Annotated in this window: 47 protein-coding genes (1 of these 47 cut by a window edge); 19 read left to right on the top strand and 28 right to left on the bottom strand. The window is 55.1% G+C overall.

The features are described 5' to 3' along the window. Both ACFQ14_RS17050 and ACFQ14_RS17045 read left to right on the top strand, forming a co-directional pair. On the top strand, positions 1-199 hold a 199-nt coding region (locus ACFQ14_RS17050), incomplete at its 5' end, for a hypothetical protein (protein ID WP_377213958.1). After that, complete coding sequence (locus tag ACFQ14_RS17045) at positions 189-938, top strand: hypothetical protein (RefSeq protein ID WP_377213957.1); 750 nt, start codon at positions 189-191, stop codon at positions 936-938. The genes ACFQ14_RS17050 and ACFQ14_RS17045, both read left to right, overlap by 11 nt. 100 nt (positions 939-1,038) lie before the next feature. On the opposite strand, the gene mazG is transcribed toward ACFQ14_RS17045, so the two are convergent. From mazG to ACFQ14_RS17020, 5 genes are all read right to left on the bottom strand, one after another. Further along, on the bottom strand, positions 1,039-1,851 hold the full coding sequence (gene mazG, locus ACFQ14_RS17040) for a nucleoside triphosphate pyrophosphohydrolase (RefSeq protein WP_377213956.1): 813 nt from the start codon (positions 1,849-1,851) through the stop codon (positions 1,039-1,041). Beyond that, complete coding sequence (locus ACFQ14_RS17035; RefSeq protein WP_377213955.1) at positions 1,848-2,444, bottom strand: DUF1176 domain-containing protein; 597 nt, start codon at positions 2,442-2,444, stop codon at positions 1,848-1,850. The genes mazG and ACFQ14_RS17035 overlap by 4 nt, the downstream gene beginning before the upstream one ends. Next, entirely contained in the window at positions 2,441-3,253 is an 813-nt protein-coding gene (locus ACFQ14_RS17030; RefSeq protein ID WP_377213954.1) for a D-alanyl-D-alanine carboxypeptidase family protein, read from the bottom strand. The genes ACFQ14_RS17035 and ACFQ14_RS17030 overlap by 4 nt, the downstream gene beginning before the upstream one ends. Before the next feature lie 159 nt (positions 3,254-3,412). Continuing rightward, on the bottom strand, positions 3,413-4,336 hold the full coding sequence (locus tag ACFQ14_RS17025; protein ID WP_377213953.1) for a pseudouridine-5'-phosphate glycosidase: 924 nt from the start codon (positions 4,334-4,336) through the stop codon (positions 3,413-3,415). 33 nt (positions 4,337-4,369) lie between these two features. Beyond that, positions 4,370-5,254, bottom strand: a complete 885-nt coding sequence (locus ACFQ14_RS17020) for a PfkB family carbohydrate kinase (protein ID WP_377213952.1) — start codon at positions 5,252-5,254, stop codon at positions 4,370-4,372. Positions 5,255-5,515: 261 nt separating this feature from the next. Between ACFQ14_RS17020 and recA the strand changes: the two genes are divergently transcribed. From recA to ACFQ14_RS17005, 3 genes are all read left to right on the top strand, one after another. Next, positions 5,516-6,622 (top strand): recombinase RecA, encoded by a 1,107-nt coding sequence (gene recA, locus ACFQ14_RS17015; protein WP_377213951.1) that lies wholly within the window; start codon positions 5,516-5,518, stop codon positions 6,620-6,622. A 238-nt stretch (positions 6,623-6,860) separates the two neighbouring features. Then, on the top strand, positions 6,861-9,518 hold the full coding sequence (gene alaS, locus ACFQ14_RS17010) for an alanine--tRNA ligase (protein WP_377213950.1): 2,658 nt from the start codon (positions 6,861-6,863) through the stop codon (positions 9,516-9,518). Positions 9,519-9,652: 134 nt separating this feature from the next. Further along, positions 9,653-10,252 (top strand): SH3 domain-containing protein, encoded by a 600-nt coding sequence (locus tag ACFQ14_RS17005; RefSeq protein WP_377213949.1) that lies wholly within the window; start codon positions 9,653-9,655, stop codon positions 10,250-10,252. Positions 10,253-10,329: 77 nt separating this feature from the next. Here the strand turns inward: ACFQ14_RS17005 and ACFQ14_RS17000 are convergent, their stop codons facing one another. Next, positions 10,330-11,541: an NADP-dependent isocitrate dehydrogenase gene (locus ACFQ14_RS17000; protein WP_377213948.1), complete on the bottom strand. Its 1,212-nt coding sequence runs from the start codon at positions 11,539-11,541 to the stop codon at positions 10,330-10,332. 170 nt (positions 11,542-11,711) lie between these two features. Continuing rightward, a complete protein-coding gene (locus tag ACFQ14_RS16995; RefSeq protein WP_377213947.1) occupies positions 11,712-12,047 on the bottom strand; it encodes a TfoX/Sxy family protein in 336 nt (111 codons plus the stop codon). A gap of 79 nt (positions 12,048-12,126) precedes the next feature. Here ACFQ14_RS16995 and ACFQ14_RS16990 point away from each other — a divergent pair, with 79 nt between their 5' ends. From ACFQ14_RS16990 to ttcA, 6 genes are all read left to right on the top strand, one after another. Continuing rightward, positions 12,127-12,897, top strand: coding sequence for an RNA methyltransferase (locus tag ACFQ14_RS16990; RefSeq protein ID WP_377213946.1), 771 nt, complete (start codon positions 12,127-12,129; stop codon positions 12,895-12,897). Positions 12,898-13,052: 155 nt separating this feature from the next. Beyond that, entirely contained in the window at positions 13,053-13,688 is a 636-nt protein-coding gene (locus tag ACFQ14_RS16985) for a hypothetical protein (protein WP_377213945.1), read from the top strand. Between the two features lie 55 nt (positions 13,689-13,743). Next, positions 13,744-14,526, top strand: a complete 783-nt coding sequence (murI, locus tag ACFQ14_RS16980) for a glutamate racemase (RefSeq protein WP_377213944.1) — start codon at positions 13,744-13,746, stop codon at positions 14,524-14,526. Between the two features lie 33 nt (positions 14,527-14,559). Continuing rightward, positions 14,560-15,177 (top strand): cysteine hydrolase family protein, encoded by a 618-nt coding sequence (locus ACFQ14_RS16975; protein WP_377213943.1) that lies wholly within the window; start codon positions 14,560-14,562, stop codon positions 15,175-15,177. A gap of 205 nt (positions 15,178-15,382) precedes the next feature. Further along, complete coding sequence (gene rpsD, locus ACFQ14_RS16970) at positions 15,383-16,000, top strand: 30S ribosomal protein S4 (protein WP_377213942.1); 618 nt, start codon at positions 15,383-15,385, stop codon at positions 15,998-16,000. Positions 16,001-16,074: 74 nt separating this feature from the next. Beyond that, positions 16,075-16,947, top strand: coding sequence for a tRNA 2-thiocytidine(32) synthetase TtcA (gene ttcA / locus ACFQ14_RS16965; protein WP_377213941.1), 873 nt, complete (start codon positions 16,075-16,077; stop codon positions 16,945-16,947). Here the strand turns inward: ttcA and ACFQ14_RS16960 are convergent. The 11 genes from ACFQ14_RS16960 to purC all read right to left on the bottom strand — a co-directional run bounded on the left by ACFQ14_RS16960 (position 16,913) and on the right by purC (position 24,690). Further along, complete coding sequence (locus ACFQ14_RS16960) at positions 16,913-18,160, bottom strand: multidrug effflux MFS transporter (protein WP_377213940.1); 1,248 nt, start codon at positions 18,158-18,160, stop codon at positions 16,913-16,915. The two genes, ttcA and ACFQ14_RS16960, sit on opposite strands and share 35 nt — an antisense overlap. Positions 18,161-18,197: 37 nt before the next feature. Next, positions 18,198-18,905 (bottom strand): TIGR02453 family protein, encoded by a 708-nt coding sequence (locus tag ACFQ14_RS16955; protein WP_377213939.1) that lies wholly within the window; start codon positions 18,903-18,905, stop codon positions 18,198-18,200. A gap of 77 nt (positions 18,906-18,982) precedes the next feature. Then, positions 18,983-19,321, bottom strand: a complete 339-nt coding sequence (grxD, locus tag ACFQ14_RS16950) for a Grx4 family monothiol glutaredoxin (RefSeq protein WP_377213938.1) — start codon at positions 19,319-19,321, stop codon at positions 18,983-18,985. A 100-nt stretch (positions 19,322-19,421) separates the two neighbouring features. Then, positions 19,422-19,778: a hypothetical protein gene (locus tag ACFQ14_RS16945; protein ID WP_377213937.1), complete on the bottom strand. Its 357-nt coding sequence runs from the start codon at positions 19,776-19,778 to the stop codon at positions 19,422-19,424. After that, positions 19,775-20,059 carry a hypothetical protein gene (locus ACFQ14_RS16940; RefSeq protein ID WP_377213936.1) on the bottom strand — a complete coding sequence of 95 codons (285 nt, stop codon included), beginning with the start codon at positions 20,057-20,059 and terminating at the stop codon, positions 19,775-19,777. Before ACFQ14_RS16940 ends, ACFQ14_RS16945 begins: the two co-directional genes overlap by 4 nt. Before the next feature lie 6 nt (positions 20,060-20,065). After that, on the bottom strand, positions 20,066-20,299 hold the full coding sequence (locus tag ACFQ14_RS16935) for a BolA family protein (protein WP_377213935.1): 234 nt from the start codon (positions 20,297-20,299) through the stop codon (positions 20,066-20,068). Between the two features lie 13 nt (positions 20,300-20,312). Beyond that, positions 20,313-22,535 (bottom strand): phosphoribosylformylglycinamidine synthase subunit PurL, encoded by a 2,223-nt coding sequence (gene purL / locus ACFQ14_RS16930; protein ID WP_377213934.1) that lies wholly within the window; start codon positions 22,533-22,535, stop codon positions 20,313-20,315. 41 nt (positions 22,536-22,576) lie between these two features. Next, positions 22,577-22,981 carry a hypothetical protein gene (locus ACFQ14_RS16925; RefSeq protein WP_377213933.1) on the bottom strand — a complete coding sequence of 135 codons (405 nt, stop codon included), beginning with the start codon at positions 22,979-22,981 and terminating at the stop codon, positions 22,577-22,579. After that, positions 22,981-23,661, bottom strand: coding sequence for a phosphoribosylformylglycinamidine synthase subunit PurQ (gene purQ / locus ACFQ14_RS16920; RefSeq protein WP_377213932.1), 681 nt, complete (start codon positions 23,659-23,661; stop codon positions 22,981-22,983). The genes ACFQ14_RS16925 and purQ overlap by 1 nt, the downstream gene beginning before the upstream one ends. A 4-nt stretch (positions 23,662-23,665) precedes the next feature. After that, complete coding sequence (purS, locus tag ACFQ14_RS16915) at positions 23,666-23,920, bottom strand: phosphoribosylformylglycinamidine synthase subunit PurS (RefSeq protein ID WP_377213931.1); 255 nt, start codon at positions 23,918-23,920, stop codon at positions 23,666-23,668. Further along, complete coding sequence (purC, locus tag ACFQ14_RS16910; protein ID WP_377213930.1) at positions 23,920-24,690, bottom strand: phosphoribosylaminoimidazolesuccinocarboxamide synthase; 771 nt, start codon at positions 24,688-24,690, stop codon at positions 23,920-23,922. Before purC ends, purS begins: the two co-directional genes overlap by 1 nt. Positions 24,691-24,904: 214 nt before the next feature. On the opposite strand from purC, the gene ACFQ14_RS16905 reads away from it, so the two are divergent. Beyond that, positions 24,905-25,216, top strand: coding sequence for a DUF1476 domain-containing protein (locus ACFQ14_RS16905; RefSeq protein WP_377213929.1), 312 nt, complete (start codon positions 24,905-24,907; stop codon positions 25,214-25,216). 32 nt (positions 25,217-25,248) lie between these two features. Then, positions 25,249-26,010: an HpcH/HpaI aldolase family protein gene (locus ACFQ14_RS16900; protein WP_377213928.1), complete on the top strand. Its 762-nt coding sequence runs from the start codon at positions 25,249-25,251 to the stop codon at positions 26,008-26,010. 15 nt (positions 26,011-26,025) lie between these two features. On the opposite strand, the gene ACFQ14_RS16895 is transcribed toward ACFQ14_RS16900, so the two are convergent. The 9 genes from ACFQ14_RS16895 to sfsA form a co-directional block, all read right to left on the bottom strand. Beyond that, positions 26,026-26,589, bottom strand: coding sequence for an RBBP9/YdeN family alpha/beta hydrolase (locus ACFQ14_RS16895; protein WP_377213927.1), 564 nt, complete (start codon positions 26,587-26,589; stop codon positions 26,026-26,028). A gap of 54 nt (positions 26,590-26,643) precedes the next feature. Continuing rightward, positions 26,644-26,913, bottom strand: coding sequence for a hypothetical protein (locus ACFQ14_RS16890; protein ID WP_377213926.1), 270 nt, complete (start codon positions 26,911-26,913; stop codon positions 26,644-26,646). A gap of 126 nt (positions 26,914-27,039) precedes the next feature. Then, positions 27,040-28,344 (bottom strand): adenylosuccinate lyase, encoded by a 1,305-nt coding sequence (purB, locus tag ACFQ14_RS16885; protein WP_377213925.1) that lies wholly within the window; start codon positions 28,342-28,344, stop codon positions 27,040-27,042. 98 nt (positions 28,345-28,442) lie between these two features. Then, complete coding sequence (locus ACFQ14_RS16880; RefSeq protein WP_377213924.1) at positions 28,443-29,213, bottom strand: DUF2259 domain-containing protein; 771 nt, start codon at positions 29,211-29,213, stop codon at positions 28,443-28,445. Then, positions 29,210-30,235, bottom strand: coding sequence for a P1 family peptidase (locus ACFQ14_RS16875; RefSeq protein ID WP_377213971.1), 1,026 nt, complete (start codon positions 30,233-30,235; stop codon positions 29,210-29,212). The genes ACFQ14_RS16880 and ACFQ14_RS16875 overlap by 4 nt, the downstream gene beginning before the upstream one ends. After that, positions 30,232-31,281, bottom strand: a complete 1,050-nt coding sequence (locus ACFQ14_RS16870) for an ABC transporter substrate-binding protein (protein ID WP_377213923.1) — start codon at positions 31,279-31,281, stop codon at positions 30,232-30,234. Before ACFQ14_RS16870 ends, ACFQ14_RS16875 begins: the two co-directional genes overlap by 4 nt. Next, complete coding sequence (radC, locus tag ACFQ14_RS16865) at positions 31,278-32,000, bottom strand: RadC family protein (RefSeq protein WP_377213922.1); 723 nt, start codon at positions 31,998-32,000, stop codon at positions 31,278-31,280. Before radC ends, ACFQ14_RS16870 begins: the two co-directional genes overlap by 4 nt. 9 nt (positions 32,001-32,009) lie before the next feature. After that, positions 32,010-32,840: a type I methionyl aminopeptidase gene (gene map / locus ACFQ14_RS16860; RefSeq protein ID WP_377213921.1), complete on the bottom strand. Its 831-nt coding sequence runs from the start codon at positions 32,838-32,840 to the stop codon at positions 32,010-32,012. A gap of 23 nt (positions 32,841-32,863) precedes the next feature. Further along, positions 32,864-33,577 carry a DNA/RNA nuclease SfsA gene (gene sfsA / locus ACFQ14_RS16855; RefSeq protein ID WP_377213920.1) on the bottom strand — a complete coding sequence of 238 codons (714 nt, stop codon included), beginning with the start codon at positions 33,575-33,577 and terminating at the stop codon, positions 32,864-32,866. A gap of 150 nt (positions 33,578-33,727) precedes the next feature. Between sfsA and ACFQ14_RS16850 the strand changes: the two genes are divergently transcribed. The 3 genes from ACFQ14_RS16850 to ACFQ14_RS16840 all read left to right on the top strand — a co-directional run bounded on the left by ACFQ14_RS16850 (position 33,728) and on the right by ACFQ14_RS16840 (position 37,630). After that, positions 33,728-35,125, top strand: coding sequence for an L-serine ammonia-lyase (locus tag ACFQ14_RS16850; protein WP_377213919.1), 1,398 nt, complete (start codon positions 33,728-33,730; stop codon positions 35,123-35,125). A 44-nt stretch (positions 35,126-35,169) separates the two neighbouring features. Continuing rightward, positions 35,170-37,116 (top strand): acetyl/propionyl/methylcrotonyl-CoA carboxylase subunit alpha, encoded by a 1,947-nt coding sequence (locus ACFQ14_RS16845; protein ID WP_377213918.1) that lies wholly within the window; start codon positions 35,170-35,172, stop codon positions 37,114-37,116. A gap of 85 nt (positions 37,117-37,201) precedes the next feature. Continuing rightward, complete coding sequence (locus ACFQ14_RS16840; protein WP_377213917.1) at positions 37,202-37,630, top strand: DUF1489 family protein; 429 nt, start codon at positions 37,202-37,204, stop codon at positions 37,628-37,630. A 27-nt stretch (positions 37,631-37,657) separates the two neighbouring features. On the opposite strand, the gene ACFQ14_RS16835 is transcribed toward ACFQ14_RS16840, so the two are convergent. Continuing rightward, positions 37,658-37,939 carry a hypothetical protein gene (locus ACFQ14_RS16835; RefSeq protein ID WP_377213916.1) on the bottom strand — a complete coding sequence of 94 codons (282 nt, stop codon included), beginning with the start codon at positions 37,937-37,939 and terminating at the stop codon, positions 37,658-37,660. 332 nt (positions 37,940-38,271) lie between these two features. On the opposite strand from ACFQ14_RS16835, the gene ACFQ14_RS16830 reads away from it, so the two are divergent. The 3 genes from ACFQ14_RS16830 to ACFQ14_RS16820 form a co-directional block, all read left to right on the top strand. Further along, positions 38,272-39,219 (top strand): division plane positioning ATPase MipZ, encoded by a 948-nt coding sequence (locus ACFQ14_RS16830; protein ID WP_377213970.1) that lies wholly within the window; start codon positions 38,272-38,274, stop codon positions 39,217-39,219. Between the two features lie 70 nt (positions 39,220-39,289). Beyond that, entirely contained in the window at positions 39,290-40,042 is a 753-nt protein-coding gene (locus ACFQ14_RS16825) for a VWA domain-containing protein (protein ID WP_377213915.1), read from the top strand. Further along, a protein-coding gene (locus ACFQ14_RS16820; RefSeq protein ID WP_377213914.1) for a DnaJ domain-containing protein crosses the window boundary here: on the top strand, positions 40,039-40,578 show its 5' portion. Its footprint extends 177 nt past the window's final position; 540 of the gene's 717 nt are visible here — the first part of the coding sequence; its start codon is at positions 40,039-40,041; its stop codon lies beyond the right edge, outside the window. Before ACFQ14_RS16825 ends, ACFQ14_RS16820 begins: the two co-directional genes overlap by 4 nt.

The raw sequence follows: 40,578 nt of genomic DNA, 5'->3' as shown, positions 1-40,578 counted from the left end.
GCACCGCATCACGCTTGAAATCGTCACTGAAATTGGCTTTGCCCATAATGGCCTCCTTGCCTCAAAATTAGGGAAGAAGGTGTCTACAAATCTAGGGGCTATTCAGTGCCACCAAGTTCTCGCCCCATCCTGGCATTGCCGCCAAAACATTGGTAACTTACATTTGGCCTCTATTGGCGGAATTTTATATGCATATTAGTGAACTAGCTGAATTGGAACTCAAGGAACTCAATGAGCAACTTGAGCTAAATAGGGGTGAGAGAGTTTACGCTCGTGAAGTGCTGCATGAGGCGAAGCTATGGATTGACCATATTCGGTCTATGGATGAGATTTATCAGAATAGTCGTGAGATCGACCGCAGGATGTTTGTCTTTAATGACATTATCAACAATATCTGTACCTTGATAAATTGGTTGGCTTGCATCCAACTCCTGCGAAGCCAAGTTACAAACAGGGAAATCGCAGAACTCATCTGCAAATGGTTTGGATGGCCCGAGCACATTGGAGAAACATTTATCAATACTGTCAGAAACCCATCAGTTCATTTAGGTCGAGCGTATCCGTGGGGAGAGTATGAGGAGCGTGGGAACACTTGGGCTAAAAACATCGCCCATCATGGAAATAAGTTCACGTTCCTTGGCTCAGTAAATGGTAACACGAACAAAATCACTTTAGGTATCTTTCCTGAACGCCCAAATTATGAGGTGCGCAGGCGCGTGATATTAGATGTTGGGTTTGGAGAAAAGCGCCCCAGACATAAAGATGAACGAGAGGTGGAATTCTTTGTTCCCGGTCTGATGTCTCAGATAACAAAAGCTGTGACACAGGTTTACTGCGAGATGCGTAGATATTCCGAGGCTCAGATCGCTGAGTTTGAAGTGCTAAGAAACAAAATAGTTATAACACGTGTTCCCGCTCCGGAAAATATGGGCCTCTAAATGGGCCTACAGTAGCAGATGAGTGCATGCGCAGTTCATACAAGCAGCCATTGGTTTTAGCGGGCGCATCGTCGACTTTGTCCGCATAGCGGCCCATCCTTCACTCCCCTTTAGCCTCGACCCAATATTTCTCCATCTCGTCCAGGTCTGCCTCATCCAGCCGTTCGCCTAGCGCATTCTCAATATGAGCGAAACGCTTTCTGAATTTCGCGTTCGAGCGTCTTAGTGCCTGATCGGGGTCTATGTTGGCGTGTCTGGCCAGGTTGGCCACGGCGAAGAGGATGTCGCCGATTTCGTCGGTCAGCTTTTCCGCATCGCCTGCGTCCAGTTCTGCTTCCGCCTCGTCGATTTCCTCGCGGATTTTGGCGAGCACCGCGCGGGGATCGTTCCAATCAAAGCCGACTTTGGAGGCCTTTTGCTGGAGTTTCAGCGCGACCATCAGGCCGGGCATGACGTTGGGCACGTCGTCGAGGCGCGATGTGCCGGAACCCTTGGGTGGCAAGCCCATTGCCGCGCGGCGTTCGGCTTGTTCGGCCTTTTCGATAGCCTTGATGCGCTCCCACGCGCCCTTGGCCATGCCGGCGGAGCGTGCTTCTTCGGAGCCAAAAACATGGGGGTGGCGGCGGATCATCTTGGTGGTGATGCCCTCGACCACATCGCCAAAGTCAAACGCGCCTTCTTCGGTCGCCATTTGAGAGTGGTAGATCACTTGCAGCAGAAGATCGCCTAACTCTTCGCGTAGGTCGTCGCGGTCGTCGCGCTCGATGGCGTCGATGACTTCATAGACCTCTTCAATGGTATAGGGCGCGATCGATTTGAAGTCCTGCTCAATGTCCCAAGGGCAACCGGTATCCGGCTCGCGTAGGGCGGCCATGATTTCAATCAGGCGGGAGATTTCGCGCGAAGGCTTCACGGGTTGTAGCCCCAAATGCCTTTTTCTGCGTCGAATACGGTCACCGGGTCTTCCTTGCCGTTATAGGTAGGATCGTCTTCATAGCGCAAAAGCACGAAACGCGCACCGCGCAGCACCCAAGTGCCGGAGGATGAAACATCGCCAATGCCGCGCCCTTTGGGTGAACTGGTGAGCGTGCGCGTGGCGGGGTCGAAAGATGGGTTGGTGAGCTGCCTCGTGGATGAAAAGCCCACAATGCGGGTCGACAACAGTTTGGCGTCTTCACCGTCGCCGCTCATTTGCGTGTCGAGCACTGGTTGGGCGAATGTTATGCGCTCCACGTCGCCATATGAATCCAGCAGGAAATAGGCGTTGCCGAAATTGTAAGCAGCCCGCCAGCAGGGAACCTCTACAAGCGTGAATTTCGAAGCCTGATCGTTACCGGGCAGGGTTTCTTCAAATTCATATCGTCTGGGTTTGTCCGCGCCTTCCGCATACACATCACATTCGGCTTTGACTGCTTCCAATTCTCGATCAAGGGCTTCATTGGCAGATGCAGGCATGGCTGCCAGCATCAAGCCACCCAGCGCCAAGGCTGTCGTAAGCCGCATCATCTGGCGTATCGGTTCATCAATTGCACCATGCGCTTGTTGCGCACGCCGCCAGAATTCTCGCCCATAACCACGCCCACATAAGAGCGGCGCCCACGGGTGACCGATGTAGCAAGGTTAAACCCGGAAGCGCGGGTGTAGCCCGTTTTGATGCCATTAGCGCCCTTCAATTGGCCGAGAACGCGGTTGTGTCCGCGTATCGTGCGGTTGCCAAACTTGAACGAAGTCTTGCCGAAATAATGGTAGTGGTGGGGAAAGCGCCTTTTCAGCGCGATGCTAAGCTTTGCCATGTCGCGTGCCGTGCTGATCTGACCCCGATCAGGCAGGCCGGATGCGTTTTTGAAAGTCGTTGAGTTCATGCCTAGTGAACGGGCCTTTAGTGTCATCGTGCGGGCAAACTGCGCTTCTGAGCCGCCCAACCGTTCGGCCACTGCCGTGGCCACATCGTTGGCAGATTTGACCACCAGCGCCTGAATTGCCTGGTCAGTCGTGAGCGATTGCCCCGCTCGCAAGCCGAGCTTTGATGCAGGTTTGCGCGCCGCGTTGCGGGAAAAATAGATCGGCGTTGATTTGGTGAGTTGCCCACGATCCAGCGCTTCAAACAGCATGTATACGGTCATCATCTTGGTCAACGAAGCGGGGAAGCGGCGGGCATCTGCTTTTTCAGAATGCAGCACCCGGCCCGTGCGGGCATCCATGACTATCGCTGCATAGCGGGTGGGCTTGGGTGCGATTGGTTGTGGGTTCAATACGCCAGTGGTTGTGCAGCCAACCAGCAAGACGAGAGCCGCCGACATGGCTGCAAGCCGCATTAGCGCTCTCTTTGGTGCGTTGCGCATGGTCCGCCAACCCTGTTGCCCGATATTCAAGTGTCGAATCTTTCTTACACCGCCCGTTGCGCGTTTGGTTTAACCAGTCTGCCGCACAAGGCAACAATGCACGAAAAGCTGGCGGTGTGCATGTATGAAATGTCACACAGCAGGCATTGCGCGAGCAGCCTCTGCGCAGGCAATTTGGGCGGCAAGACGGCCATTGTTGACCACCAGTGCAATGTTGGTGTGCAGGCTGCGGCCTTCGGTCAATTCGAAGATGCGCCCCAATAGGAAGGGCGTCACTGCTTTCCCGCTCACGCCGTCAGAAGCGGCGTCAGCCAGCGCCTGCTCGATGTGGGCGTTCATCGTCTGCGCCGGTATTTCATCTGTTTTCGGAACCGGGTTGGCAATCAAGGTTCCGCCAGAAAGGCCAGATGCGCGGCGCATGGCGTTGTGCTGGGCAATTTCTGCGGCCGTATCCAGTCGAAGTGGCGAGGCGAGATTGCTCTCTCGCGACCAGAAGGCGGGAATGCGGTCTGCGCCATAAGTGATGACCGGTACACCTCTGGTTTCCAGCACTTCCAGTGTTTTTTCAAGATCGAGTATCGCCTTCGCGCCCGCACACACGACCGTGACAGGCGTTTTGGCGAGCTCTTCCAGATCGGCAGAAATATCGAACGTCGTTTCAGCGCCTCGGTGCACGCCACCAATGCCGCCGGTGGCGAACACGGCGATACCAGCAAGGTGCGCTGCAATCATGGTCGCTGCCACTGTGGTCGAACCGGTTTTACCCTGCGCCAGCGCATAAGCGAAATCGGCGCGCGACAGTTTCATCACATCTGTCGCTTTGCCGAGCTGTTCCAGTTCTTCATCTTCCAGCCCGATGTGCAGCACGCCCTCAAGAACGGCTATTGTTGCCGGTTCCGCCCCTTCATCGCGCACGGCTTGTTCGACAATGCGTGCTGTCTCGACATTTTGGGGCCAAGGCATGCCGTGCGTGATGATGGTGGATTCCAGCGCAACGAGCGGCGTGCCTGCCTCGCGGGCGGCTTCAACGGATTTGCTGTATCGGATGGAGAGCATGAATAAGTTCCGCAATTGCAGGTTGGGTTTGGCCTATAGAACGACAGGGGCAGCAAGACCAAGCGCTTGGCCGATATCGGCGCGATAGGGTCCGTCGATGGACAAGATCAACTGCGAGGCTTTAATGCCAGTTATAGCGGCATCACAGAGCGACTTGCCCGATGACAGTTCAAACAACGTCAATGCGGCCAACGCATCACCCGCGCCGGTGACATCTTTGATGGCGCTGAACTGTGAAACGGGCTGGCGCGTGATTTTGCCGTTTTCCAACATCCAAACTGGGTTTTGGCCCGCGCTGATAACCGCGGACTTCAACCCCTGTTTGGATAATTGCTGAAGAGCTTCTTCGACGGTAATGGCACCCTGCGCCAAGGCCAGTGCTTCGCCTTCGTTAGCGAAGAGCAAATCGATATTTGCAATCAGCTTTTGCAGCTTGCCGATCTTGGCAACAGAAACGCCCAAGGCACAAAGCTGCTCAGCGTTGGCTGCAATCGTTTCAAGAGCCTGTTCCGGTAGATTGGTGTCGATCACGGACCATCCGGAAGTGCTGGCTTCCGGCGCGCTGAAGCCGTCATAAATTGCCATGTCGGCTAGCGCGGCGACCAAATCGCCGTCATGATCTAAGATCGCGGTGTATTGCGCCGTTTGCTCGCCGGATTGAGCCAAAAGTGTCACTCTGCGCCGGGCGACCTCCTCGCAAACCATGTCTGCGGCGGCGTCTTCGCCCAAAATGGAGTGGAGCGTGATATGACACCCACAAGCGGCCAGCAGGCTGGCTGTATTAAGGGCTGCGCCTCCCACACGTTCCTGGAAACGCCCTGGCGTGGAGCGACCGGACAGAATTGGCTCACTTGCCCATCCCAATCGGTCAACATGAGAAGCGCCGAAGAAGACAAATGGGGAAAGGGTGGTTGTCATATGCCCGCGGTGCCACGAGCGGGCCGCTTGATCAAGGTTGTCGAATCGTGCGGGTGGGACATGTTCTGACGGCAAAAACTGTGACCTTCACATTCGGTCGAGAGTGGCAGTTTGATGTTTGACTGTGAACAAAATTAGAACAAATAGAGTTTTATTGCTTAATAACAATAACTTAAATTGGTATTTACAAATGAGAACAAAAACGGTACAAAAACACCAAATTGCAATGCACGCACAACACGTGAAATAAGGATGACCAAGATGGGCGCACCGAACCTAAAAGTGGTTGAGGACAAAAACGTGGATAAATCAAAGGCGCTCGAAGCAGCGCTCGGCCAGATCGAACGAGCGTTCGGCAAAGGCTCCATTATGCGCCTTGGCGCGAACGAGCAAGCGGTGGAGATCGAGACGATCCCAACTGGCTGTCTTGGTCTCGACATTGCGTTGGGCGTTGGCGGTTTGCCAAAAGGGCGGATCGTTGAAGTGTATGGCCCTGAATCGTCTGGTAAGACGACTCTGGCACTGCACGTGGTGGCTGAAGCTCAAAAGAAGGGCGGTATTTGTGCCTTTGTGGATGCCGAGCACGCGCTCGATCCGGTCTATGCCCGTAAACTTGGTGTTGATCTTGAAAACTTGTTGATCTCCCAGCCTGATACCGGCGAGCAAGCGTTGGAAATCACCGACACGCTTGTCCGTTCCGGCGCTTGTGATGTGCTGGTGATCGACTCGGTTGCCGCTCTTACCCCGCGTGCTGAAATCGAAGGCGAGATGGGCGCGTCACTTCCGGGCCTTCAAGCTCGGTTGATGAGCCAGGCGTTGCGCAAGCTCACAGCGTCGATTTCACGGTCGAACACGATGGTGATCTTCATTAACCAGATCCGCATGAAAATCGGTGTCATGTTCGGTTCGCCCGAAACAACCACCGGCGGTAATGCGCTCAAGTTTTACTCGTCCGTGCGCCTCGACATTCGCCGCATTGGCGCGATCAAGGATCGTGACGAGGTTGTTGGCAACCAGACACGTATCAAGGTCGTCAAAAACAAGCTTGCGCCTCCGTTCAAGCAGGTCGAATTCGACATTATGTATGGCGAAGGTGTCTCAAGAATGGGCGAACTGGTTGATTTGGGTGTTACAGCCGGGATCGTTGAGAAGTCCGGTGCATGGTTCTCGTACGATAGTCAGCGGCTGGGGCAGGGGCGTGAAAATGCCAAGACCTTCCTCAAGGAAAATCCCGAAGTTGCGCAAGAGATTGAAGGCAGAATTCGTCAAAACGCCGGTCTTATAGGAGAGAAGCTTCTTGATGAGCCGACAGGCAAGGATGAAGAAGGTTCCGAGGCGGATTTGGATCTGGGAGAAGCTGCAAGCTGATCGGCCTGCTTCTGGGCTATATACTCACAAAAGGCCGCTTCGATCCGAGGCGGCCTTTTTGTTGGGGGTGCTCATTGTGGCTTTGGGTTGAACTGATCGGCCCGGCTCGTTTCAAGTGTGCGCAATGCACAGTTGAAATTATCCTGCGAAACTGGTCAAAGCTGCGCAATCCTGTGTTGCACTCTTGTTCAACGTTGGGACATTTCAACGGCATCAAAACTTTGGGAACATACATCCAATGACCGGCGTAAACGATATTCGCTCTTCCTTTCTCTCGTATTTTGAGAAGAACGGACACACGGCGGTTGAATCCTCACCTTTGGTTCCGCGCAATGATCCCACTTTGATGTTCACCGCCGCTGGTATGGTGCAGTTCAAGAACGTCTTTACGGGGCTGGAAACACGTGACTACACGCGCGCCGCCACATCGCAAAAGTGCGTGCGGGCAGGGGGCAAGCATAATGATCTTGATAATGTTGGCTACACGGCCCGTCACCACACATTTTTCGAGATGTTGGGCAATTTTTCGTTCGGCGATTATTTCAAAGCGGACGCCATCGAATTGGCGTGGAACCTTCTAACGAAAGAATTCGGTCTGGACGCCGCCAAACTGCTCGTTACCGTCTATCACACGGACGACGAGGCTTTTGATCTTTGGAAAAAAATCGCTGGATTGAATGATGAGCGCATCATTCGCATCGCAACGTCGGATAATTTCTGGTCGGCTGGTGATACCGGTCCTTGCGGGCCGTGTTCAGAAATTTTCTTCGATCATGGCGATCATATCTGGGGCGGTCCTCCGGGGTCACCTGAAGAGGATGGCGACCGTTTTGTGGAGATATGGAATCTGGTTTTCATGCAATACGAACAGGTTACGCCCGATGAGCGCGTTGATCTGCCCAAGCCGTCCATAGATACCGGCATGGGTATTGAGCGTATCGCTGCCGTGCTTCAAGGCACGCACGACAACTATGAAATTGATCTTTTCAAAGCACTGATCCGCGCCAGTGAAGAAGCGACGGGAGTAGGGTCGGATGAAAAGACACGTGCCAGCCACCGTGTCATCGCGGATCATTTGCGCGCTGTTTGTTTTCTGATCGCTGATGGAGTTTTGCCTTCAAACGAAGGGCGTGGCTACGTTTTGCGCCGCATCATGCGCCGTGCAATGCGCCATGCCAGCCTGCTGGGAGCGCAAGACCCGCTCATGTGGCGGCTCGTGCCAGCCTTGATCGGGCAAATGGGCAGTGCCTATCCCGAACTTGGCCGCAACGAAGCATTGATGAGCGAGACGCTAAAACTGGAAGAAACGCGGTTCCGCAAAACGCTCAACCGCGGTCTTTCATTGCTTGATGAAGCCAGCGCTGAACTCAATGAAGGCGATAAGCTGGATGGTGAAACTGCATTCAAACTCTACGATACATATGGCTTTCCGCTCGATCTGACCCAAGACGCACTGCGTCGCCGCGGCATTGAGGTTGATACAGATACCTACAACGTCGCAATGGAACGTCAAAAACAAGAGGCGCGGGCCTCTTGGCAGGGTGCCGGCGGTGCTGCGGAGGAGAGTATTTGGTTTAAACTGCGTGAAGAACACGGGGCCACAGAATTTTTGGGTTATGGCACCGAAAAGGCTGAAGGCGTTGTTCAGGCCCTGGTTCGTGATGGCGAAACTGTTGGTGCGCTTAAGCAGGGTGAAACCGGTTGGTTGATCGTCAACCAAACGCCATTCTATGGCGAATCCGGCGGCCAGATGGGCGACACTGGTTTGGTATCTGGGCCTGATTGCTCATTGAATGTCAGTGATACCCGAAGGAAGGCGGACGGTTTGTTTATTCATGAGGTCACCGTCAACGACGGCTCGATCAAAGTGGGGGATGCACTTACTTTGGAAGTTGATCACGCCCGTCGCGCTCAACTGCGTGCAAATCATTCGGCCACTCATTTGGTGCATGAAGCGTTGCGTGAAGTTCTGGGCAATCATGTTTCTCAAAAAGGTTCGCTTGTTGCGCCGGAGCGACTGCGTTTTGATTTTGCTCATCCCAAGCCTGTTGAAGTCTCCGAAATGGCCCAAGTGGATGATTTGGCAAACGCCTACGTGATGCAGAACGATGCCGTTACAACCACTTTGATGGCTGTTGACGATGCCATCGAATTGGGCGCACAGGCGCAGTTTGGCGAGAAGTATGGCGATGAAGTTCGTGTGGTTTCTATGGGCAAGATCATGGAAGGCGAAAGGGCCGGCAAACCGTGGTCATTGGAATTGTGCGGCGGTACCCATGTGAACCAAACGGGAGATATTGGTTTGGTTGCCATCGTATCGGAAAGCGCAGTGTCGTCGGGTGTTCGCCGCATTGAAGCGCTCACGGGGAAGGCGGCGCGTGAATATCTCCAAGGGCAGGACGAACTGCTGCGCGAAGCAGCCGCAGCGCTAAAATCCGCGCCTGCAGATGTGCCATCCCGCGTTGCCACTTTGCTGGATGAGCGCAAAAAACTGGAGCGCGAACTGGCGGAAGCGAAGAAACGCCTGGCTATGGGGGGCGGATCGGCGGATCAGGCCGGACCAGAAACGATTGGCGACGTAATGTTTTCCGGTCGGGTGATCGAAGGCATTTCACCGAAAGAGCTTAAAGGGCTGGTTGACGAGGAGAAAAGTCGTCTTGGCTCTGGCATCGTGGCAATTGCCGCCAAAACCGAAGATGGCAAAGCCGCAGTGGTTGTGGGTGTGAGCGGTGATCTGATCGAGCGGTTCAGCGCGGTCGACATGGTGCGGGCAGCGTCTGAAGCCGTTGGCGGCAAGGGCGGCGGCGGTCGGCCAGACATGGCACAGGCCGGCGGACCGGATGGCGAAAAGTGTGATGCCGCGCTTGCGGCGGTGCGAACGCTTATAGCTTCCTAGTCAGCTTTTGTGAGCTTGGTGATTTCTCCTGAGCGAAGCGCTTGGCCTCTACCGTTTTGAGATTGATCTGCATCAACTAACGAAGCCGTCATGCGGTGTTCACTGACCCTCGATACTAATTCGAGGAGAATGTCATGAAACACTTCGTCATCATTCTTTCGGTCATCGGCTCCTTCATGCTCGGTCCGCAGCAGGCGTATGCAGCGTGGAACGCACGTGCGGTCGCAGATGTGAACATGCGAGCCGGTCCGGGAGTTCGCTACAGGATTCTTGATGTCATTCCAGCAGGACGCCGCGTAAGCGTAAGACGTTGCATTCGTTCTTGGTGCAGAGTTCGTTTTCGCGGTCTCAATGGATGGGTTTCGAGACGATTTCTCAGGCCATCAAGAGTTCGGCGTGGTTATCGGCGGTATCGCGACCCATATTATGAGGATCCGTATTGGGATGGGCCCAGCATATACATTCGTCCACGAATTCGCAGGCCACGCTATCGTCGACCGAGATATTCTAGCCCTCGATACCGCGGCCCACGGTATCGTCGGCCTGGTGTTATTAGACGCCCTAAAGCCGATAGGCCTCGGATACGGCGCCCAAGAAGGGCCGACCGCCCGCGTATTCGTCGGCCGAGAAGAGCGGATCGTCCACGTATTCGGCGGCAACGTCGGGCCAGACCGAGGGGGGTGAGACCTGGAGACGGTCCCGTAGGTCGGCCAAGAAATATCCGCCGACCATAGTGTTTTAGTTTCAATATGCGAAGATGCCTCCGGAGCAGTTTCGGAGGCGTGGTGTCTTGCTAAACTGATGGTTGCAACTAGCTCATGGCCTTTTGCAGGTTCTCGTCGACTTTATCCAAGAAGCCTGTGGTGGACAGCCACGGCTGATCGGGGCCGATGAGCAGGGCCAAGTCTTTTGTCATATGGCCGCTTTCGACGGTGTCGATACAAACCTGTTCGAGCGTGTCAGCAAACTTGCCCAAGGCCGCGTTGTCGTCCAGCTTCGCGCGATGAGCGATGCCACGGGTCCATGCAAAGATGGATGCGATGGAGTTTGTTGAGGTTTCTTCACCCTTTTGGTGCGCGCGGTAGTGGCGGGTGACTGTGCCGTGAGCAGCCTCGGATTCGACTGTTTTGCCGTCCGGCGTCATCAGAACGGATGTCATCAGACCGAGCGAACCGAAGCCTTGTGCCACGATATCGGACTGCACGTCGCCATCGTAGTTTTTACAGGCCCAGACATAGCCGCCGGACCATTTCAGCGCAGAGGCCACCATGTCATCGATAAGGCGGTGCTCGTACCAGATTTTCTTGGCTTCGTATTTGTCTTTGAACTCGGATTGATAAATCTCTTCAAACAGGTCTTTGAACTGGCCGTCATAGGCTTTCAAAATGGTGTTCTTGGTAGAAAGGTAGCACGGGACACCGCGGTTCAGCGCGTAGTTGAGCGAAGCGCGGGCGAAGTCTTTGATTGACTCATCAAGATTATACATGCCCATCGCAACACCGGAAGAAGGGGCGTCGAAGACATCGAAGTCCATTGTCTCGCCGTCTTCACCCACAAATTTCATGGTGAGCTTGCCGGGGCCAGGAAAGCGGAAGTCCGTGGCGCGGTATTGGTCGCCATAGGCGTGACGGCCAACGATGATCGGCTGCGTCCAGCCGGGCACAAGGCGGGGCACGTTTTTCATGATGATGGGTTCGCGGAAAATAACGCCGCCCAGAATGTTGCGAATCGTGCCGTTTGGCGAGCGCCACATTTTCTTTAGGCCGAATTCCTCAACGCGGGCTTCGTCCGGCGTAATCGTCGCGCATTTGACGCCTGCGCCGTACTTCTTGATCGCTTCGGCGGCGTCGATGGTGATCTGATCGTCCGTATCGTCACGCGCTTGGATGCCGAGGTCGTAGTATTTCAGGTCGATGTCGAGATAGGGGTGGATCAGCTTGTCTTTGATGAACTGCCAGATGATGCGGGTCATCTCATCGCCGTCCAATTCGACCAGCGGATTTTCGACCTTGATTTTTGCCATTTCGAGCACTTTCTAACGTGTTGGGCTCATTGTTGAGCCTTGCCTGTCGCTCTTATTTGAGCGTGTTTGCGGTGGAGCATGAGCTGGCAGTAAACCGTGCCGCCGCAGGCTCCCGAATGCGACAACGCGTCTATATCACCGCTGTCGGGCAAGGCAAATGCGTGAACAGGCTACTTTGGTGGCAAGCCACAGACAAACTCTTTTGCTGTGGCCAGCCATTTGGCTAAGTCTTGGTCGTCTGCAAACCCCGGCGGCATGACATAGATGTATCCCCGCATGGGGCGACCCGTGAAATTCATCTCCGTTGTGTGCGGCTTTGTACGGGCGTCCGCTTCACGTTCTGCGCCGACCCGCAGAAGCAAATTGCCCGTGTTGCTGGCCCCGCAGAGCATGTTGCCGTTCAGCATGAAGCAGACGCCGCCAAACATGTTGCGTTCGCTCAAATTTTGCTCATTCCTCAAGGCAACGCGGATGCGGGAGGCGAGGTCTTCCGTCTCGGGTTTCACGGCTTGATGCCCTTTCTCACTCGCGTTTCAGCAATTTCGGCAGTATAGCGCTGGCATTGCAACCGGGTAAGATGTGTCGATGGCTGGAACGAACCACAATAAACCGCTCATTGCTGATGGCCCCTCGATCATTCTGGTCAATCCGCAATTGGGCGAGAACATTGGCGCGAGCGCCCGCGCGATGGCGAATTTTGGCTTGGCTGATCTGCGCATTGTGGATCCGCGTGATGGCTGGCCAAACGATGTGGCGCGTGCCAATGCGGCAAAGGCGGATCACATCATCGACAATGTGCAGGTGTTTGTTCGTCTGGAGGATGCGCTTGCGGATCTGCAATTTGTCTATGCGACCACGGCTCGGCAGCGCGAAATGTTGAAGCCTGTGCGTGGGCCGGGTGAAGCGGCTGCAACGCTGCGCAAACGACATGTCAGCGGACAGAGCACTGGCATCATGTTTGGCCGCGAAAGGGCGGGGCTGGAGAGTGTCGAGGTTGCTTTGGCGGATGAAATCGTGACGTTCCCCGTCAATCCAGCATTTGCTTCGTTGAATATATCGCAGGCCGTGCTGCTGATGAGCTATGAATGGATGGTGAGTGGCGAAGCTGAACTACCCATCAGCACGCCGCCGAGCCTGCCGGCGGCCAAAGACGATCTTTTTGGTTTGTTTGAGCATCTTGAAGGTGCTCTCGACAAGATGAACTATTTCCGACCTCCGCACAAAAGGGCGACGATGGTGGAAAACCTGCGCAACATCTTTTCCAAAGCCGAGTTGAGTCAACAGGAAATCCATGCCTTGCGCGGTGTGGTGGCCACGCTGGAAGGGCGCAAAACGCGTCCACGTAAAGATCGATGATGTGATTGTCTGTCCGGGCCGTATTAACAAGTTTTTAACCGTGTAATACGGAATTCTTGTTCTTTTCGTAATTTGGAAATCCGCTGTTTCTAATCTTTTCTCAACACACGTCTGCGCTGAGGCGACATTGCGCAGGGCAGGGGCAGGGGAAAGACATGGTCAAATTGCTGTTTAGTTATCGGGGCACGATAAACCGTCTGCCCTATCTTGGTGGAATTGCGCTTTCAGCGTTTTTGCCCATCGTGGTTTTGATCCTGGCGTTTTCCTCGCTTGGTTCCGTTGGCTATCTGGCAGGTGGTGAAACCGGTTTGGTTCTAGCCTTTATTGTCGTTGTTACGTTGGTCTACGGGGCTTCTTTTTGGGTCAGCTTTGCACTGATCGTGAAACGAACGCGTGCAGCATTCGGTGGCCTGACTTGGTTTTGGGTCTATTTGGGGGCGTTGTTTTTGCTGATCGTCCCGATTTTGAACATTTTCGCTATTCTCTATATGATCGGCTTCGGGCTAGCGCTTCTGTTTAAGCAAACCAAGCAGGGCATTTCGACATTCGATCCGGGTATTTTTGGTGGTGAGCCCACCCGCTCGATTTCGTCACGGCCTGAAAGTTTCGACAGCGACGATGATCTGGGATTATCGGATTTGACCGATGCTGATCTTGTAGCCCGAGCTGCACAGCTTCGCGAAGCGGCGGCGCCTGCTGTGGCTGCACCCGCTGCCCGCGCTGCTGCTTCTACTGCCAAGGGGGGTGGTTTCGGCCAACGGGGCGCCCGCGTCGCTTTCGGTCAACGTTGAGCGCAGCTAAATTCTCTTGTTGTTGATTGTGGGCGCGGCCTGATAAGTCGTGCTCATGACAATTCTTGTTTTCGACAGCGGAATCGGTGGGCTAAGCGTTTTGCGCGAGGCACGAATTTTGATGCCCGGGCACCGCTTTGTTTACGTCGCAGACGATGCTGGCTTTCCCTATGGAGACTGGGAAGAGAAGGCTCTGCAAGCGCGCATGAGCGGGATATTTGATGACCTTGTGGCCCGCTACAAGCCGGCCATGATTATCGTCGCGTGCAACACGGCTTCCACCGTCATCTTGCCGTTGCTGCGCGAAAAGTTCTCGTTCCCCATCGTTGGCACTGTTCCTGCGATCAAGCCCGCCGCCGAACAGACGCGCTCGGGTCAGGTTTCGGTGTTGGCAACGCCGGGCACGGTGCAACGCGACTATACACGGGGATTGATTGCCCAGTTCGCGAGCAAAGTGAATGTCCGACTTGTCGGCGCCGAACGGCTGGCCGCCTTGGCTGAAGATTTCGTGCTGACAGGTAAGGTCGATGAGGCGGCGGTGGCGAAAGAGATCGCCGATTGCTTTATCGAGCGATTGGGTGCGCGGACCGATATCGTTGTGTTGGGATGCACCCATTATCCGTTCCTCACCAATGTCATGCGGCGGCTGGCACCTTGGCCTGTCGATTGGCTCAACCCGGCTGAAGCCATTGCCCGCCATGCGCGCACGCTGGTGGAGACGCCTCAGCAAGTTGAGGTCGTGCAGGATCTAGCAGAGTTTACGGGTGGGCGTCCGCAGCCAGATATGGAGAGGTTTTTGTCCGGTTTCGGGTTGCGTTTGGTTGCGGGCGAGACTTAATGCGTTGATGCAACGTCAGAAGAAAGCAGGACAATGCCGAAGAGAGAGCTGATCGAGGGCAGGGCTGCGCTTGTCGTGATCGATATTCAGAAAAGCACCTTCATTGACGACAGTGTGGAGCGGTCGATTGCCAACATGCCCGGCTACCGTGGGCGCATGGAAGCATGCCGCGCGTTGGTCGATGCGGCTCATGCTGCGAAAGTTCCAGTCATATTCATCCAAGAAATTCATCGCGCTGATCTCGTAGACTTTGGTCGCGAGTTGGATGGTGATGAAGATGTGCATTGCCTCGACAATGATCCGCGAACCGATGTGGCAAAAGAAGAGATGGGCTTTCAGCCGGGAGACTATCTTGTTCCCAAACGCCGCTATTCAGCATTCTTTGGCACGGATTTCGATATTTTGCTGCGTGGATTGAAGGTCGATACGTTGATTTTGTGCGGCGGGCTTACCGATGTTTGCGTCCACTACACGTTCGTTGATGGGCATCAATTCGACTATTTTTGCCGTGTCGTGGAAGATTGCGTTGCAGGGTCCAGCCTTGAAGCGCACGAGGCGTCTTTGCGGGCGATGGAATATCTGCAAACAGGCGCGCGACAGTCTGCCGATGCGGTGATTGAGGCAATGATGTCGGCTGCCGCACTGGAGTGAGTGTGGAATTTGACAGTCATGCATTCTTGCCCTAATCAATCGGCGGCGCGTCGGTTTCCGGCGCGTTTTACGTATCCCGTGGGCAACCTTCGCAAAGCGTGCGCGTGTTGCCCTGTCAGGCTGATGAAATGATCGGCCAAAGGAGGGTGCGTTTTCTCTTGTCCGTGCGGGATGGTCCTGCGCGGCGGACCTTTGAGGAAATGCCATGAGCAAGCGCCATAGCACCAAATATAAAATTGACCGCCGTATGGGCGAAAATATCTGGGGTCGTCCTAAGTCTCCAGTAAACCGTCGCGAATACGGCCCCGGCCAGCACGGCCAAGGCCGCAAGGGCAAACTATCCGACTTCGGCATCCAGCTTCGCGCAAAGCAGAAGCTCAAAGGCTATTACGGCAACATTTCGGAAAAACAATTCCGCAAGATTTACGGCCAAGCCTCTGCCATGAAGGGCGATACGTCCGAAAACCTGATTGGTCTGCTGGAATGCCGCCTCGATGCCATTGTGTATCGCGCGAAATTCGTTGCAACAGTGTTTGCCTCGCGCCAGTTCATCAATCACGGCCACGTGAAGGTGAACGGCGTGAAGGTCAACATCCCGTCATACCGCTGTAAGCCCGGTGACGTGATCGAAGTGCGCGAGAAGTCCAAGCAGTTGGCTATGGTTCTGGAAGCGGTTCAGCTGGCTGAACGCGATGTGCCGGAATACATCAACGCCGACCACAACAAGATGACGGCAACGTTCGTCTCCGTGCCTGCATTTGCCGATGTGCCATATCCGGTGATGATGGAACCGAACCTGACGGTCGAATTCTACTCGCGCTAAGCGCGGGACAAACAACCAGTTATTCTCCAAAAGGGCCGCTCGAAAGGGCGGCCCTTTTTGTGTTAGGCAAAGCTATGGAACAAGTATTGGAATCTGCCAGCGCGACCGGCGACTGCCACGCGCTGTTTCGCACCGCACCCAGCAGCGTTGAATTCAATAAACTGCGCAAGCGGCTCATCCGCCAGGTACGCGAGGCGATTGACGCCTATGGGATGGTGCATACAGGTGGGCACAGACCGAGGTGGCTTGTTGGGCTTTCTGGCGGGAAAGATTCTTACGGCCTGATAGCACTGCTGCTGGATTTGCAGTGGCGCGGCCTGCTTCCGGTGGACCTGTTGGCCTGCAATCTCGATCAGGGGCAGCCGAATTTCCCCAAGCATATTCTCCCTGAATGGCTGGACAGTCACGGCATCGCGCACCGCATCCAATATCGTGACACGTATTCTGTTGTGAAGGAAAAGGTGCCCGAAGGTGCCACTTATTGCGCGCTTTGCTCGCGGCTTCGGCGGGGTAATCTATACCGTATCGCGCGGGAAGAAGGGTGCGACGCGCTGGTGTTGGGCCATCACCGTGAAGACATTTTAGAAACGTTTTTCCTCAACTTGTTCCACGGCGGGAAGCTTGCCACCATGCCGCCGAAGCTGCTGAACGACGCGGGTGATCTGATGGTGCTGCGACCTCTGGCGTTTTGTGCCGAGGATGATTTAGCGAAATTCGCCACTCACATGCAATTTCCGATCATCCCGTGCGACTTGTGCGGTTCTCAGGACGGGCTACAGCGCAATGCGATGAAAGCGATGATTGCCGATATTGAAACGCGGATGCCAGGGCGCAAAGATGTCATGATTCGTGCCTTGGGCAACGTGAACCGCAGCCACATGCTTGATCGTGACTTGTTCGATTTTGCCGGGCTTAGCGCGTTATCTCGGGCTGATCGCGTTCTTTGAAGAGTACGCCGCGTTCGGCCCAAAAAACGACGACAAGCGATAGGATCGCGCAGATAACGAAACCCGCCAACATGGGGGTGGTTGTTCCATCGAAAGTCTGACCAATGGCCGCGCCGATCAAGGCGGAGAAGGCTGTTTGTATGAAGCCAAAGGCCGATGCTGCCGTGCCAGCGTGGTGTCCCAGCGGTTCCATTGCAATGGCGTTGAAGTTGGTGCCGATAAAGCCAAGTGCCATGAACATGATGCCCGTGCCAGCCACAAAAACGGGCAACGGGATCGGACCATCAGCGGTGGCGCTCAAGGTGACCATAATCACACCCCCAATGATGAACAGGCTCAGCGCAGTGTGAGAGATGCGCCGCATGCCTATTGCACGCACCATTTTGGAGTTGAGCAAATTGGCGACGGCGACCGCCATGCCTCCGGTTGAAAAGACGATGGGGAACAGCGCACCCATGTCGTAAATGCCCAAATAAATTTGGGGGGCAGAATTCACGAAACCAAACAAACAGCCGAAAAACAATGCTTGCGCCACCGAATAGCCCATAGAGCGGCGGGTGCTGAGCACAACGGCGAAAGACTGGACAGCAGCGGAGATCGATAGCGGCTTGCGGTCTTCTGGTGCCATCGTCTCCGGCAGACGCAAGCTTATCCAAACGAGGAGCAGGGCTGCAAAAGCGCCCATGAAGGCAAAGATCCAAGGCCACTCTGCAACCAGCAAAATCATTTGTCCGATGGCGGGGGCAAAGATGGGGATGGCCATAAAAATCATCATGACAAGCGACATCACCGACGCCATTTCGCGGCCCGAAAAGCAGTCTCTCACGGTCGCTATCACTGCCACTCGTGCTGCGGCTGCCCCAAGTCCTGCAAATGCGCGGAGAACCAGCAGTGTTGCGAAATCGGGCGCCAAGGGAGTTGCCAGCGCCGCAATTGCATAGAGCGCAACGCCGCCTTGCATAACCCGTTTGCGACCAAAACTTTCAGACAGGGTGCCGAACAGCAATTGACCTATGCCGAAGGGTAGAAGGTATGCGGTGATCAGCCATTGGCGGTCGTTGTCTTGGCTCACCCCGTAAACATCGCCGATCAGCAGCAGTGCGGGAATGACGATGTCGATGGCAAGTGCATTGATTGCCATCACAAGTGCGATGACTGCTACGAACTCCCGATAGGGCAGGCGCAGATTTTGGCTGGCGGTGGCTTGGCTCATGAACGAGCAAGCAAAGGGTTGATTGCAACGTGTTGCATCAGGCAGCGCCATCCTCTTCACGCAGAGGGTCCGTGGCGCGCCAGACGAAATTCATGAACGGCATGATAGTGTGGCCGAAAGCAACGACATCCTCAACAAGGTCTGGCGATGTAAGCCTTTTCTCATCAATGGGCAGTTGTGCGACAAAACTTTTGCGTTTCAGCCATCCCATCAGTTCTTCGTCTTCTATGTCGGCAAAACCCTTGGGTGGGCGCGTCAGCACGCCTTGGCCACCCGCTAGACCCAGTGGCGTGCCTGCTTCTTCAAGGTCGGCTGCCAACTTTTTGAAATCCTTCCAACGGGCGACGATCTGTCCGCGCATAGCTTTTAATTCCGGGCTGGGCGGAAACCACAGGCCGGAGGCTGGAAAGCTGCCTTCGGGGTCAAAATGCATGTAAATGCCGCCAACGTCCTTTTTGGTGCCGGTGCGGGTTAAAACACCGGTGACGTTGGTTTTGTAAGGATGCTTTTCCTTGGAGAAGCGCACATCACGGTTGATGCGAAAAAGCGAAGTTTTGCGTGAACCGCGAAAGGGTAGCCCCTCTTTCTCAAAGCGTTCAGACAGTGTCTCGACAAGCGCCACCATCGGCTCACGAGCCTCTTGCTCGTACAGTTTCTTGTTTTCCAGAAACCATTCTCGGTTTTGGTGAAAGGCCAGCGCCTTGAAAAAGGGCATGGCGTTTTTGCCGAAACCTTCAAAGGCCATATTTCTGCTCCTGAAAACGAAAAACGCGCGACCATCTTGTGACGATGATCGCGCGTTGGGAAGGGGTGTTGGTGGTTTTAGGCGGTTGCTTGGCCGTTCATCACCACGCCTTTTTCCTCCAAAAGCTGCTTCAGTTCGCCCGATTGGAACATTTCACGGGCAATATCGCATCCTCCGATAAACTCACCTTTGACATATACCTGCGGCACAGTCGGCCACTGAGAGAAATCCTTGATGCCTTGGCGCAGTTCGTCATCTTCTAGCACATTGATGCCTTTCCAATCGACACCAAGGTAATCCATGATCTGCGCGACCTGGCCAGAAAATCCGCATTGCGGAAATTGAGGCGTGCCTTTCATGAAAACAACAAGGTCGTTGGTTTTCACTTCGTTCTCGATGAATTCGTTCATGGACATGGCAAAACCTTTTTTTTGCGTCTTGGGCCTGTTGATTTCTATATAGAGTGGCTTGTTTGCAGTTTCTAGTCAGTGCGTTGCCAAACATCGCGGCGCAATTTCATTCTGTTTGCCATTGCTGCCAATCTTCAAAGGTGAAGTCATTTGGCATGTCGTCGCGCTCGGCTTCCATCGCGCGGATGTCTGGCAGGCCCATCAAAATGGCAGGGCACATGCCGCGCACCCTTGCGAATGATGGCGCGTCAGCCACTTCGTCTTCGTGCTGAAGCATCCAGACATATAAATTGGGGATGAAGAACACGCCTTGGCCTTCTGGAATGCCCTGCGCCTCCAATTGAGCACAGGAGCCGCCTGATACGATTGGCTCTTCGTCTTCTTGTTGAGCACGCGCTTGACGTCTTGAGAGGAGAAACCACAAAGCGATGGCGGCCGTGATGGCAAGTGCAAGATAGCTCATGGTGTGGGTTTCTGCGAAGAGCCCGATGCGTTTTTCGGCTGGCGCTTTTTTAGCTCTGGAAAGGGCGGTGTCATCGCGCTTTCGCCTTTGTAGACGACGTCATAGTCTTGCTCAGGCTGCCAACGATAAGTGCCGTCTTTAGCGTTCTTCTTCTGTCTGCGCTGTGCGACAAGCAATGCGATGGTCAAGACAATGATCAGGCCCAAAAGCCCCAAACCGAGCCATGCAATCATGGGGGAGGCGGCAGCATCTGCGATCTGCACATCTGAGGCCGTGTCCATGATTGTCTATTCCGGCGCACTCGTTTGCAGGGCCAATGCGTGCAAAACGCCGCCCATATTGCCTTGAAGTGCGGCATAGACCATCTGATGCTGCTGCACGCGACTTTTGCCTACAAACTGCGCCGAGACGACTTCAGCAGCGTAGTGGTCGCCGTCGCCCGCCAGATCTCGGATCGTCACTTGCGCGTCTGGCAGTGCTTCTTTGATCATACGTTCGATATCGCCTGCATCCATTGCCATGTTTGTTGTCCTCTTATTCCGCAGCTTGGGCGAGCGCGTTTGCGCCCATGAAATCGGGGAACCATGCTTCGTGGGCATCTTTCATGTCAGCCACGGGTATGTCCACCAGATCGTTGATGGTCAAACGGTCGCCCCTTACCGTGCCGATGCGACGGAATGAGACGCCAGAGCCTTCCGAATTGGCAGCGAACATGTCGGCCCATTGGTCGTCAACCGCAACGATATAGCGGGCCTGGTCTTCACCAAACAGCGCTGCATGGGGATAGTGGGGCATGTCGAGTTCAATATCGGCACCATAGCCGGAGGCGATGCACATTTCTGCCAGCGCAATTGCTATGCCGCCGTCGGAGACGTCATGACAAGCGGAGGCATATTCGGTGCGTATAGCGGAGAGGACGAATTCGCCACGGGCGCGTTCCATTTGGAGATCGACTTCGGGTGCTGGCCCTGTGTCTTCGCCCAAAATTTCACGCTGATAGATGGTTCGTGCCAAATGTGTGCCTTCTGTGCCGACGAGAAACAGAGCATCGCCTTCGTCTGCGGTGCCGATGCGGGCCATTTTGTCGGATTCTTCAATTAATCCGACGCCGCCAATCGTTGGTGTTGGCAGAATGGCGGCGCCGTGGGTTTCATTATAAAGTGACACATTGCCGGAGACGATGGGCATATCGAGTGCCAGACAGGCTTCGCCAATACCGCGAATGGCGGCAACGAATTGGCCCATGATTTCGGGCTTTTCAGGGTTGCCAAAATTCAGATTATCGGTAGCAGCGAGCGGTTTTGCACCCACTGCAATCAGATTGCGGAAACATTCCGCCACGGCCTGTTTACCACCCTCAAACGGGTCTGCTTCCACATAACGGGGCGTGACGTCCGAGGAAAAGGCAAGCGCCTTCGTTGGGTGGCCATCGACGCGCACCACGCCAGCGTCGCCGCCGGGAATTTGCAGTGAATTGCCTTGAATGAGTGTGTCGTATTGCTCCCAAACCCATCGGCGCGATGAGAGATCCGGGGAACCCAACATTTTCAGCATCGCCATATTGTAGTCGTGCGGTGGCGCGAATTCGTGCGGCTCCATCGGTGAGGAGGTGCCGGATTCTATCCACGGGCGGTCGTATTCAGGCGCTTCGTCGCCCAATTCCTTGATTGGCAGATTGGCAACTTCTTCGCTTTTGTGGAGAATGCGGAAGCGGAGATCGTCGGTCGTTTCGCCCACGATGGCGAAGTCCAATCCCCATTTGACGAAGATCGCCTTAGCTTCGTCTTCTTTTTCGGGGCGCAATACCATAAGCATCCGCTCCTGGCTTTCCGACAGCATCATCTCATAAGCAGCCATGTTCTCTTCGCGGGCAGGCACTTTGTCGAGATCGAGCAAGATGCCAAGATCGCCACGAGCGCCCATTTCAACAGCAGAACAGGTGAGGCCAGCCGCGCCCATGTCTTGAATGGCAATGACCGCGCCGGTTGCCATGAGTTCCAAACAGGCTTCCAGAAGGCATTTTTCGGTGAAAGGGTCGCCGACCTGCACCGTGGGGCGCTTTTCTTCGATTGTGTCGTCAAATTCCGCAGACGCCATGGTTGCGCCGCCCACGCCGTCTCGGCCGGTTTTCGCACCCAGATAGACGACGGGTAGGCCAACGCCTTCGGCTTTAGACACGTAAATGCCGTCTCTTTTCGCTATTCCAGCGGCAAAGGCATTAACAAGAATGTTGCCGTTATAGCGCTCGTGAAAATTCACTTCGCCACCCACACATGGAACGCCGAAAGAATTGCCGTAACCACCGATACCAGCGACCACGCCGGAGACAAGGTGGCGAGTTTTTGGGTGATCTGGCTCGCCAAACCGCAGTGCGTTCATGGTGGCAACCGGGCGTGCGCCCATTGTGAAAACGTCGCGGAGGATGCCGCCAACGCCGGTGGCAGCGCCCTGATAGGGCTCAATGAAAGACGGGTGGTTGTGGCTTTCCATTTTGAAGACCACAACGTCATCATCGCCGATATCGACGACGCCCGCGTTTTCGCCGGGCCCATAGACGACTTGTGGGCCTTCGGTGGGGAGGGTTTTGAGCCATTTTTTGGATGATTTATAGGAGCAGTGCTCGTTCCACATGGCAGACCAGATGCCGAGTTCGGTGAAAGTTGGTACACGTCCGGTGAGTTCTACGATTCGTGCGTATTCGTCAGCTGACAAGCCATGATCGGCCGCAATCTGCGCGGTTACCTGAATGTCTTTCATCGTTATCGCCCCTTACGCACTCTTCGTCTTACATATTGGCCTTAGGCACAAGCGGTTCTGCCCCGTCCCCAATTGTTCACCGCAGCAACAAGTCGTGGCCCGTCATTCGACTGAACGAGTGGCCCGAAACTGGTCAGTTGTGTCCGCCCACCTATGCGTTCCGCTTGCACAACCATTTTTGGCAGTCCGCCGGGATTGTTGCGCGGCACAATTAAGATGCGTGGTTTTCCAGAAAGAGAATTCAATTCCGGTGACATGCTGAAACCGCGTAATGCGGGATCTTTTTTTGTGAACCAACAGTTTCGCATGGCCTTGGCGACCCGCGTCATGGTGACTTGTGGATTGGCTGAACGGTCAGACGACACTGAGTCTGCCGGCGTTTTGGCGTTGCAGCCAGCAAGAAACACCAAGGCTGCAATCGTGCCAAGAGTTTCGGAGACGCGCATTACGCTGCGCCCGCCATGGCAAGGCCAAGGGCGCCTTCAAACAGGCGTCGGCCATCGTCGCCACCATGGGCAGGCTCAATCAGATTTTCCGGGTGGGGCATCATGCCGAGAACGTTGCCGCTTGCGTTGAAAATGCCGGCAATGTCGTTCAGCGAACCGTTTGGATTGGTTCCCTGCGCATAACGGAAGGCCACCTGACCTTCGCCTTCGATTCGCTTAAGCGTTTCACTATCCGCGAAATAATTACCGTCATGGTGGGCGACAGGGCAGCGGATCATCTCACCCTTGGCATAGTGCTGGGTGTAGGCGTTGGTGTTGTTCACGACTTCGAGAATGACCTCGCGGCAAACGAATGTGAGCCCCGCATTGCGCATTAGAGCGCCGGGCAAGAGGCCGGCTTCGGTGAGCGTTTGAAAGCCATTGCAGACGCCCAGGACCTTCGCCCCACTGTTGGCCGCTTTGCGAACAGCATCCATAATCGGGGCTCGTGCCGCGATAGCACCGGATCGCAGATAATCACCGTGTGAAAATCCACCGGGGATCACTACCAAATCAGATGGCGGCAAATCCGCATCCGTGTGCCAAGCCAATTGAGGGGCTTGGCCGGATATGAGTGTCAGCGCCGCAATCATATCGCGGTCGCGGTTGGAGCCGGGGAAACGTATGACGGTTGCGCGCATGGCCTTATCCGATTTCCACCGCGTAATCTTCGATCACGGTGTTGGCGAGCAGCTTTTCGCACATGGCTTCCAGCTCGCTTTGCGCGGTCTTCTTGCTGTCGGCCTGCAATTCAATGTCGAACACCTTGCCTTGGCGAACAGAGCCCACGCCGCCAAAGCCAAGCGAACCCAATGCACCCTCAATAGCTTTGCCTTGGGGGTCGAGAACACCGTTTTTGAGCCGCACGGTCACGCGGGCTGAGAAAGTCTTGTCGCTCATCAGTCAGATTTCACCAATACCGGGCCAGAACCGCGTGGCGGCTCGTTCTCATTCATAATACCAAGCCGCTTGGCGACCTCGCGGTAATTCTCCAGCAAACCGCCAAGGTCTTGGCGGAAGCGGTCCTTATCCATTTTTTCTTTGGTTTTCACGTCCCAAAGACGGCATGAATCAGGGGAGATTTCGTCAGCGATAATGATGCGCATCATATCGTTTTCATAGAGGCGCCCACACTCGATTTTGAAATCGACCAATTGGATGCCGATGCCGAGAAACAGGCCGGTGAGGAAGTCGTTCACACGGATGGCAAGGGCCATCATGTCGTCGATTTCCGGCGGCGAGGCCCAACCGAAGGCCGTAATGTGTTCCTCTGAAACGATGGGGTCGTTTAATTCGTCGTTTTTGTAGTAGAATTCGATGATCGAACGCGGCAGAACCGTGCCTTCTTCAACGCCCAGACGTTTGGAAATGGAACCGGCGGCGACATTTCGCACAACGATTTCCAGCGGCACGATCTCGACTTCTTTGATCAACTGCTCACGCATGTTCATACGCTTGATGAAATGGGTCGGGATGCCAATCGCGTTGAGATGGCTAAAAATATGTTCCGAGATTCGATTGTTGAGCACGCCTTTGCCGTCGATAACTTCGTGCTTTTTGGCGTTGAAGGCGGTGGCGTCATCTTTAAAGAACTGAATCAAGGTGCCGGGTTCAGGGCCCTCATAAAGAATCTTGGCTTTGCCTTCGTAGATTCGGCGACGTCTGCTCATGGCGATTATCCGACACTTTTTGGAAACGGGTGGTGGAACGGGAATCTGTGCCTACACATAGGCAACACCCCCGCATAACACAAACACAGGCCCGTGTGCGAACCGCTTTGCGCACGGCTTTTTTAGCCATTTCGTTTATGCCGTTGATTTGCCCGGTTGGCCCGCTTAAGTCTGCAGCAACACTTGGCCCACACACACCCAAACGGAGAGCGACATGGCATCTATGGAAGATCGCGGCGACAGCTTTGAGAAAAAGTTCGCCCATGATGCGGAATTGAAATTCAAGGCCGAAGCACGGCGCAACAAATTGCTTGGTCATTGGGCCGCTGATTTGATGGGCAAAGACCCCGACGCCTATGCAAAGGAAGTCATCGCCGCAGACTTCGAAGAGGCGGGTGACGAGGATGTGTTTCGCAAACTTCGCGGTGATCTAGACGCCCATGAGGTGGCTGTCAGCGACGAAGATCTGCGCACGAAGATGAACGAAATGCTTGCTGTAGCGGTTGAGCAAATCCAGTCTGAATAGACCGGACACGCACAAAGGGGAGGGGCGCCGTTATGAAGCGCATGACAGATCGATTCGCGGATGACGGTGCTATTGCTTCGGCTTGGACCAGCATTCAAGACACCATGTATTTGGATTTTCTTGCGCGGACTAATTTCGGCGCGATCACGCTGGATATGCAGCACGGTATGCAAACCGAAGACAGCGTGATTCGCGGTATTATGGCGCTTGGGCCTCACAAAAAGCCTGTCGTGGTGAGAATCCCCGTTGGACGTTTCGATTTTGCCTCAAAAGCGCTGGACGCTGGCGCTCATTCGATCATCGCGCCGATGATAAACACGGTTGAAGATGCAAAGGCGCTGGTTTCGTTCACAAAATACATTCCGGTCGGCGACCGTTCTTATGGTCCGACACAGGCCGTGAATGTTTTGGGTGTGGACCGCAGTGAATATGTAACAACTGCCAATGATGAGACCGTTATTTTCGCCATGATCGAGACCAAAGAGGCTGTTTCCAATATGGAAGCGATCCTCGACCTTGATGGGATTGACGGAGTGTTCTGCGGACCTGCTGATTTGTCGATTTCCGTGCGCGGCAACATCGTACCGGACCCTTACGGCGAAGATACGATCGGTATCGTTGAGAACATGGCCAAGCAGGCAAAGGTGCGGGGCAAGATTGCCGCTGCGTTCTGTGCAGATGCTGCAACAGCTAATATGGTCTACGATCTTGGCTTTCGTTTCCTGTCCATTGGCTTTGACAGCACGTATCTCGACCGCGGCGCCAATTCCGAAGTGGCGAAACTGAAATTCTAACTTTTAATCATAGTATTATTTAAGTTTCTTCATAAATTCAGCGAAAACCAGCAGCCCTTCTGGCCACGGCCCGTGGCCGCTTTCTGTGTTCAGATGGCCGTTCTCGCCAGCGTCTATGAACAAGCTGCCCCAGCTTGCCGCCATGTCTTGCGCAACAGGTTGTGCACACCATGGGTCGTTTTGGCTGGCGACGACGACCGATGGAAATGGCAATGGCTCGCGTGGATAGGGGCCAAAGGTCATCAGGTGTTTGGGGCGGATTGCGGCGTTCTCCACGTCTGGAGGGGCGGTTAGATAAGCGCCTTTGATGCGAGATGCTTGTTGCTCGCTCATCTGCGACACGGCTTGAACCAAAGTTTGCACCCCAAGGGAATGGCCGATGGCAATCACAGGACGTTCGGCGCGTTCAACGGCGGCGATAACGTTTGCGGTCCAGTCTTCCAGAACGGGCTTGTGCCAATCGGCTTGTTCCACACGCGAAGCCGTTTTGAACTGGCGTTCCCAACGGCTTAACCAGTGGTCGGGCGTGGAATTGGTGTAGCCGGGAATGGTGAGGATATCGGCGTCTGCAATCTTCATGGCTCGCACATGGAAGTGCGCGAGCCACCTGTCAAGAGCTTTGCTATGAGCGTTCTAATCCGTAGGAGCCGGCTGCGTTTGCGGGGTTGGGCTGACCGGCTGCGCCTCGTCCGTGGTCGCAGATGGCGCAGTTTGCGTTTCGGCACCGCTTGGAGTGCTGGCAGTTCGGTTTGATGTTCCCGAAAGCAGGGAAAGACCCAAAATTGCAACGCCAATCACAACAATAGCTGCGATGATACCGCCTACACCTTTGCGCTGGTTCGGCTGGCCGTAACGCTGCTCGTGCTCCAGATGAGGCCGGTTGATGTCTCTGTAATCAGTCATATCGACTTCCTTTCTTATGCCCAGCCAAGGCCAAGCGTGGAAAGGAAATGAGCCGTTTGCGAGGCTCGGCAGATCACATATCGTAAGCAGGTGAAATGTAGAGCGTCGCTTTAAGGGTGTGTCATGCTAGCTGCCAAAGACCCGCTTGAAGATCGTGTCGACGTGTTTGGTATGGTAGCCAAGATCGAATTTCTCGCGCAGTTCCTCTTCGGATAATGCAGCTGTCACGTCTTTGTCGGCCAGCAACTCCGTAAGAAAGTCTTTGTCGTCTTCCCAAACCTTCATTGCATTGCGCTGCACCAGACGATAGCTGTCTTCACGCGATACGCCTGCTTGAGTAAGCGCAAGCAGCACGCGCTGCGAATGGACGAGACCGCGGAATTTGTTGAGGTTTTTGTCCATGTTTTCGGGATAGACGAGCAGTTTATCGATCACGTTCGTAAGACGCACCAGTGCGAAATCCAAGGTCACGGTCGCGTCCGGCCCGATCATGCGCTCGACGGATGAATGCGAAATATCGCGCTCATGCCACAGCGCCACGTTTTCCATGGCGGGCATGGCGTAGGAACGAACCATCCGCGCCAGACCCGTGAGGTTTTCCGTCAGCACGGGGTTGCGCTTGTGCGGCATGGCGGACGAGCCTTTCTGGCCCGGTGCAAAATATTCCTCAGCTTCCAACACTTCCGTGCGCTGTAGGTGGCGAATTTCGGTGGCGAGACGCTCAATAGACGAAGCGATCACGCCCAGAGTGGCGAAATACATGGCGTGACGGTCGCGCGGCACGACTTGGGTGGAGACAGGTTCTGCGGCAAGTCCCAGTTTCTCGGCCACATGCTCTTCCACACGCGGGTCAATGTTTGCGAATGTGCCGATAGCGCCGGAAATGGCGCAGGTGGCGACTTCCTCGCGCGCCAATTCCATGCGCTTTTTGCAGCGTTCAAATTCTGCGTAAGCCTGTGCGAGCTTCACGCCGAATGTTGTGGGCTCTGCATGAATGCCGTGCGAGCGGCCAATGGTTACCGTGTCCTTGTGCTCGTGGGCACGCTTTTTGAGCGCTTCGAGCAGCTTGTCGAGGTCTTCAAGCAGCAGATCGGAGGCTTTGACCAGTTGTACGTTGAAACACGTGTCCAGCACGTCGGAAGATGTCATGCCTTGGTGGACGAAACGGGCGTCTGGTCCAACTATTTCGGCCAGATGGGTGAGGAAAGCGATCACGTCATGTTTTGTCTCACGCTCAATCTCATCGATGCGGTCGACGTCAAATTCTGCTGCATTGCCCTTTTCCCAGATCGTTGCCGCAGCCTCCTTTGGGATCACGCCAAGATCGGCCAAGGCATCGCAGGCATGGGCTTCAATTTCGAACCAGATCCTGAATTTTGATGCGGGAGACCAGATATTGGTCATTTCGGAGCGGGAATAGCGGGGGATCATGGCGGATAGGCCTTGGTGTTGGGAGTGTTGCCGCTGGCCTATCACCGCCACCGCGCCGCTTCAACGGCACGGGCGCAATACCCCCAAGTGACCTTGCTTTACTCCGGCATCACGGTGGTGACCGCCATCAGCGCGCGGTCTGGCCCTTCAAAGCCGGTCTTTGAGAAACGCAAGATAACCGCCATGCGCTGCGTGCTTCTGAAGAAGCTGTGGGTGAAGACATGGGCGATCCAGTAGTCTTGCGGGCAACCGCGTCTTGTCGGCACACGGGCGTCTTCGTTGAGCGTGGTTCTTGCGCTGGTTTCTTCGTTCACGAGGTCGAGCTTGAAACCAGTCATTTGTTCTAACAGGCCAAAGCACTGTTCGGGATCAGCGGGGAAGTTGATGTTGGCAAGCTCTAACTGCCAAATGTCCCGGCTGATGGGGAAAATATCGGTCTTCGTGAAACGGGCTTGTTTGGCGGCTGGGGCCGCGTCCCAAGCCGCCTGAGAAAAGCGCTCGGTGGTTGGGCTGCTGTTGCTCAGAATAGCGGCGACGTTTGGATTGGCCCTCAGGCTGTCGATGAGCGTGTTTAGGTCGCGATGGCTGCGCTCGGAGCTTTCCTCTGGCGTTCCGCCCTCGCGGGCGAGTGCCTGCTCCTCGTCTTCGCGCAGCCTGATCGGGAAGCCGTCGAGATAGCTGTCGGTTGCGACAGTGATGGCAAAGGCGTTGGCATAGTGTGTGCCGGAGCCGTCTTGTGTACCAGCTTCGATAAACAAAAATGTTTCGCCATTGTTGGCGAATGTTGCGAAGTGGAGGTGTGAGGTTTGCGCGGCATGGGCCAGCGTCGAAAAGCATACAAATGCGATAAACAGGAGCGTTTTCATCATCGTTTGAAAGCCTTGTGCCACGTTGGAAAGATGTCGCCCTCCCTTGATTGTGCATGGAAAATGCCCCGCGCGATAGCCCTTGCCATTGTGCTGGCGGCTGTCGCCGAGAATGTTATTTGATCGTCGATGCTGTCCAGCGGGCCTTTTGCACCTGTAGCGAGGGCGAACACCAGATCGCCGTCCATGGGCGTGTGGGCGGGCCACAGGGCGCGGGCGAAGCCGTCGTGGGCGGCAATAGCCATGCGCTTGGCCTCCCCTTTGGTAAGCGCTGCATCAGTGGCGATGATGGCAATGGTTGTGTTGCTGCCCTGTGCCTGTGTATCGCGAAACTTGATGCGCAAAGCTTGTGCTTCGTCAGCGTCTGCTTGCGAAGGCCCAAGTCCGCCGAACTCATCGCCCATCTCGAATGGTACTGCCCAGAAGTTAGCTCCTTCACCAACCGTTGGCGCGCCAAGAGCGTTCACGGCCACCAGTGCGCCGATTGTGACACCATTCGGCAGGATTGTAGAAGCTGAGCCAAGGCCACCTTTCAATCCAATTCCCGGCCCGCCTACCAGTGCGCCAGTGCCTGCACCTTGGGAGCCCAAATCGAATTCGTATGACGCGTTCTGTGCTGCCAACTGGCCGAGTTCGCGATAGGGTGAGTGATCGCCCCACGCTTTGTCTCCGCCATTGATGAGGTCAAAGAGGATCGCACCGGGCACGATGGGCACGATTTGGTCTGCAACCGCGAAGCCCTTGCCCTGTGTGCGTAAGAAAGACTGCACGCCGCCGCAAGCGTCCAAGCCAAAAGCCGAGCCGCCGGAAAGCACCAGCGCATCGACGGATTGGACCGAGTTTTCTGGCGCAAGAAGGTCTGTCTCGCGTGTTCCCGGTGCGCCGCCCATCACGTGGACCGAAGCCACATTTTCGACGTCTGATATGAGCGCGGTTACGCCGGATTTCAGCTTGTCATCGGAAGCGTTGCCGACACGCAGTCCTGCAACATCTGTGATAAGGTTTCGCGCACCCGGTTTCATCAGTTTTGGCTCATAGTGTTGGTGCTAATCTCTGACCACAGTCGCAGTTCATAGGGCAGAATTTCTGTCCGTCCTTCGTTTGATATTTTCAGAGAACCAAGGCTGGTTTGATAGGTCTGGCCTGTATTGAGCGGGTTGCCGCCAAGTGATTGAAGCGCGATTTCACCAGCAACAAATCCGCGGACAAACTGTGCGCGTTCTGCTGAGGAGAGCGCCGGTGCGATATTGGCTGGTGCATCGCGTTCTTTGATCACCACAGCGCCATCGGGCAAATCGCTTGGCCGCGCCATGAAAGGCAAAAGCGCGGCCTGATCGCTCACGGCGATGGCCCAATTTCGGTTGGTCGCCTTCAAATCGGAGGCAATGGTGATCACGTCCTCAGGCGCTCCCAGAATGATAAGCGCTTCGACGCCTGAGCGGGCGAGACGCTGAAGCATTGTCCGCTGGGTCGATTGTAACGGCCGAAATGTTGCAACGGTGGCGGGTTTTATGCCGCGTTCATCGCCCAACAGTCGCAATTGATCGGCGAGGAAGCGACCGTGGACCGAACCATCGTCTACAATGGCAAAGGGCTTGCCTGTGAAAGCCGGAATGGCCTTTTCCAGAATGGCTTCAGCTTCTGCGTTATCGTTCTTCCCCAAAACGAAAAGCGGCAGGTTTTCGCGCTCGCGCAACCGTTTTAGCAGTGGTGCATGTGAGCCAATAGCGAGAACAGGCACAGGTTCGGTCGTGCCTTCGGGGTTGAGAATGCGTGCTACCGCTTGCGCTGCACCGAAACAGGGAGGGCCGATGATGAAGCCAACGCCCAGCGGCAGAATCGGCTTGGGGCTTTCTTTGGTTGCCGCGCAGGCCACAGTAAATTCAACAATCTGGGTGTCGCTGTTGGCGGCCCTTAGAGCGGCTTGAACGCCTGAACGCAGCATTTGGGCTGCGGGTTCGAAACGTGATTCTGATGGCAAAGCCAACCCAATACGGTCTGCTGCATGGGCAACGTTGAACAGCAACACGCCCATCGCGCAAGCGACCAATTGGGAGAACCGAAAGCTCATATTAATTGCAGTGCCTTCATTGAAACGTGCCCATCGCGCCCGATGATAATGTGGTCGTGAACCGTGATGCCCATGGGGGCCGAAGCCTCAATGATGAGTTGGGTCATATCAATATCTGCACGCGATGGTGTTGGATCGCCGGAGGGATGGTTGTGGACTAGAAGAATAGCAGATGCATTCAGTTCCAGGGCTCGTTTGACCACCTCACGGGTATAAACGGGCGTGTGGTCCACAGTGCCTTTTTGCTGCACCTCGTCGACCTGCAGACGGTTCTTTTTGTCGAGGAAAAGAATACGCAATTGCTCAATGGGCTCGTGAGCCATCACGCGGGTGCAGTATTCAATTACAGATGACCATGAGCTTAGGATCGGCTGATCAATGACAGAAGCCTTCGCTGTGCGCCCGAGGGTCGCGTGGATGATCTTTAGATCGGTTGCAATGCCTTCCTTCACGCCTTTGACTTGGCAAAGTTCCTTTATATCGGCTGCAAAAACGGCGGGGAGAGAGCCAAAAGTGCTGAGCAGTGCCTTCGCGATTGGCTTTGTGTCACGGCGAGGAATTGTGCGGAAAAGGATCATTTCCAGCAATTCATAATCTGCGACAGCATCCGCGCCTTGGGTCAGCAGCCTACCGCGCAACCGATCGCGATGACCGATATAGTGTGGAGCGTTTGCTTCTTCGAAACCGGCGCTGGTGGGCGGGTTTTTGGTGGAAGCCATTGGGTGCGATCAGCCGACAGAATAGGGCGGCTTGGTGTGACCGGCGGGTGATTGTGTGAAAATCTCGCAACCGTCTTGGGTCACGCCAACTGAGTGTTCAAACTGCGCTGTTAGTGAACGGTCGCGGGTAACAGCTGTCCAACCGTCATTGAGAATTTTGACGTGGTGCTTGCCCAAATTAATCATGGGTTCAATGGTAAAAATCATGCCCGGCTTCAATTCTGGCCCTTCGTTGGGGCGGCCATAGTGCAGCACGTTGGGTGCATCATGAAACAAGCGACCAACGCCGTGGCCGCAAAAATCGCGCACGACCGAGCAGCGGTTGGCCTCGGCAAGATCTTGGATCGCCGCGCCAATCGCGCCGAGGCGGTTGCCGGGTTTGACCTGCGCAATGCCTGCCATCAGACAATCGTAGGTCAGATCCACCAGCCGTTCAGCAGCACGTTTAGGCTCGCCCGCTATGTACATGCGGCTGGAGTCACCGTGCCAGCCGTCCAGCAAGAAAGTGATGTCGACGTTGAGAATATCGCCGGATTTCAGTTTTTTGTCCGATGGCATGCCGTGGCAAACGACATGATTCAGCGATATGCAACTTGAATAGGGATAGCCGCGGTAGTTTAGCGTAGCTGGGAACGCGCCGTGGTCCAGGCCGAATTGCAGCACGAAATCGTCGATCTCCTTGGTCGTCACGCCGGGTTTCACCATGGCGGCGACTTCATCAAGGCAAGTGGCTGTCAGTTGGCAAGCGCGGCGCATGCCGACAAAATCTTCAGGCGTGTAGAGCTTGATCTGGCCGGTGTTTTTGAGCGGAGCTTCGGCGGCTGGCAGATAGGTGTTCACGGGACGTGCCTCTTGGTCGAGCGTCAAACCACAATCGGGATCGGAGTCGTGGCGAGAATGCTGGTGGTCGAGATTTGGCACCGAATGGCGTAGGCTTCAACCCCGCCGTCGCGGGCTTCTTCAAAGGCTTTGGCGTAATCGGGGTCCAAATCGCGGGCAAGCGAGAATGTATCACCGTCCTCGCGCTGGATTATGTAGAGCATCACAGCGCGGTTGCCGAGCCCGACTTGGGCTGCGAGTTCGCGAAGATGTTTGGCGCCTCGTGTCGTTTTGCAGTCTGGAAATTCGTGCAACCGGCCTTTGCGTACCAGATGGACGTTTTTAACCTCCACATAGCAGGGTGGCTTGCCTTCGTTTTGCAGCAGAATGTCGATGCGTGAATTTTCGCCGTATTTCACCTCCCGTCGCAGCGTCTCATAGCCTGCCAGTTGCGGCACCACACCAGACAGTATGGCTTCCTCCGCCAGCTTGTTAGGCGTGCCGGTGTTGATGCCAACCATAACGGGGCCGGAGGGGCCGACAGCTTCGATCAGTTCCAGCGTGTGCCGCAATTTGCGCTTCGGGTTGCCGCTGTCGGAAATCCAACAACGAAATCCGGGTGTGTTGAGCCCCATCATAGCGCCGGGATTGGGGCAGTGGACGGTGGTGATTGACCCGTCCTCCAGCCGAACATCGGCGAGGAAGCGTTTGTAGCGCTGCTCCAGCACGCCGGGGATCAAGGTGGTCGGAAAATCCATCGTCGAAGAATTAGATCGAAACTGGCCAGCCGACAACGTCCCGTGTCGGAAACAGACTGTCCTGAGACGTTTCGCCTCTCGCATTGGCGGTTTTGCTGCTGCAAAAATGCGGGGCCAACAATTCTCGCGCTCGAATTGCTGTTATCACTCATGTTTCTTTCTGTTTTCGATATGTTCAAGGTCGGCATCGGACCGTCTTCGTCTCACACAATGGGGCCGATGGTTGCTGCACGGCAGTTCCTGCATTTCTTGCGAGACGACGACTGGCCGCGCCCCGCTTCTAGCGAAATCTGGCGTGTGACGTGTTCGCTGCATGGTTCTCTGGCATTTACAGGCAAAGGGCATGGCACAGACCGCGCGGTCATCTTGGGAATGATGGGGTGCGAACCCTCGACTATAGACCCTGATGCCGTGGATGGGCTGTTGGCGCAGGCCTATACTGAAAGGAAGGTTTTGGCCGAAGGGTTTCCCGCATGGGAGTTCGATCCCGATGCGGATTTGATCTTCGACTACGACGAGAACCTCCCAGCCCATGCTAACGGTATGCGGTTTTCGGCCTACGATCGGGCCGGTCAGTTCTTGGTGTCCAAGATCATGTATTCCATCGGTGGTGGTTTCGTAGCCGACGATATGGATATGTTGCGCCTGAAGGATGATCTCGTGCCTGCGCAATATGAGGTGCCATATCCCTTTTCCAGCGCAAAGCAGATGCTGGAAATGGCGCGAACAAGCGGGCTTACCATTGCTGATATGAAGCGGGAGAACGAGAAAGCCATCGGCTTCACTGCGACGTTGGACAAAGACATTCGCGGTATTTGGGACGCAATGGATGCTTGCGTGAAGCGCGGGCTTTCGCAGGAAGGCGAATTGCCGGGCGGGCTGTTTGTTAAGCGCCGTGCCAAACAGGTTTTCCATAAGTTGGACGAGAAATGGTCCAAAAACGATTTGGGGCCATTAGCTGCCAACGACTGGCTCTCGGTGTTTGCGATGGCCGTAAACGAAGAAAACGCCGCAGGTGGCAAGGTGGTGACTGCACCGACCAATGGCGCGGCGGGCGTCATACCAGCTGTTCTTAGCTATCATTTGAAGTTCCATACGGGCGCGACACCTAAGGACATTGAAGACTTTTTGCTCACCGCTGCTGCTATCGGCGGGATCATCAAGCACAATGCTTCTATTTCCGGCGCAGAAGTGGGTTGTCAGGGCGAAGTGGGGTCTGCTGCTGCCATGGCTGCTGCTGGACTGGCGGCAATAATGGGTGGCACGCCGGAACAGGTTGAGAATGCGGCCGAGATCGCGCTGGAGCACCATCTGGGCATGACGTGCGATCCTGTGGGTGGCCTGGTGCAGGTGCCCTGTATCGAGCGCAACGCGCTGGGGGCGGTGAAAGCTGTTACTGCGGCATCGCTAGCCATGCACGGAGACGGAACCCATTTCGTGCCACTGGATGCCTGCATCGAGACCATGCGGCAGACGGGCTACGATATGTCTGAACGTTACAAAGAAACGAGCCAGGGTGGGCTCGCTGTCAACATGGTGGAATGTTGAACGCGCTTGTGGATTGCGCCACGCCTTCGCGCTATTGAGGGCGCATGATCAAATCTCTTCTCATTGCAAACCGTGGCGAAATTGCTTGCCGCATCATCCGCACCGCGCGTCGCATGGGCGTAAAGACGATTGCTGTCTATTCCGAGGCCGACGCAAATGCGCTGCACGTGCGCATGGCTGACGAGGCGTATTTGCTTGGACCTGCGCCTGCCAGCGATTCATATCTGCGGGCAGGGCGCATTTTGAAGATCGCTAAAGAGGCAGGTGCGGAGGCTATTCATCCGGGCTACGGCTTTTTGTCTGAAAACGCCGATTTTGCTGAATTGACCCAAGACGCGGGCATGATTTTCGTTGGTCCCCCACCAAGTGCTATCCGCGCAATGGGTTTGAAGGACAAGGCGAAGGAGTTGATGAGCGAGGCCGGAGTGCCCGTGGTGCCCGGTTATCATGGCAGCAATCAAAACGCCGAACTGCTCAAGCGCAAAGCCTATGAAATTGGCTATCCGGTGCTTATCAAAGCTGTTGCGGGCGGCGGCGGCAAAGGAATGAGGCTCGTTGAAAAGGCCTTGCAATTTGATGAAGCGTTGACTGCTGCAAAGCGTGAGGCGAAGGCCGCTTTTGGCAATGATGATGTGCTGATTGAAAAATTCATCGACAGCCCTCGCCATATTGAGATGCAGATATTTGGTGATGCCAAAGGCAATGTTGTCCATCTGTTCGAACGCGACTGCTCGCTGCAACGCCGGCATCAAAAGGTAATTGAGGAAGCCCCGGCCCCAGGCATGACCGCGGCTGTGCGCAAAGCCATGGGGAAAGCCGCATGCGATGCGGCCAAGGCTGTGGGGTATCAGGGTGCTGGTACGGTGGAGTTCATCGTGGATGGTTCGCAAGGCCTGCGCGAAGATGGCTTCTGGTTCATGGAAATGAACACCCGCTTGCAAGTGGAGCATCCGGTAACGGAAATGGTCACCGGGCGGGATTTGGTAGAGTGGCAATTGCGGGTGGCTTCGGGTGAGAAATTGCCTTTGATGCAGGACGCACTTTCGCTCTCCGGCCACGCAGTTGAAGCCCGTGTCTATGCGGAAGACCCTTCCAACGGTTTTCTGCCATCAACAGGCAGGTTGATTGCGCTGGGTTGGCCGGATGATGCTGCCGTGCGCATCGATTCGGGCGTCGAAGAAGGCGATGTGATCTCGCCCCATTACGATCCGATGATCGCAAAGGTGATTGTTCATGGAGAGACACGCCGCGAGGCCATGACAGCTTTGGAGCGTGCCTTGAAAGGATCAACACTCGCTGGCACCTCAAACAACATCGCGTTTCTTGCAAGCCTTGTGGCTGATCGTGAATTTTTAGCCGAGAATTTCGACACAGGCCTTATTGATCGAAATATCGAGGCGCTAACAGCCCGTCCTGTGCCGAGCGATAGCGTGATTGCGTCGGGTGTTGCTGCGCTGATGGCGTTGGATGAGCCCGCAGACGCAAAAGGCGGCCCGTGGGCTGCGAAGGATGCTTTTCAAGTTCACGGCACGCGCGAGATGGATATGGGGTTCTCACTGGACGGAGAAACCGTCAGCAGGCGTGTGCGATTTGACCGCAATGGCCTGAGCGTGATGGACGAGGACGATCAATGGCAGCGGCCTGACACCCGGTTACGCGTTCTCAAAGCCGGTCGGGTTGTTTATGTGTTTGACGAGGGTGTCAGCACTGTGTTTGCGCCGCTCGCCCACAGAGATGTTGAAGACGGTGGTGGCGATAGCAGCGCTGACGGTTCAATTCGAGTGCCCATGCATGGCCGAATAATTGCTGTCACCGTGAGCGAGGGTGATGTGGTTGAGAAGGGCGACATGCTGTTTTCTGTCGAAGCCATGAAGATGGAGCATGCGGTTATTGCGCCAAAGGACGGTGTCGTGCAAGGCTTGGCGATTGCCGTTGATCAGCAAGTAGGCGATGGCGACTCGGCCATGCGTATTGCCTCCAGCGACACCTAAAGAGGGCGCAGCAAGAGCAATTTGCGCTTGTGGATGAGGTCGCTCGCCTATGGTTCAGCCGCGCCCAAACCGTTAGACCACTCTCATGGCCCTACACATTTTGAAATTGTCGGTCGGCACAGAAAGTCTTGAAGACAAGATTGACTGGTCGAAGCACTACCTCAAACGCCTGAAGGCGGCAGGCCATCCGCCGCAGCTTTTTCACACCACTCGAATGGTTCCAAAGCGGATTGATGAGATTTTGGATGGTGGCTCGATTTATTGGGTGATCAAGGGGCAAGTGCAGTGTCGGCAGGCCATTGTGGATATTGAACCGTTCACCGACGGGCATGGCATCAAACGATGCCATCTTGTGCTGGATAACAAGATCATCGCGACGCAGTGGCAGCCCAAGCGTGCATTTCAAGGTTGGCGTTATCTCAAACCCGAAGATGCACCTGCCGATCTTGGGGCTGACGCGGCTGCAATCCCGACCGAGCTGAAGGCAGAACTTTCAGATTTGGGGCTGCTTTAGCGGACCACATACCCGTTGAGGTCATGTTTAGAGGGCGTATGGCTCAACGACCGCGTGTTTGCCGCCATCTGGAAGAAGTACCTTCAGAACACATGCAAGTCCTGGCAATGCTGCAAAAGCCACGAATCCAGCGCCGAGTAGGCCGAACATCAACAGGGAAAACATGGCGATAAGCGCACCGAAAACTCCGAAGACGACACGGAAAGCGCCTTGGTAGCGCGCCATAAAACCCACTGCCCATGGCACAAACAGAAAAATCGCAATTGCGGCATATGCAAAGGCGAGCGCCAAGACTGACTGGCCAGACATGTCATTGCCCAAGCTGTAAGGGGGTCAGACCGCTATAAAGCAGAAATGCTGCGTAAACAGTGGCGCTAGCGATGCCGAGTAAGTTTATAAATCCGAGTAAATAGAGCCTGTCATTGATGGTGTGTGATCTCTGCACATAAATCTCGCAACACGATTGGGTAGGGAAGTTTATTTATCACTAAGCGATGAGGATGCGTCGGCCGCTTTCGCGTTCACCATTAACAAAGTCTTTACACCCCGCGACTCCTGCTTGTGATTATAGTGCATTGGCGTAAAATTGCCGTTGCGGCAGTCTTGTTTTGAGTTCGTGAGGGACAACGCATATGGGGACGATGGGAGACATTCGCGCCAATGATGATTCGTATCAGTTAAAGTCTGGTGCGAAACAAAACGCTCATGTTATTGTTTGTGGTAATGAAAAAGGTGGTTCAGGCAAGACGACCACGTCTATGCATGTTGTTGTCGCCCTGCTGAAGCGGGGCTTCAAAGTCGCAACGATTGATCTCGATACCCGCCAGCAAAGTCTCACGCGATACGTTCACAACCGTCGCAATTGGGCAAAGCGTTTCGACCTGCCGCTGCAATTACCCAACCATTTTCGCTTTGATACGGCAGAATTCGACAGCCGCATTGAAAGTCAAAGCCTCGATTTTTCGCATCTGGTGCAGGCGATTTCAGAAGTTGAAGACACGCATGATTTTGTCGTCATCGATACGCCCGGTCATGATGGCTATCTGATGCGACTGTCGCATTCCATGGCTGATACGCTGATCACGCCCATGAACGACAGTTTCGTTGATTTCGATGTTCTCGGTAAGGTCGATCCGCAGTCTCTGGAGATTTCCGAGGTCAGTCACTACGCAACCATGGTTCGTGAAGCGCGGCGGCAGCGGCGGGTGGCGGATGATGGTCTGCTGGATTGGATTGTGGTGCGAAACCGCATGGCTTCGCTCAATTCTCGCAATCAGGAGCGCCTTCATGCCGCCTTGGTGGAGCTTTCCATGCGGTTGGGCTTTCGCATTTCCGAGGGTATTTCGGAGCGGCTCATATTCCGTGAATATTTCCCGATGGGTCTTACCGCGCTGGACGACTTTGAGATGATGGACAAGGGCGGAAAGCCGACCGTCTCGCACCTTTCCGCTCGCAATGAGATTCGCAAATTGATCCGCTCGCTGCGGCTGCCCATTGATGATGTTGGACGCAAGAGAGCCGATGCCCGACGTTCATGGTTAGAAAAATCCAGCAAACCAGTCGATATGCCGGACATATTTGCCGAATAGGCGCCTATTTAGCGCAGTCTCGGTTGGCTTTGCACCTTGCCTAAAGTGTCGCTGGCCCCAAATATAGCGCATGGCCCGCACCCCTGAAGATATCCCTTCCAGCAAGGAACACTCGCTCGCACCTGCCTCTGGCAAAAAGGGCGGCGGTTCTGTTTCGCTAAAAAGCGATATCAACCAGTTTCTTTCCGCAGCCTCAAAACTCAAAGGTAGGGCTGGAGAGCGGGGTGGTTTGATCTTTGCGCTTGATGCCACCATGAGCCGCGAGGCGACGTGGGATGAGGCCATGCGGGTGCAGGCGCAGATGTTCGATAGTGTCAAAAGCGTTGGTTCGCTGGATGTGCAACTCGTCTATTTTCGCGGATATGGCGAGTGTCGAGCATCGCGTTGGGTAGGCGATACAGATTCTTTGCGCGATTTGATGACCGGAATTTCCTGTCGAGGTGGGCAGACCCAGATCGGCAAGCTTCTTTCTCATGCCCGTAAGGAAATGCAACGCAAAGACGGAACCAGAGCGCGAGCAATGGTTTTTGTTGGTGATGCAATGGAGGAGGATGTAGACGCCCTGTGCGCCAAGGCTGGTGAGTTGGGTGTTTTGGGGCTGCCCGTTTTCATGTTTCAAGAAGGTCGCGATGGGCTGACTGAACGGGCATTCAAGGAGATTGCAAGGCTTTCTGGTGGTGCGCACATGCATTTTGGCCCCGGCGCGGCAGCGAAATTGTCGGAATTGTTGAAGGCCGTGGCGCGTTATGCGGCAGGCGGTCGTGCAGCGCTCGCCAATCCGGAAACGGCAACCGAACGGCTGCTGTTGGAGCAATTGAAATGACGAGCTTTTTGTTCACGCTCTTTCTGACGGTTTGCGCTTTTAGCGTGCTGTTTCTGATGGTGCCTGCGGCGACTTTGGCGCGATTCCTGCGGTATTTTCTTCCCGGCGTTCTGATCGCGTTCGGCTCGTTGTTCGTGTTGACCGGACGTTTCACGATTGGTGGTGCGGCGATATTCGCAGGCATAGCCCTTTGGCGTCGGCTCAGTGGCGTGGGCCGATTTGGCCCGGCCGGTGGTGGAGGGCGTAGCGGAGGCAAAGGGCCCGATATTTCCAGCGTTCGCTCTGCCGCACTGGAAATGGAACTCAATCATGACAGCGGCGAGATGAACGGCGTTGTGCTCGCAGGACGTTTTGAGGGGCGCGTGCTAGACGAACTCACCCGTGTGGAATTGATCGACCTGCTTGATGAGGTGCGTGAGGATAGCGAAAGTGTCGCTCTCCTAGACGCGTATCTTGACCGCCGTTTTCCCGCCTGGCGTGAAGACGCTCATTTTGATGGTGGTCCGGGGCAAACAAGCTCTGCGGGTTCTGGACCC

The sequence above is a fragment of the Pseudahrensia aquimaris genome (assembly GCF_042676045.1).
Classification (GTDB): domain Bacteria; phylum Pseudomonadota; class Alphaproteobacteria; order Rhizobiales; family Rhizobiaceae; genus Pseudahrensia; species Pseudahrensia aquimaris.
This window is presented reverse-complemented; position numbering and strand designations above follow the sequence as displayed.

What these genes read in the sequence shown, in the direction of transcription:
- ACFQ14_RS17045 (WP_377213957.1), top strand. Translation starts at nt 189, where the DNA reads ATGCATATTAGTGAACTAGCTGAATTGGAACTCAAGGAACTCAATGAG.
- ACFQ14_RS17035 (WP_377213955.1), bottom strand. Translation starts at nt 2,444, where the DNA reads ATGATGCGGCTTACGACAGCCTTGGCGCTGGGTGGCTTGATGCTGGCA.
- ACFQ14_RS17030 (WP_377213954.1), bottom strand. Translation starts at nt 3,253, where the DNA reads ATGCGGCTTGCAGCCATGTCGGCGGCTCTCGTCTTGCTGGTTGGCTGC.
- ACFQ14_RS17025 (WP_377213953.1), bottom strand. Translation starts at nt 4,336, where the DNA reads ATGCTCTCCATCCGATACAGCAAATCCGTTGAAGCCGCCCGCGAGGCA.
- ACFQ14_RS17020 (WP_377213952.1), bottom strand. Translation starts at nt 5,254, where the DNA reads ATGACAACCACCCTTTCCCCATTTGTCTTCTTCGGCGCTTCTCATGTT.
- recA (WP_377213951.1), top strand. Translation starts at nt 5,516, where the DNA reads ATGGGCGCACCGAACCTAAAAGTGGTTGAGGACAAAAACGTGGATAAA.
- alaS (WP_377213950.1), top strand. Translation starts at nt 6,861, where the DNA reads ATGACCGGCGTAAACGATATTCGCTCTTCCTTTCTCTCGTATTTTGAG.
- ACFQ14_RS17005 (WP_377213949.1), top strand. Translation starts at nt 9,653, where the DNA reads ATGAAACACTTCGTCATCATTCTTTCGGTCATCGGCTCCTTCATGCTC.
- ACFQ14_RS17000 (WP_377213948.1), bottom strand. Translation starts at nt 11,541, where the DNA reads ATGGCAAAAATCAAGGTCGAAAATCCGCTGGTCGAATTGGACGGCGAT.
- ACFQ14_RS16990 (WP_377213946.1), top strand. Translation starts at nt 12,127, where the DNA reads ATGGCTGGAACGAACCACAATAAACCGCTCATTGCTGATGGCCCCTCG.
- ACFQ14_RS16985 (WP_377213945.1), top strand. Translation starts at nt 13,053, where the DNA reads ATGGTCAAATTGCTGTTTAGTTATCGGGGCACGATAAACCGTCTGCCC.
- murI (WP_377213944.1), top strand. Translation starts at nt 13,744, where the DNA reads ATGACAATTCTTGTTTTCGACAGCGGAATCGGTGGGCTAAGCGTTTTG.
- ACFQ14_RS16975 (WP_377213943.1), top strand. Translation starts at nt 14,560, where the DNA reads ATGCCGAAGAGAGAGCTGATCGAGGGCAGGGCTGCGCTTGTCGTGATC.
- rpsD (WP_377213942.1), top strand. Translation starts at nt 15,383, where the DNA reads ATGAGCAAGCGCCATAGCACCAAATATAAAATTGACCGCCGTATGGGC.
- ttcA (WP_377213941.1), top strand. Translation starts at nt 16,075, where the DNA reads ATGGAACAAGTATTGGAATCTGCCAGCGCGACCGGCGACTGCCACGCG.
- ACFQ14_RS16960 (WP_377213940.1), bottom strand. Translation starts at nt 18,160, where the DNA reads ATGAGCCAAGCCACCGCCAGCCAAAATCTGCGCCTGCCCTATCGGGAG.
- ACFQ14_RS16955 (WP_377213939.1), bottom strand. Translation starts at nt 18,905, where the DNA reads ATGGCCTTTGAAGGTTTCGGCAAAAACGCCATGCCCTTTTTCAAGGCG.
- grxD (WP_377213938.1), bottom strand. Translation starts at nt 19,321, where the DNA reads ATGTCCATGAACGAATTCATCGAGAACGAAGTGAAAACCAACGACCTT.
- ACFQ14_RS16945 (WP_377213937.1), bottom strand. Translation starts at nt 19,778, where the DNA reads ATGAGCTATCTTGCACTTGCCATCACGGCCGCCATCGCTTTGTGGTTT.
- ACFQ14_RS16940 (WP_377213936.1), bottom strand. Translation starts at nt 20,059, where the DNA reads ATGGACACGGCCTCAGATGTGCAGATCGCAGATGCTGCCGCCTCCCCC.
- ACFQ14_RS16935 (WP_377213935.1), bottom strand. Translation starts at nt 20,299, where the DNA reads ATGGCAATGGATGCAGGCGATATCGAACGTATGATCAAAGAAGCACTG.
- purL (WP_377213934.1), bottom strand. Translation starts at nt 22,535, where the DNA reads ATGAAAGACATTCAGGTAACCGCGCAGATTGCGGCCGATCATGGCTTG.
- ACFQ14_RS16925 (WP_377213933.1), bottom strand. Translation starts at nt 22,981, where the DNA reads ATGCGCGTCTCCGAAACTCTTGGCACGATTGCAGCCTTGGTGTTTCTT.
- purQ (WP_377213932.1), bottom strand. Translation starts at nt 23,661, where the DNA reads ATGCGCGCAACCGTCATACGTTTCCCCGGCTCCAACCGCGACCGCGAT.
- purS (WP_377213931.1), bottom strand. Translation starts at nt 23,920, where the DNA reads ATGAGCGACAAGACTTTCTCAGCCCGCGTGACCGTGCGGCTCAAAAAC.
- purC (WP_377213930.1), bottom strand. Translation starts at nt 24,690, where the DNA reads ATGAGCAGACGTCGCCGAATCTACGAAGGCAAAGCCAAGATTCTTTAT.
- ACFQ14_RS16905 (WP_377213929.1), top strand. Translation starts at nt 24,905, where the DNA reads ATGGCATCTATGGAAGATCGCGGCGACAGCTTTGAGAAAAAGTTCGCC.
- ACFQ14_RS16900 (WP_377213928.1), top strand. Translation starts at nt 25,249, where the DNA reads ATGAAGCGCATGACAGATCGATTCGCGGATGACGGTGCTATTGCTTCG.
- ACFQ14_RS16895 (WP_377213927.1), bottom strand. Translation starts at nt 26,589, where the DNA reads ATGAAGATTGCAGACGCCGATATCCTCACCATTCCCGGCTACACCAAT.
- ACFQ14_RS16890 (WP_377213926.1), bottom strand. Translation starts at nt 26,913, where the DNA reads ATGACTGATTACAGAGACATCAACCGGCCTCATCTGGAGCACGAGCAG.
- purB (WP_377213925.1), bottom strand. Translation starts at nt 28,344, where the DNA reads ATGATCCCCCGCTATTCCCGCTCCGAAATGACCAATATCTGGTCTCCC.
- ACFQ14_RS16880 (WP_377213924.1), bottom strand. Translation starts at nt 29,213, where the DNA reads ATGATGAAAACGCTCCTGTTTATCGCATTTGTATGCTTTTCGACGCTG.
- ACFQ14_RS16870 (WP_377213923.1), bottom strand. Translation starts at nt 31,281, where the DNA reads ATGAGCTTTCGGTTCTCCCAATTGGTCGCTTGCGCGATGGGCGTGTTG.
- radC (WP_377213922.1), bottom strand. Translation starts at nt 32,000, where the DNA reads ATGGCTTCCACCAAAAACCCGCCCACCAGCGCCGGTTTCGAAGAAGCA.
- sfsA (WP_377213920.1), bottom strand. Translation starts at nt 33,577, where the DNA reads ATGGATTTTCCGACCACCTTGATCCCCGGCGTGCTGGAGCAGCGCTAC.
- ACFQ14_RS16850 (WP_377213919.1), top strand. Translation starts at nt 33,728, where the DNA reads ATGTTTCTTTCTGTTTTCGATATGTTCAAGGTCGGCATCGGACCGTCT.
- ACFQ14_RS16845 (WP_377213918.1), top strand. Translation starts at nt 35,170, where the DNA reads ATGATCAAATCTCTTCTCATTGCAAACCGTGGCGAAATTGCTTGCCGC.
- ACFQ14_RS16840 (WP_377213917.1), top strand. Translation starts at nt 37,202, where the DNA reads ATGGCCCTACACATTTTGAAATTGTCGGTCGGCACAGAAAGTCTTGAA.
- ACFQ14_RS16835 (WP_377213916.1), bottom strand. Translation starts at nt 37,939, where the DNA reads ATGTCTGGCCAGTCAGTCTTGGCGCTCGCCTTTGCATATGCCGCAATT.
- ACFQ14_RS16830 (WP_377213970.1), top strand. Translation starts at nt 38,272, where the DNA reads ATGGGAGACATTCGCGCCAATGATGATTCGTATCAGTTAAAGTCTGGT.
- ACFQ14_RS16825 (WP_377213915.1), top strand. Translation starts at nt 39,290, where the DNA reads ATGGCCCGCACCCCTGAAGATATCCCTTCCAGCAAGGAACACTCGCTC.